The organism is Novosphingobium sp. (assembly GCF_041905565.1).
Classification (GTDB): domain Bacteria; phylum Pseudomonadota; class Alphaproteobacteria; order Sphingomonadales; family Sphingomonadaceae; genus Novosphingobium.
Genome location: NZ_JAYRKX010000003.1, coordinates 112,927 through 168,483, shown reverse-complemented (window position 1 = coordinate 168,483; position 55,557 = coordinate 112,927). Strand labels below are relative to the sequence as shown.

The 55,557-nt window shown below is 66.6% G+C and carries 51 protein-coding genes, 1 tRNA gene and 1 pseudogene (2 of these 53 cut by a window edge); 32 read left to right on the top strand and 21 right to left on the bottom strand.

Annotation, left to right across the window (positions count from 1 at the left end; genetic code table 11):
• From truB to ACE3N9_RS04145, 6 genes are all read left to right on the top strand, one after another.
• Positions 1–600 carry the 3' portion of a tRNA pseudouridine(55) synthase TruB gene (truB, locus tag ACE3N9_RS04170; RefSeq protein ID WP_374281254.1) on the top strand. The gene continues 303 nt to the left of window position 1, outside the view, so only the last 600 of its 903 coding nucleotides appear in the window; its start codon lies off the left edge, out of view; it ends in the stop codon at positions 598–600.
• Positions 601–605: 5 nt separating this feature from the next.
• A complete protein-coding gene (gene rpsO, locus ACE3N9_RS04165) occupies positions 606–875 on the top strand; it encodes a 30S ribosomal protein S15 (RefSeq protein ID WP_374281139.1) in 270 nt (89 codons plus the stop codon).
• Positions 876–1,041: 166 nt separating this feature from the next.
• Entirely contained in the window at positions 1,042–3,336 is a 2,295-nt protein-coding gene (gene pnp, locus ACE3N9_RS04160; protein WP_374281137.1) for a polyribonucleotide nucleotidyltransferase, read from the top strand.
• Between the two features lie 130 nt (positions 3,337–3,466).
• Positions 3,467–5,596 carry a hypothetical protein gene (locus ACE3N9_RS04155; RefSeq protein ID WP_374281135.1) on the top strand — a complete coding sequence of 710 codons (2,130 nt, stop codon included), beginning with the start codon at positions 3,467–3,469 and terminating at the stop codon, positions 5,594–5,596.
• Positions 5,593–6,312, top strand: a complete 720-nt coding sequence (locus ACE3N9_RS04150; RefSeq protein ID WP_374281133.1) for a DUF3142 domain-containing protein — start codon at positions 5,593–5,595, stop codon at positions 6,310–6,312. Before ACE3N9_RS04155 ends, ACE3N9_RS04150 begins: the two co-directional genes overlap by 4 nt.
• Positions 6,313–6,358: 46 nt before the next feature.
• Entirely contained in the window at positions 6,359–7,213 is an 855-nt protein-coding gene (locus tag ACE3N9_RS04145) for an SDR family NAD(P)-dependent oxidoreductase (RefSeq protein WP_374281131.1), read from the top strand.
• Here the strand turns inward: ACE3N9_RS04145 and ACE3N9_RS04140 are convergent, their stop codons facing one another.
• Together ACE3N9_RS04140 and ACE3N9_RS04135 are read right to left on the bottom strand one after the other, a co-directional pair.
• Positions 7,214–8,371 (bottom strand): diguanylate cyclase, encoded by a 1,158-nt coding sequence (locus ACE3N9_RS04140; protein WP_374281129.1) that lies wholly within the window; start codon positions 8,369–8,371, stop codon positions 7,214–7,216. It lies immediately after the preceding gene.
• Positions 8,372–8,445: 74 nt separating this feature from the next.
• Positions 8,446–9,126 carry a GcrA family cell cycle regulator gene (locus tag ACE3N9_RS04135; RefSeq protein ID WP_374281127.1) on the bottom strand — a complete coding sequence of 227 codons (681 nt, stop codon included), beginning with the start codon at positions 9,124–9,126 and terminating at the stop codon, positions 8,446–8,448.
• A gap of 84 nt (positions 9,127–9,210) precedes the next feature.
• Between ACE3N9_RS04135 and ACE3N9_RS04130 the strand changes: the two genes are divergently transcribed.
• Both ACE3N9_RS04130 and ACE3N9_RS04125 read left to right on the top strand, forming a co-directional pair.
• Positions 9,211–10,101 carry an ABC transporter permease gene (locus ACE3N9_RS04130; protein WP_374281125.1) on the top strand — a complete coding sequence of 297 codons (891 nt, stop codon included), beginning with the start codon at positions 9,211–9,213 and terminating at the stop codon, positions 10,099–10,101.
• Positions 10,101–10,919 carry an acyl-CoA thioesterase gene (locus ACE3N9_RS04125; protein WP_374281123.1) on the top strand — a complete coding sequence of 273 codons (819 nt, stop codon included), beginning with the start codon at positions 10,101–10,103 and terminating at the stop codon, positions 10,917–10,919. The genes ACE3N9_RS04130 and ACE3N9_RS04125 overlap by 1 nt, the downstream gene beginning before the upstream one ends.
• Positions 10,920–10,937: 18 nt before the next feature.
• On the opposite strand, the gene hspQ is transcribed toward ACE3N9_RS04125, so the two are convergent.
• Complete coding sequence (gene hspQ, locus ACE3N9_RS04120; protein ID WP_374281121.1) at positions 10,938–11,318, bottom strand: heat shock protein HspQ; 381 nt, start codon at positions 11,316–11,318, stop codon at positions 10,938–10,940.
• 156 nt (positions 11,319–11,474) lie between these two features.
• On the opposite strand from hspQ, the gene ACE3N9_RS04115 reads away from it, so the two are divergent.
• Positions 11,475–11,564 (top strand) — tRNA-Ser (locus tag ACE3N9_RS04115).
• 53 nt (positions 11,565–11,617) lie between these two features.
• The gene (locus tag ACE3N9_RS04110; protein ID WP_374281258.1) at positions 11,618–11,935 is read left to right on the top strand and encodes a hypothetical protein; all 318 of its coding nucleotides are present in this window, start codon (positions 11,618–11,620) and stop codon (positions 11,933–11,935) included.
• Positions 11,936–11,973: 38 nt separating this feature from the next.
• Here the strand turns inward: ACE3N9_RS04110 and ACE3N9_RS04105 are convergent.
• The 3 genes and pseudogenes from ACE3N9_RS04105 to ACE3N9_RS04095 form a co-directional block, all read right to left on the bottom strand.
• Positions 11,974–12,582, bottom strand: a pseudogene (locus tag ACE3N9_RS04105) (class II aldolase/adducin family protein); the annotation flags it as partial.
• Between the two features lie 43 nt (positions 12,583–12,625).
• Entirely contained in the window at positions 12,626–13,432 is an 807-nt protein-coding gene (locus ACE3N9_RS04100) for a Coq4 family protein (protein ID WP_374281119.1), read from the bottom strand.
• Position 13,433: 1 nt separating this feature from the next.
• The gene (locus ACE3N9_RS04095) at positions 13,434–15,284 is read right to left on the bottom strand and encodes an acyclic terpene utilization AtuA family protein (protein WP_374281117.1); all 1,851 of its coding nucleotides are present in this window, start codon (positions 15,282–15,284) and stop codon (positions 13,434–13,436) included.
• Positions 15,285–15,366: 82 nt separating this feature from the next.
• Between ACE3N9_RS04095 and ACE3N9_RS04090 the strand changes: the two genes are divergently transcribed.
• From ACE3N9_RS04090 to ACE3N9_RS04065, 6 genes are all read left to right on the top strand, one after another.
• Positions 15,367–16,047 (top strand): Crp/Fnr family transcriptional regulator, encoded by a 681-nt coding sequence (locus ACE3N9_RS04090; protein WP_374281115.1) that lies wholly within the window; start codon positions 15,367–15,369, stop codon positions 16,045–16,047.
• Between the two features lie 267 nt (positions 16,048–16,314).
• A complete protein-coding gene (locus ACE3N9_RS04085) occupies positions 16,315–16,785 on the top strand; it encodes a hypothetical protein (protein WP_374281113.1) in 471 nt (156 codons plus the stop codon).
• Between the two features lie 4 nt (positions 16,786–16,789).
• Positions 16,790–17,611, top strand: coding sequence for a serine hydrolase domain-containing protein (locus ACE3N9_RS04080; RefSeq protein WP_374281112.1), 822 nt, complete (start codon positions 16,790–16,792; stop codon positions 17,609–17,611).
• A gap of 15 nt (positions 17,612–17,626) precedes the next feature.
• A complete protein-coding gene (locus ACE3N9_RS04075; RefSeq protein ID WP_374281110.1) occupies positions 17,627–17,941 on the top strand; it encodes a hypothetical protein in 315 nt (104 codons plus the stop codon).
• Between the two features lie 232 nt (positions 17,942–18,173).
• Complete coding sequence (locus tag ACE3N9_RS04070; protein WP_374281108.1) at positions 18,174–18,362, top strand: hypothetical protein; 189 nt, start codon at positions 18,174–18,176, stop codon at positions 18,360–18,362.
• A 172-nt stretch (positions 18,363–18,534) separates the two neighbouring features.
• Positions 18,535–21,087 carry a TonB-dependent receptor gene (locus ACE3N9_RS04065; RefSeq protein ID WP_374281106.1) on the top strand — a complete coding sequence of 851 codons (2,553 nt, stop codon included), beginning with the start codon at positions 18,535–18,537 and terminating at the stop codon, positions 21,085–21,087.
• Between the two features lie 76 nt (positions 21,088–21,163).
• On the opposite strand, the gene ACE3N9_RS04060 is transcribed toward ACE3N9_RS04065, so the two are convergent.
• Positions 21,164–22,168 carry an NADP-dependent oxidoreductase gene (locus ACE3N9_RS04060; protein WP_374281104.1) on the bottom strand — a complete coding sequence of 335 codons (1,005 nt, stop codon included), beginning with the start codon at positions 22,166–22,168 and terminating at the stop codon, positions 21,164–21,166.
• Between the two features lie 157 nt (positions 22,169–22,325).
• Between ACE3N9_RS04060 and ACE3N9_RS04055 the strand changes: the two genes are divergently transcribed.
• From ACE3N9_RS04055 to ACE3N9_RS04045, 3 genes are all read left to right on the top strand, one after another.
• Positions 22,326–23,564 (top strand): CaiB/BaiF CoA transferase family protein, encoded by a 1,239-nt coding sequence (locus ACE3N9_RS04055; RefSeq protein WP_374281103.1) that lies wholly within the window; start codon positions 22,326–22,328, stop codon positions 23,562–23,564.
• A gap of 117 nt (positions 23,565–23,681) precedes the next feature.
• The gene (locus ACE3N9_RS04050) at positions 23,682–26,057 is read left to right on the top strand and encodes a CaiB/BaiF CoA transferase family protein (RefSeq protein ID WP_374281101.1); all 2,376 of its coding nucleotides are present in this window, start codon (positions 23,682–23,684) and stop codon (positions 26,055–26,057) included.
• A gap of 19 nt (positions 26,058–26,076) precedes the next feature.
• Positions 26,077–26,424 (top strand): EthD domain-containing protein, encoded by a 348-nt coding sequence (locus ACE3N9_RS04045; RefSeq protein ID WP_374281099.1) that lies wholly within the window; start codon positions 26,077–26,079, stop codon positions 26,422–26,424.
• Between the two features lie 20 nt (positions 26,425–26,444).
• Here the strand turns inward: ACE3N9_RS04045 and ACE3N9_RS04040 are convergent, their stop codons facing one another.
• Entirely contained in the window at positions 26,445–27,788 is a 1,344-nt protein-coding gene (locus tag ACE3N9_RS04040) for an MFS transporter (protein WP_374281097.1), read from the bottom strand.
• A gap of 77 nt (positions 27,789–27,865) precedes the next feature.
• Positions 27,866–28,516, bottom strand: coding sequence for a TetR/AcrR family transcriptional regulator (locus ACE3N9_RS04035; protein ID WP_374281095.1), 651 nt, complete (start codon positions 28,514–28,516; stop codon positions 27,866–27,868).
• A gap of 199 nt (positions 28,517–28,715) precedes the next feature.
• On the opposite strand from ACE3N9_RS04035, the gene ACE3N9_RS04030 reads away from it, so the two are divergent.
• Both ACE3N9_RS04030 and ACE3N9_RS04025 read left to right on the top strand, forming a co-directional pair.
• On the top strand, positions 28,716–29,288 hold the full coding sequence (locus ACE3N9_RS04030; protein ID WP_374281094.1) for a nitroreductase: 573 nt from the start codon (positions 28,716–28,718) through the stop codon (positions 29,286–29,288).
• 1 nt (position 29,289) lies between these two features.
• Entirely contained in the window at positions 29,290–30,045 is a 756-nt protein-coding gene (locus tag ACE3N9_RS04025; protein ID WP_374281092.1) for a hypothetical protein, read from the top strand.
• 3 nt (positions 30,046–30,048) lie between these two features.
• Here ACE3N9_RS04025 and ACE3N9_RS04020 read toward each other — a convergent pair whose 3' ends face one another.
• The 5 genes from ACE3N9_RS04020 to ACE3N9_RS04000 form a co-directional block, all read right to left on the bottom strand.
• Positions 30,049–31,326 carry an MFS transporter gene (locus ACE3N9_RS04020; protein WP_374281090.1) on the bottom strand — a complete coding sequence of 426 codons (1,278 nt, stop codon included), beginning with the start codon at positions 31,324–31,326 and terminating at the stop codon, positions 30,049–30,051.
• Positions 31,327–31,381: 55 nt separating this feature from the next.
• A complete protein-coding gene (locus ACE3N9_RS04015; RefSeq protein WP_374281088.1) occupies positions 31,382–32,527 on the bottom strand; it encodes an amidohydrolase family protein in 1,146 nt (381 codons plus the stop codon).
• A gap of 16 nt (positions 32,528–32,543) precedes the next feature.
• Positions 32,544–33,764, bottom strand: a complete 1,221-nt coding sequence (locus ACE3N9_RS04010) for an amidohydrolase family protein (protein WP_374281086.1) — start codon at positions 33,762–33,764, stop codon at positions 32,544–32,546.
• Between the two features lie 241 nt (positions 33,765–34,005).
• Complete coding sequence (locus ACE3N9_RS04005) at positions 34,006–34,326, bottom strand: Rieske (2Fe-2S) protein (RefSeq protein WP_374281084.1); 321 nt, start codon at positions 34,324–34,326, stop codon at positions 34,006–34,008.
• Between the two features lie 29 nt (positions 34,327–34,355).
• A complete protein-coding gene (locus tag ACE3N9_RS04000; protein WP_374281082.1) occupies positions 34,356–35,090 on the bottom strand; it encodes a TetR/AcrR family transcriptional regulator in 735 nt (244 codons plus the stop codon).
• Between the two features lie 193 nt (positions 35,091–35,283).
• Between ACE3N9_RS04000 and ACE3N9_RS03995 the strand changes: the two genes are divergently transcribed.
• The 3 genes from ACE3N9_RS03995 (at position 35,284) to ACE3N9_RS03985 (ending at position 38,937) form a co-directional block, all read left to right on the top strand.
• A complete protein-coding gene (locus ACE3N9_RS03995) occupies positions 35,284–36,393 on the top strand; it encodes a CaiB/BaiF CoA transferase family protein (RefSeq protein WP_374281080.1) in 1,110 nt (369 codons plus the stop codon).
• 72 nt (positions 36,394–36,465) lie between these two features.
• Positions 36,466–37,374 (top strand): TIGR03619 family F420-dependent LLM class oxidoreductase, encoded by a 909-nt coding sequence (locus ACE3N9_RS03990; RefSeq protein WP_374281078.1) that lies wholly within the window; start codon positions 36,466–36,468, stop codon positions 37,372–37,374.
• A 195-nt stretch (positions 37,375–37,569) separates the two neighbouring features.
• Entirely contained in the window at positions 37,570–38,937 is a 1,368-nt protein-coding gene (locus tag ACE3N9_RS03985; RefSeq protein ID WP_374281076.1) for an MmgE/PrpD family protein, read from the top strand.
• Here the strand turns inward: ACE3N9_RS03985 and ACE3N9_RS03980 are convergent.
• The 5 genes from ACE3N9_RS03980 to ACE3N9_RS03960 all read right to left on the bottom strand — a co-directional run bounded on the left by ACE3N9_RS03980 (position 38,934) and on the right by ACE3N9_RS03960 (position 45,946).
• On the bottom strand, positions 38,934–39,704 hold the full coding sequence (locus ACE3N9_RS03980; RefSeq protein ID WP_374281075.1) for a hypothetical protein: 771 nt from the start codon (positions 39,702–39,704) through the stop codon (positions 38,934–38,936). The genes ACE3N9_RS03985 and ACE3N9_RS03980 overlap by 4 nt on opposite strands.
• On the bottom strand, positions 39,701–41,206 hold the full coding sequence (locus ACE3N9_RS03975) for a hypothetical protein (protein WP_374281073.1): 1,506 nt from the start codon (positions 41,204–41,206) through the stop codon (positions 39,701–39,703). The genes ACE3N9_RS03980 and ACE3N9_RS03975 overlap by 4 nt, the downstream gene beginning before the upstream one ends.
• A 2-nt stretch (positions 41,207–41,208) precedes the next feature.
• Entirely contained in the window at positions 41,209–43,398 is a 2,190-nt protein-coding gene (locus tag ACE3N9_RS03970) for a TonB-dependent receptor (protein ID WP_374281071.1), read from the bottom strand.
• A gap of 63 nt (positions 43,399–43,461) precedes the next feature.
• Positions 43,462–44,649, bottom strand: a complete 1,188-nt coding sequence (locus tag ACE3N9_RS03965) for a Bcr/CflA family efflux MFS transporter (protein ID WP_374281252.1) — start codon at positions 44,647–44,649, stop codon at positions 43,462–43,464.
• A gap of 1 nt (position 44,650) precedes the next feature.
• Complete coding sequence (locus ACE3N9_RS03960) at positions 44,651–45,946, bottom strand: MFS transporter (RefSeq protein ID WP_374281069.1); 1,296 nt, start codon at positions 45,944–45,946, stop codon at positions 44,651–44,653.
• Between the two features lie 74 nt (positions 45,947–46,020).
• Here ACE3N9_RS03960 and ACE3N9_RS03955 point away from each other — a divergent pair, with 74 nt between their 5' ends.
• The 8 genes from ACE3N9_RS03955 (at position 46,021) to ACE3N9_RS03920 (ending at position 53,622) form a co-directional block, all read left to right on the top strand.
• A complete protein-coding gene (locus ACE3N9_RS03955) occupies positions 46,021–47,202 on the top strand; it encodes a cytochrome P450 (RefSeq protein ID WP_374281067.1) in 1,182 nt (393 codons plus the stop codon).
• A gap of 18 nt (positions 47,203–47,220) precedes the next feature.
• Positions 47,221–48,219 (top strand): LacI family DNA-binding transcriptional regulator, encoded by a 999-nt coding sequence (locus tag ACE3N9_RS03950; protein ID WP_374281065.1) that lies wholly within the window; start codon positions 47,221–47,223, stop codon positions 48,217–48,219.
• A 69-nt stretch (positions 48,220–48,288) separates the two neighbouring features.
• Positions 48,289–49,530 (top strand): flavin-dependent oxidoreductase, encoded by a 1,242-nt coding sequence (locus ACE3N9_RS03945; protein WP_374281063.1) that lies wholly within the window; start codon positions 48,289–48,291, stop codon positions 49,528–49,530.
• On the top strand, positions 49,527–49,940 hold the full coding sequence (locus ACE3N9_RS03940; RefSeq protein ID WP_374281061.1) for a DUF3237 domain-containing protein: 414 nt from the start codon (positions 49,527–49,529) through the stop codon (positions 49,938–49,940). The genes ACE3N9_RS03945 and ACE3N9_RS03940 overlap by 4 nt, the downstream gene beginning before the upstream one ends.
• 46 nt (positions 49,941–49,986) lie before the next feature.
• Positions 49,987–50,637 (top strand): TetR family transcriptional regulator, encoded by a 651-nt coding sequence (locus ACE3N9_RS03935; RefSeq protein ID WP_374281059.1) that lies wholly within the window; start codon positions 49,987–49,989, stop codon positions 50,635–50,637.
• 96 nt (positions 50,638–50,733) lie between these two features.
• Positions 50,734–51,723: an alpha/beta hydrolase fold domain-containing protein gene (locus tag ACE3N9_RS03930; protein ID WP_374281057.1), complete on the top strand. Its 990-nt coding sequence runs from the start codon at positions 50,734–50,736 to the stop codon at positions 51,721–51,723.
• A gap of 13 nt (positions 51,724–51,736) precedes the next feature.
• The gene (locus ACE3N9_RS03925) at positions 51,737–53,314 is read left to right on the top strand and encodes a carboxylesterase/lipase family protein (RefSeq protein ID WP_374281055.1); all 1,578 of its coding nucleotides are present in this window, start codon (positions 51,737–51,739) and stop codon (positions 53,312–53,314) included.
• The gene (locus ACE3N9_RS03920; RefSeq protein ID WP_374281054.1) at positions 53,314–53,622 is read left to right on the top strand and encodes a hypothetical protein; all 309 of its coding nucleotides are present in this window, start codon (positions 53,314–53,316) and stop codon (positions 53,620–53,622) included. The genes ACE3N9_RS03925 and ACE3N9_RS03920 overlap by 1 nt, the downstream gene beginning before the upstream one ends.
• Positions 53,623–53,628: 6 nt before the next feature.
• On the opposite strand, the gene ACE3N9_RS03915 is transcribed toward ACE3N9_RS03920, so the two are convergent.
• Positions 53,629–54,531, bottom strand: a complete 903-nt coding sequence (locus ACE3N9_RS03915) for a ThuA domain-containing protein (protein WP_374281052.1) — start codon at positions 54,529–54,531, stop codon at positions 53,629–53,631.
• A gap of 4 nt (positions 54,532–54,535) precedes the next feature.
• Positions 54,536–55,557, bottom strand: partial view of a pyrroloquinoline quinone-dependent dehydrogenase gene (locus tag ACE3N9_RS03910; RefSeq protein WP_374281050.1) — the 3' portion only. It continues 928 nt past the right edge of the window; 1,022 of the gene's 1,950 nt are visible here — the last part of the coding sequence; its start codon lies beyond the right edge, outside the window — the gene reads right to left on this strand; it ends in the stop codon at positions 54,536–54,538.

The window sequence follows — 55,557 nt, the reverse complement described above, 5'->3', positions numbered from 1 at the left end:
GCCGAGCAGGTCGCGGCGGTGTTGCCGCGCTTCACCGGGCCGATCGCCCAGGTGCCCCCGGCCTATTCCGCGATCCAGATCGGCGGCCAGCGCGCCTATGACCTGGCCCGGCGCGGGGAAACTGTGGAACTGGCCAGCCGCAATGTGGTGATCCACCGCCTGGACCTGCAGGCGGCCGATGCCGGATCGGCCACGCTGCTGGCGCACGTATCCAAAGGGACTTACATTCGCAGCCTGGCGCGTGACATCGCCCGGGCACTAGGCAGTCTGGGCCATGTCACCATGTTGCGGCGGCTGAAGGCCGGCCCCTTCGCCATCGAACAGGCGATTTCGCTGGACAAATTGAACGAAGTGGGTAAGGGCGCGGCGCTTGAACACATACTCTTGCCGCTGGAGGCAGGGCTGGTCGACATCCCGGCTCTTGATCTTGGTCCGCAGCAGGCAAGGCTGGTCCGTCAGGGCCGGGTTCTGAGCGGACTGCCCCACGATGATGGGCTTTACTGGGCGAAGGCGGGCAACATGCCCGTCGCGCTGATGGAGGTTTCCTCCGGTGAAGCACGGGTATCGCGGGGGTTCAACCTTCCCGATGTTGCGGAGTGAATGATATGTCGGTTAGCCCCGAAAAGAAGCAGGAAATCATCCAGGACAACGCGCGCCAGGCCAATGACACGGGTTCGCCCGAAGTGCAGGTCGCGATCCTGACCAGCCGTATCGTGACGCTGACCGAACACTTCAAGCAGCACCACAAGGACAACCACTCGCGCCGTGGCCTGCTGATGATGGTCAACAAGCGCCGCAGCCTGCTTGACTACCTCAAGCGCAAGGATGTGGACCGCTACAACGCGTTGATCGCGAAGCTGGGCTTGCGCAAGTAAGGACAAGCTGGAGCGGCCCTTCGGGGCCGCTTCTTGCATCTGGGCCTGCCTCGCAATCCGGCGGGGCGCCCATCCCCGGGGCCAAGAGCGCCCCACACCGGACCGGGACGGAATCCCCGGCAGCAAAACCCGCACGCAATAGGGCCTGCGGGCTGAAGGAAACACAATGTTCGACGTCAAAACCGTATCCATGGAGTGGGGCGGAAAGACCCTCACGCTGGAAACCGGCCGCGTTGCCCGTCAGGCTGACGGTGCGGTCCTCGCCACCTATGGCGAAACTGTCGTGCTCTGCGCCGTCACGGCCGCCAAGAGCGTCAAGGAAGGTCAGGACTTCTTCCCGCTGACCGTCCACTATCAGGAAAAGTTCTTCGCCGCCGGGCGCATCCCGGGTGGCTTCTTCAAGCGTGAACGCGGCGCCACGGAAAAGGAAACGCTGGTTTCCCGCCTGATCGACCGTCCGGTCCGTCCGCTGTTCCCCGAAGGTTTCTACAACGAAATCAACGTCATCGCTCAGGTGCTGAGCTTTGATGGCGAATGCGAACCCGACGTGCTGGCGATGATCGCCGCCTCGGCCGCGCTGACCATCTCGGGCGTGCCGTTCATGGGCCCGATCGGCGCCTGCCGCGTCGGCTACGAAGATGGCGCCTACACGCTCAACCCCAAGCAGGACGCTGCCGCTGCCGGCGCGCTCGACCTGGTTGTCGCCGCCACCGGCAATGCCGTGATGATGGTTGAAAGCCAAGCCCGCGAACTGTCGGAAGACGTGATGCTGGGCGCGGTGATGTTCGCGCATGACGAGTGCAAGAAGGTCGCGGGCCTGATCATCGACCTCGCGGAAAAGGCTGCCAAGGAACCCTGGGCTGTTGCTGTCTCCGACAATTCGGCGATCAAGGACCAGCTCAAGAAGCTGATCGGCGACGACATTGCCGCCGCCTACAAGCTGACCGACAAGTCGGCCCGTTCGAACGCGCTCAATGCGGCGCGTGACAAGGCCAAGGCTGCCTTTGCCGACCAGGACGCGCAGACCCAGATGGTCGCGATCAAGTCGGTCAAGAAGGTCGAAGCCGACATCGTGCGCGGCGCGATCCTCAAGGATGGCACCCGCATCGACGGCCGGACCACCACCCAGGTCCGCCCGATCGAATCGATGGTTGGTTTCCTGCCTCGCACCCACGGTTCGGCGCTGTTCACCCGCGGTGAAACGCAGGCGATCTGCACCACCACGCTGGGCACCAAGGACGCCGAGCAGATGATCGACGGCCTGGAAGGGCTGAGCTATTCGAGCTTCATGCTGCACTACAACTTCCCGCCCTATTCGGTCGGTGAAGTGGGCCGTTTCGGTGCGCCTTCGCGCCGTGACACCGGCCACGGCAAGCTGGCCTGGCGCGCTCTGCAGGCCGTGCTGCCTGCCAAGGAAGACTTCCCCTACACGATCCGCGTTGTCTCGGACATCACCGAGTCGAACGGTTCGTCGTCGATGGCCACCGTCTGCGGCGGCGCTTTGTCGATGATGGACGCCGGCGTGCCGCTGACCCGTCCGGTCTCGGGCATCGCCATGGGCCTGATCCTCGAAGGTGACGAATTCACCGTGCTGTCCGACATCCTGGGTGACGAAGATCACCTGGGCGACATGGACTTCAAGGTGGCCGGCACCAGCGAAGGCATCACCACGATGCAGATGGACATCAAGGTGGCCGGGATCACGAAGGAAATCTTCGCCGCCGCCCTGAACCAGGCCAAGGAAGGTCGCGCCCACATCCTGGGTGAAATGACCAAGGCGCTGGGTTCGGCCCGCACCGAACTGTCGGCCCATGCCCCGCGCATCGAAACGCTGCAGATCGACAAGTCGAAGATCCGTGACGTGATCGGCACCGGCGGCAAGGTGATCCGCGAAATCGTGGCCACCACCGGCGCCAAGGTCGACATCGACGACGAAGGCCTGATCAAGATCAGCTCGTCCGACCTGTCGCAGATCGAAGCCGCGAAGAACTGGATCCTGGGCATCGTCGAGGAACCGGAAGTCGGCAAGATCTATGACGGCAAGGTCGTCACGATTGTTGATTTCGGCGCTTTCGTGAACTTCATGGGCGGCAAGGACGGTCTCGTCCACGTCAGCGAAATGAAGAACGAGCGCGTCGAAAAGCCGACCGACGTGGTGTCCGAAGGCCAGGCCGTGAAGGTCAAGGTCCTCGAAATCGATCCGCGCGGCAAGGTTCGCCTGTCGATGCGCGTCGTCGATCAGGAAACCGGTGCGGAACTGGAAGATACCCGCCCGCCGCGCGAACCGCGCGAACCGCGCGGTGATCGTGGCGATCGCGGCGACCGTCGTGGTCCCCGCGGCGATCGCGGCCCGCGCCGCGATGACCGTGGCCCCCGCCGTGACGATCGCGGCCCGCGCCGCGACCGCGACGAAGGCGGCAACCCGGACCACATGCCGGCGTTCCTGAAGGGCGACGATTGATCGCTCTCACCATCCGGTGAAAAAATGACGAGGGGGCTGCTGCGGCGGCCCCCTTTTCACTTGTCAGACAGGGGTTTCGTCTGGAATCTTCACTCCACGTCGCGCGCAATCGACAGGTGGAGAATCAAACATGAAGCGGAAGCTGTGGCTAGCAGCTGCAGGCGTGGGCCTGGCGGCGGTGCCGACGGCCTTGTGGGCCTGCGCGGACGTGACTTGCCAGCCTTCGTGGAAGCTCGGCGGCACATCGCTTGACTGTGCCAGCCGGGGGTTCCTGTCACCTGGCAACGATTCCCGCGTCAACCTGCTGTTCCTGCTGCGCAGCAAGGCCGGGCTGGCGTTCAAGGCCGACAAGTACCCCGTGCGCGAATACTATTCCGAAGGCTACGGGCAGACCTTCCTTGATTGGCAGCTGCTTCAGATCGGGCTGTTCCCGGGCAAGGTGAACGAGGATCCCTATGCCGAGCGGGGCGACTACTTTGGTTCGCGCTGCATCAGCCTGACCGGGGCGACTTCGGCCTTCGCGGCTGCGCTTCAGGCCAATCCCGGCGTGCCTGCTGCCGAGCGCGACAAGCTGTCTGCGGCGCGCGCGCGGGTCAAGGCGGCCTGTGACGGCGGCGATGAGGCCGCACCGGCCTGGCCCGAAGGGGTGGGGAGCCCGGCCGGCAAGGCGTTCCTGGGCTACCTTCAGGGCGCCGAAGCCTTCTATGCCGAGCGCTGGGACGATGCCCGCCGGCAATTCGCGGCCCTGTCCGGTGCAAGCGATCCGTGGCTCAGGGAAACGGCCGCCTACATGGCGGGCCGGGTCGAGCTGAACGCGGCCCAGGCCAAGGCCTTTGACGACGAGGGCTGGGGTAGCGGGACCAAGAATATCGACCAGCCGGCGATCGCGGCGGCGCAGACCGCGCTCGCCGCCTATCTCAAGGCCTGGCCGCAGGGCCGCTATGCCGATTCCGCGCGCGGGCTCCAGCGCCGGGCACTGTGGCTGTCGGGTGATGCCAAGGCACTGGCGGGCGAATATGCCCGGCTGCTGGGCGCGGTCCCGGCGGGCAGCGAACAGGCAAGTGAGCTGATCCAGGAGATCGACAACAAGCTGCTGTTCGCGCCCGAACGCACCCCTGCCGCCAGCGGCCCGCTGCTGCTCGCCGCGCTCGACCTCGTCCAGATGCGCGATGACCGCTACCAGGACGATGATGGTCAGTGGCAGGGCACCGGCCCGGCGCTGACCAAGGCCGATCTTGATGCCCAGGCCCCGGCCTTTGCGGCGGAACCGGAACTCTATGGGCTGCTCCAGGGGATGCATGCCTTCTACGTCCAGAACGATCCCCGCGCCGTGCTGACGCTGATCCCCGACGATGCCCGGCGCGCCAGCTATTCGCCGGTGGCCTTCAGCCGCCAGGTGCTGCGCGGGCAGGCGCTGGCCGCGCTGAAGGACCGCAACGAGGCCGGGTTCTGGCGCGAATTGCTGGCCGGGGCGAGTGACCTTTGGCAGCGCCCGACCGCCGAACTGGGGCTGGCGCTCAGTCTGGAACGCAGCGGCCAGGTGGGACAGGTCTTCATCAAGGATTCGCCGATCACCGACAGCGCGATCCGCCGCCGCCTGCTGGGCCATTCAGCTGGCAAGGACGTGCTGAAGCTGGCCGCGCAGGACAGCGCCCGCCCGCAGGTGGAACGCGATACCGCCCTGTTCACTCTGCTCTACAAGCAGCTGACGCGGGGCGACTATGCAGGTTTCGCCGCCAATGCCGCGCTGGTTCCTGCCAAGGCGGGAACCGAGGCGAACTTCTGGTACTTCTACGACCACGAGAGCGTGCCGGTCGGCCTGTTCGCCAGGGGCAAGGTCGCGAGTGGCGGCTATCCGTGCCCGGCGCTGGTGGTTACCGCGCAGAACCTGGCGAAAAACCCGCAGGACGTGGGCGGGCGGCTGTGCCTGGGCGAATTCCTGCGGCTCAATGGCTTCGACGATTTCACCGCGCTCGACGATCATCCCGCCAAGGACGAACTGGGCGGAGCCCGCCAGGATTTCGCGGGCCAGCCGATTGAGCGGGGCGCGATCTATGCCTCGGTCATCGCCAATGCCAAGGCCCCGGCCAACGACCGGGCCTATGCCCTGTACCGCATGGTCAACTGTTATGCCCCCTCGGGCAGCAACAGCTGCGGCGGGCAGGACGTCGAGATCGACCAGCGCAAGGCCTGGTTCAACCAGCTGAAGCGCGAATATCCCGCCAGCCCCTGGGCCAAGAAGCTGCGCTTCTACTGGTGAGGCGGCGAACGCTGCTGGCCCTGGCGCTGGCTGCGGCGCTGCCGGTTGGGTGCCGTCAAGGCGCTGCGCCCGGCGGGGCTGCGCCGACGCGGGTGCGGGCTGAGGACTACGACAGCTTCTTCCTGTGGGCCGGGGTGCGCCCGCAGCCCGCTGTCGCTCGCGCCAAGGAGCTGTACATCCTGGGCGGCGAAGTGCGCCGTGAAAGTCCCGGCGTGCTCGAACCGATGCGCGCCGGGGTGCCGCGCCTGCCGGGCAAGCGCGTCTGGCTGGTGGTCCGCGCCGCCCGGCTCGATTGGGGCGAGGGCGTGTGGCGCGCGGTCGAGCGCGACTTGCGGCGCTGGGGTGCCTACGGCTTGCAGCTTGATTTCGATGCCGCCACGCCGGGTCTGGCGGACTATGCGGCGTTCCTGCGCGAGCTGCGCCGCCGCCTGCCGCCGCGCTACCGCCTGTCGGTGACCGGGCTGATGGACTGGAGCGCCAATGCCGATCCCGCCGCGCTGGCGCAGCTGAACGGCGTGGTCGATGAAGTGGTGGTGCAAAGTTACCAGGGGACAGAAACGATCCCCGGCTATGAACGCTATCTTGCCCGGCTGGCGCGGGTGCCGGTACCGCACAAGGTGGCTTTGGTGCAAGGCGGCGAATGGCGCGAACCGCCCGCGCTGCGGGCCGATCCGCTGTTTCGGGGCTACGTGGTGTTCCTTGTCAATCCGCGCTGAATTTTGTTAGTAACGCATACAAAGTGAATCGCGCGAGGAGAGGGCCATGTACATCACCGATTTTGCCGGGCGCACCGCCTTCGTCACTGGGGGCGCATCTGGCATTGGGCTCGGCATTGCCAAGGTGCTGGCCGAACGCGGCGCTCGGGTGGTGATTGCCGACCTGCGCAGCGACCATATCGACAACGCGCTGGCCCAGTTCGCGGGGGGCACTCGCAGCAATGCGGTGACCGCGCTGCAGCTCGATGTCACGAGCCGGGAGGCTTATGCCGAGGCTGCCGCGCGGATGCAGGCTGACTTCGGCGGGATCGACATCCTGGTCAACAACGCCGGGGTCGGGCTGGAAGGCCCGGTGCTGCAGGCTACCTATGCCGATTACGACTTCGGCTTTGGTGTCAACATCGGCGGGGTGATCAACGGCTTTGTAAGCTTCATGCCGCAGATGATCGCGCATGGGCGCGGCGGGCACATCGTGTCCACCGCCAGTCTGGCCGCCGAAGTGGTGATGCCCGGGCACCTCGCGATCTATGCCGCCAGCAAGGCTGCGGTGTGCCATTACTGCGAAGCGGTGAAGGATGAGCTGGGCAGCCACGGCCTGGGCGTGTCGATCCTGCTGCCGGGGCCGATCAAGTCCAACATCCACCAGGCGCAGCAGAACCGCCCGGAACACCTGCGCGCCGGTAGCGGCTTTGGCGAAAGCGAAGCGCAGCTGGCGCAGCGCCCGGTTGGCGACAGCTGGATGGAGCCCGAGGAAGTGGGCCACATGGTGGCCGACGGGATCCTCGCCAACCGGACCTACATCGTCACCCACGGCATCTTCAAGGATTGGCAGCGCGCCCGCGCCCAGGCGGTGCTCGACGCCACCCCCGATGTGACCGACGCGGCAGTGCGGGGGATCTGATCAGGCGGCGTCGGGTTCAACCCACTTGCCGTCTTCCATCGTTGCGAGTTCGATCCGGTTGCGGCCAGACTGCTTGGCCCGGTACAGCGCCGTGTCGGCCGCCTTCAGCGCGCTGCGCCGGTCGGGGAAGGCAAAGGCATCGGCCACCCCGCAGGAAAAGGTGATCTGCCCGAACGGCTGGTCCGTCGCGCGGTTGACCAGGCGCCGGGCAGCCAGCGTCTCGCGCAGCTGGTCCAGCTTGGCATAGGCTTCGGCCACCGGAGTATCGCGGAACAGCAGCACGAATTCCTCGCCGCCGTGTCGGGCAACGTGGCAGCGGGCGTTGGAAATCCTGGCCAGGCTGTCGGCCACCAGCTTCAGCACGCGGTCGCCCGCGTCATGGCCGTGGCCGTCGTTGATCTGCTTGAAATGGTCGATGTCGCAAAAGGCGATGCACAGCGGCTCGGCCGCAGCGAACGCCTCGCGGTATTCCTGCTCGAACCGGGTTTCGAAGGCGCGGCGGTTTGGCAGGCCGGTCAGGTGGTCTTCCTCGGCGCTGCGCCGGGCTTCTTCCAGCCGCCGCTTCAGCGCGCGGGTCTGCGCTTCGCTGCGCAACATCTGCTTTTCGATGTCGCGGGTGCGCTTCAGCATCACCTTGGCGATCGAGGCCAGTTCCGAAATCACCGCCCCGGCGGCGGTGACCTGTTCCAGTTCGCCGACGTGTTCCTCAAGCGCGCTGTGATACTCGCTGGTGGCGGTGCGGGCATCCTGGCTGGTCTTGCCGAATTCGTCGATGCTGGCCTCAAGCCGCTGCATCAGTTCGGCCAGGGTCTTGAGCTCGTCCTCGCTGCCAGAGCGCAGGAACACCTCGTCCAGCCACTCCAGCGTCACGGGCTTGCGCGCCTGGACCTGGCGATCGATCAGCCGGACCAGGTGCGGATCGGCACTGGTCAGATAGGAATGCGCGATCGACAGGGTCTGCGCCGTCACTTCGAGGTGGTGCGCGGCGAGGAACGCGTTGATCTCGTCAAGCTGGCGCTCGCGCAGCGACTGGCGCCGTTCGCGCAGCGGTGCGGGCGGGGCCGGTGCGGTTGCTTCGGCTTCGTGCGGGCGCGGGCCAAGGCCCAGCCAGCCGAGCAGGCCGCCCGGGCGGCCCAGTGAGGGATCGTGCGCAGTCATGCCATGGTTAACGGCGGCTTGCCCGGGATTTTAAGCCCCCGGGCGGCGCCCATGGCGATGCGTTGGACCGGGCCTTAGCGGACGCGCGGACCGCCGAACGGCAGCGGTGGCGGCGGGCGGCGATGGCCACGCGGCAACTGCGCCTGGAACGCCCGGCCGCAATGTTCGACGCAATAGGGGAAACCCGGGTTCACCTTTTCCCCGCAGAAGTGGAAGTCCGGCTCACCCGGATGGCCCATCGGCCAGCGACAGATGCGGTCGTTCAGGTCCAGCAGGCTGGTCTTGTCGGCCACTTCCGGGCTGGGCTTGGCCGGCACCAGGCGACGCGGCGGCGCGGGCGGGATCGGGGCCTGCTGATCGCCTGGACCCTGGCGCAGGAACCCGCCGGGGCCAACCGAGACGATTCGCGGCTGCGGCGTGGCGGGCGTTTCAGCCGCAGTAGCGGCCGGGGCGGGGCTGGCGACAGGTGCCGGGGCAGCCGGGCGCGGGGCCGGGGTCGGCGCGGCGGCAACCGGGCGCGGGACTGGAGCCGGGCGCGGCGCGGCCTCTGCCTTCGGCGGCTTGGCCGGGGCGGGGGAGGCGTCTTTTTCGTTGGCCTTGACCGGGCTGGGGCGTGCCTTCAAGCCCAGGCGGTGGGCCTTGCCGATCACGGCGTTGCGGCTGACTCCGCCCAGTTCCTCGGCGATCTGGCTGGCGGTGGCGCCGCCTTCCCACATCTTGGTCAGCTTTTCGATCCGTTCGTCGGTCCAGCTCATAGCCCGTCCAGTTCCTTCGCGCGCGGCCTGTTTGGCAGGCCCAGACGCTTGCCACATGCGCGGCAAGCCGATAGTCGCCACAGCATGGCCAATCAACCTGTTCCTGCACCGACAGCCGCCTCTGCCACGTCGCTCGGCACGAACGTGGGGCAAAGCAACTTTCCGGCCCAAGGAGTGCCCATCATCCACCGGATCAACCGGCTGGGGCTGTGGACCCTCTATATGAAGGAAGTGCGCCGTTTTTTCAAGGTGCAGACCCAGACCATCTGGGCCCCGGCGATGACCACGCTGCTTTACCTGATGATCTTCACCGTCGCCATGGGGCGCGAAGGCTATACGGTGCTGGGCGTGCCCTTCGCCAGCTTCATCGCGCCGGGGCTGATCGTGATGGGGATGATCAACAACGCTTTCGCCAACACCAGCTTCAATTTCCTGTCGGGCAAGATCCAGGGCACCATTGTTGACTACCTGATGCCGCCGATTTCCAACGGCGAACTGATGCTGGGCCTGGTCGGTGCGGCGGTGACCCGCGCGGTGCTGGTGGGGCTGGCGATCAGCGCGGCGATGCTGCTGTGGCCAGGCGTACACTTGTCGGCGGCGCATCCCTGGGCGATCGTTTGGTTCGGGCTGATGGGTTCGATCCTGCTGGCGATCATCGGCCTGATCACGTCGCTGTGGGCGGAAAAGTTCGATCACGCGGCCATGGTCACCAATTTCGTGATCACCCCGCTGACCATGCTGTCGGGCACGTTCTACGTGATCCACAACCTGCATCCCGCGTTCCAGGCGGTCAGCCGGGTCAATCCGTTCTTCTATGTTATCTCGGGCTTCCGGTTCGGCTTCCTGGGGGCGAGCGACATTGGCGATACCAACGCCGCCGTGCTCAACGGGGCGATCTATGTCGGCCTGCTCAACCTGGCGATGGGCGCGGTGCTGTACCTGCTGCTGCGCAGCGGCTGGAAGTTGAAAAGCTGATGACCAAGCCGTTCTTCCCGCTTGAGACGACCGACGATCCACTGCGCTTTCGCCTGGCGGTCACGCGCGATCTGTGTGTCGGACCGATGGACCATACTTTCCTGTTCGGCGGGGCCGGGCTGGGCGTCGCGGTCGAGGCGGCCAAGCGGGTCACCGGGCGCGAGCTGATCTGGGCGACCGCGCAGTACCTGTCCTATGCCCGCCCCGGATCGCAGCTGGAAGTGGACGTGCGCGTGCCGGTGCGCGGACACAACGTCACCCAGGCCGTGATCAACCTGCACTGCGGCGAGGAAGTGATCATTTCCGCCACCGCCGCGCTGGGCGAACGGCCCGGCCACCCCACCGCTCAGTGGTTCGAATTGCCCGACATGCCCGGGCCGGACGACTGCCAGGAATGGGGGCCGTGGGACGGCGAAGGCGGCGGCACGCTGATGAAGCGGCTGGAAAAGCGCGTTGCGCCAGACAGCGTGGTGCTGCGCCCGCGCGATGGCACGGTCGATCCGTCGGGCCGGATGCAGATGTGGATCCGCACGCGCGAGGACGCGCCGATCGACGCGGCCCTGCTGGCGCTGATGGGCGATTTCGTGCCAACCGGGGCCGGGGTCTCGCTCGGCCTCGATGGCGGCGGCAACAGTCTCGACAACACGCTGCGGCTGCACGCGGTGGTGCCGACCCGCTGGGCCTTGTGCGACATCCAGATGAGCGCGGCCGGGCGCGGCTTCGCCCACGGCCACCTGCGGCTGTTCGCCGAGGATGGAACCTTGATGGCGACCGCCTCGCAATCGCTGGTGCTGCGTTACCGCAATCGGCCGAAGTGACCGGTCAGCGCTGACCGCTCAGTGGGTCAGCGAACGGCGCAGGCGATAGCGCCCACCGTCGAAATCCTCGAACAGTTCGGCGACCGAGGGATGGTCGATCGGCCCGGCCTCGCCGTCGGACAGCAGGTTCTGCTGGCTGACATAGGCGATGTAACTCGAATCGCCGTTTTCGGCGAGCAGGTGGTAGAATGGTTGTTCGCGGTGCGGGCGGACTTCCTTGGGGATCGATTCGTACCATTCCTCGCTGTTGGCGAAGACCGGGTCGATATCGAACACGACGCCGCGGAAATCGAACACCTTGTGCCGCACGACATCGCCGATTCCGAACCGCGCACGGGTGCGCAGCGGGGCATCGACCTTGCGGCCAGCCTGGGGTGAAAAGAAGGAAGCTCGATCCATGATCGGCAATATAGGCGTTGTGCAGGCGCGAAACAACGCTGCCATCCCGGCCGTCCCCGTTTTTCCGAGCCTAGGGGGCTTGGCAAGCGGCCCAGCATCGGCTAACCGCGCGCTTCCCGACCTGTCCGGCTTGCCGCTGGACACCGGCGATCTCGCGGAGAGGTGGCAGAGAGGTCGAATGCGCCGCACTCGAAATGCGGTGTACGGGCAACCGTACCGTGGGTTCGAATCCCACCCTCTCCGCCACTTGCCATTGAAGCGAACGGGTCCAGGAGCAGAGCCCACCTTATTGTCCTGGAATGACCAAGGATCAAGGCGAACGCTCGGTCATCGCGGGCAACCTGCTGGATCACCCGGATCTCGGCCGCCAGTGTGCCAGTGAACCGTTCGAGCAACTGATCGCCGACAATGGCGTCATCTTCGCGATGAACCGGCCTGCCAATGTCCGGGATTATGCCGTCATGGCATGGTTGTTCCGGCTCGGATTTTCCGGTCAATCGATCACGCCGGGATCGAGGCGAATCTCCCGCCTGGCCATCGCTTCCCAGAGGAATGGCATGCCCAGTGCATCAGACATCCGGACCACGCGCAGGCTGGCGGGATCGGTGATCGGCTGACCCGTGCCCAGCAACTCGACCTGCCAGGCCAGCCGGCAGCGGTGCTCGAGCGTCACTGCCCTGAGATGCGCCTGGCGTACATCCCGGGCGACGATGAAGACGCCGTGGTTCTTGAGCAAGGCCCACTTGCCGGCGCCAAGCGCATCGGCCGCCGCCTGGGCCTCGATCGCGCCGTCAACGGTGCCGGCGTATTCGTCATAAAGCCGCGGATCCTCGTCGACATGGCCCGAGGTCTAGTCGTAGACTGGCGGGATACGGCCTACCGCGGCCCAGACTGATCCCCAGCGCGAATGGTTGTGGATCACCACGCGCAGATCGTCGCGGCGCTGGTGAACGGCCAGGTGCAGGCCAATCGCCGGGGTGACATTCCAATCGCCTTCGATGACTTGCCCGGCGGCATCCACGCGGATGATGTCCGAGGCGGTCAACTCGTCCCACGCCAGTTCCCACGGATTGACCAGGAAGGTGCCGTCCGGCTCGGCGATGGTGATGTGCCCGGCGATATGGTCGTCGTAACCCTCGCGGTGCAACGTGCGGCATAGCAGCGCCAGTTCCTGCCGCGACGTCAGCACGGGGAGCAGCGGGCGGCGGCCGGGACGCGGGGTCAGTTCGGCCAGCGTGGGAATGCGGCGTTCGGTATCGTGCATCGCGAATGGTCCTGCAGTTGGAATGAAGCGGGGTATGCTGCGATCAGCGCCACTGTGCCGAAGCAGTGGCCGTATCGGCCTCACGCACCCGGCGGATGCCGAGTTTTTCGCGCGCGGCGTCGAGCGGAAGGTCGAACACGTCTTCATAGCGCATCATGTAGATCGGCTCGGAATGCCGCCCCACGGTGGCGCCGCGCTCAAGCGCGTCGAGCGTAACCAGCCATGTTTGCGGATAGTGCAGCACCGCCCGGGTGATGATCCGGCTGGATCCGAGAATCGAGAAAGCCGACAGTTCTCCGGCCAGTTCCGGGCTGAGATGCACGAACAGGTTGGCCAGACGCATGTAATAGGGGACCAGTTCGCCGATGAAATCGAACCCGCCGCCGCCAAGCAGGTGTTCGAAATCGTGGGTCTGCCCGGCGCGCAGCTGGAAATATTCGAAGTCGCTTTGCGGCTCGAACGGGGGAACGATGTCGATCTGCATGTTCTTGTCGACCAGCTGGGCATGGAACAGCCCACCGACCGTGTCCGGGGCATAATGCGCCAGGTCATCGACCTGGAAGGTCGAGACGAACCCTTCGCGGAACCACTGGTCGAACGCCGGGTTCTGCCGCCGCTCGGCCGCCAGCAGCGCGTTGATATGGTCGAGGTCCTGCACTTCGCGCAGGATCTGGACGAGCTGGATCGAATCCGACGGGGTCGGCACGTCAGGCCCGTTGCGGCGCAGCATGTGGGTCGCCACCCAGTCACGGACGCGCGGGTCATTGAGATAGCGCGAGGAACTGACCAGCGCACTGCTGTCTGTCGCGACGCTGGTGATGCCGCTCATCAGGTAGGAATAATCAGCCATGTCATTGCTCCTCGTCATGACGGTCGGATCTGCGCAGGCTGGTGCCCAGCGCGCGTGTGAGGGGGATCGGAAAGCGCAGCAGCATCTGCCCCATGCCCTTGGCGGCCGGATCGAGCCGGGTGCTCGCATTGATGCCGCCGGTCAGGGCATCGTGAACCACGAAGTTGAGCGCGTGAACGCCCGGCGCCTCGTAGCGATCCACGCTGGGCGGGCGTCCTGCCGGGCCGAGGTGAGCATACCAATCGGCCACTGCAGAGGGGGTCAGCGCTGCCCGCAGGCAAGGCAGGTATTCCGGTTGCCGTGCGATCACGGCGACATTGAACAGGTGCCCCTTGTCGCCGCTGCGCACCCAGGCGAGGCGGACCAGATCGGCGGTGACATCGCCCACTGTGACCGAATCGGTGGGTTCGGGCGGCAGGACAGGATCGCCCCGTTGCGTCCCGACGATGGCGGCAGGCGGTCCGGAACGCGCTGGTGGAACCTCGCTGCAATGGCCCGCGACTGTCACCCGCGGGGTCACCATCCGCTTGTCGACCAGGCACAGGTGGATGCCGGTCAGCGGGAGCACCTGGGTCGCCAGGTTGACCGAGGTGCCAACCGCCATGCCCGAGATTGCCGCCCACTGCTCCCGTGCGAAGATCTCCGCGCCGGCCTGTTCGGGGTGATCGACGACCAGCTTGCAAATCACCTCGCGCGTGTCGGCATGACGGCCATGCGCCCCGAAACTCGCCTCGCCGCCGATAATGACTGCTTCGGTCCGGGTGAAGTCGGGCAGGTTGCACGCCCGCAGCAGCTTGCGGGTCCGCGCAAACAGGGCTTCGGCCTGCCGGGCCGCCTTTTCGGCGGCGTCCTCGCCGATCACCGGCTGATAGGCGATGCCCCGCCAGCCCTGGTCAAAGGTGACGCAGGCTTTCAGGCTGTCGGTTGGTGGCCGGCCGCGCGCGCCGCTGACCCGAACCCGGTCCGGGCCGATCTGTTCCAGCTGCACGCGGCTGAAGTTGCAGCGCACGTCGGCGACGATGTAGTCGGCAGGGTCGCTGACTTCATAGAGCAGTTGTTCGGCGACCGTGCCGACTGAAACCAGCCCGCCGGTTCCGTCCGGCTTGGTGATGACCAGGCTGCCATCGGGGCGACATTCCCCGATCGGGTAACCGATGTTGGCCCAGTCAGGGACATCGCGCCAGTCGGTAAAGGTTCCGCCGGTGACCTGGGCGCCGCACTCGAGCAAGTGGCCGGCGAGGGTGCCGGCCGCCAGCAGATCGTGATCGTCAGGCCCCCAGCCGAATTCATGGATCAGCGGACCAAGCGCCAGCGCGCTATCCACGACCCGGCCGGTGACGACGATGTCGGCGCCCTGTGCCAGCGCGAGCGCCACCGGAAAGGCGCCGAAGTATGCGTTGGCGCTGATCACGCCATCGGGAAAGGGGGCGAGGGTGAACATGTCAGGGTGGCCAGCGGCCTTCAGGTTGGCGAGGTGCGGGCGCAGGTCGTCGCCATCGACATGGGCAACCCGCAGCGCAAGCCCGCGGCGCGCGATCAGGTCCTCAAGCGCTGCGGCCAGCCCCGCCGGATTGACCCCGCCCGCATTTGCAACGACCTTGACCCCACTTGCCGCGATCTCGCGCAGATGCGGCCCGACATGCACGTTCAGGAAATCCGCGCCATAGCCCAGCGCGGGATCGGCCGCCTGCATCCTGCCAAAAATGCCCATCGAGCCTTCGGCGAGGTAGTCGAAGATCAGATAGTCCAGTGATCCAACCGCCAGGAGTTGCGGGACCGACAGGGCAGTGTCGGAAAACGATGCGGTGGCCCCGCCGATCCGCACCACCTTGTCGACCGCTGCATTCGGCATTTGCGCCACTTCCGTGTTGTCGTTGACGGCAACCTAGGGTCAGCGATGGCCAACGACTGTCACTTGCGTTACAATTGATACCATGGCGAAGTATGACAAGGATGCAGCAGCCGACGTGCTGCGCCAGGCCGCCTGGCTGCGCGGCTATGCGCCCGAACTGGCAGATTGCCTGTTCGCCGAAGGTCGCCTCGTCCACCGCTCGGTCGGCGAATGGGCCCAGGCAGAGGGGGACGATCGCGGCGGGCTGTTCGTGGTGGTCACGGGGCTGCTCCATTCCTACTTTGCCGCCGATGCCGACCGCGAGGTGATGATCGGGCTGGTGGGGCCCGGTTCGATGCTGGGCCACGCCACCCGCTTCAGCGGCGGCCCGCGACTTGTCACTGCGGTCTGCGTCCAGCCGACCCTGCTGCTCGAACTGAGCGAAGCCGCGCTCGACCGCGTGGCGGAACAGCGCCCCGAACTTTGGCGCGCCTTGGCCGACTTCACCTATGCCAACATGCGCGGCGTCCTGCGGATGGCGGCTGATCTGATCAGCCTTGCTCCCCGCCAGCGACTCGCCGCGCGGCTGTTGGCAGCGGCAGAGGGACAAGGTTCGGCGGAAATCTGGCTCAGCCAGGAACTGCTGGGCGAAATGACCGGATTGACCCGCAAGACGGTCAATCACCACCTGGGCGCCCTGGAGCGCGCCGGCCTGGTCGAAACCGGCTATGGCCGGATCAGCCTTTGCGACATCGCCGGGCTGCGGCGCTTGGCGCAAGGCTGAGCGGGGCCAGGCTTGGACCGGGGGGGTAGGGCGGAGCGGCGCACAGTGCCCCCGTCAGGCTTCGTCTCCTGAACAGTCTGAGCGTCATTTCGTACGTGCAGGAGGAACAATTGACTCAATCTCGCGGCCGAATTAATTGTCATATCTGACAAGATTCAGTGCTGGGAGCTTGCTATGGCGCGGCCAAGGATCGGTCTTGAGAGGCGCGAGGAAATTCTGGCGGCCTTCGAAGCCTGCGTGGTGCGCAAGGGTTTTGCCAAGACCACGTTGATCGATGTCGCCGAAGCTGCGGGGCAACCGCGGCCCCTGGTGCGCTATTTCATCGGCAATCGCGCTGACATGGTGAATGCGCTGATCGATCGTCTGCTGGAACGTGGCGAGGCCAAGTTTCGGCTCATGTCCGAGGGCGGCTCGGCCGGGCAGGCGCTGGATATCGTGCTCGACCAGATCTTTGCCGACGACACCACCAACATCGTGATCATGGAGCTGTGGCACCTGTCGCTGCGCGACGCGGCGCTGCGCGAGCGGCTTGGCGCGATATACCGCCGTGTCATCTTTGAAGTGACCGCACTGCTGGGCGATGACGCCGATCCCGACGCAGCCTTTGCCGCCGTGTCACTCGCCTTTGGCGCCGCCTTCTTTCGCCATCTCGGCCTTGCCCCTCAGCAGCGCGGAAGCCTGCGCGATGCCGCGCACTGCCTGCTTACGCCCAATCGAATTCTCGTCGCAGGAGCCTGAAGCCATGACCGCCATGAAGATGACCGATCTTGCCCTGTTCAGCGGCCGGCGGCAGTTCGAAAATTTCGCCCGGTTCAAGGATATCCTGCCAGTCTCGCGCATGGCTGCCGCGAGCGAACCCTTTTCCATGCCCGATGGCGATCCCATTGCCTTGCCTGCAACCTACGACTTCGCCGGCGAAGTGCGATCCAGCGCAGCTTTTCTGGAGCAAACCGATACCGCTGCGGTTCTGGTGCTGAAGGACGGCGCCATCCGGCACGAGCTTTACCGGCTGAGCGGCGGGCGCGACGTGCAGTGGATTTCCTGGTCGGTTGCAAAAAGCTTCGTCTCGGCGCTGGTCGGGATTGCCCTTGCCGAGGGTCACATCCGAAGCATCGATCAACCGATCAGCGATTACATCATGGTTGAACCTGGATCAGCCTATGCAGATGTCAGCATCAGGCACGTGCTACAAATGTCTTCGGGCGCGCGCTGGAATGAGGATTACGCCGATCCCGCGTCCGATGTTCATCGGCTGGGGGCAACCATGGGTGGGGCAATGTCGCTCGATGCTTTCGTGGCAACGATGGTTCCCGCTGCCGCGCCTGGCACGGTCTGCCGCTATAACAGCGGCGATACCCAGGCGCTTGGTTCCCTGCTCGTCAAGGCAACCGGATGCTCACTGACCGACTACATGCGCGAGAAGCTGGTGGTGCCGCTCGGGTTTGAATCCGATGCCTACTGGCTTGTCGATGGCACCGGCATGGAAATGGCCTTTGCCGGGCTCAACGTCACCGCCCGCGATTTTGCCAAACTGGGCGAACTCTATCGGAATCATGGTCGTTGACAGGGGTGCCAGATCGTGCCTGAGCAGTGGGTTGAAGCATCGGTGCGCGCCGATGCGCCGCATCTCCAGCCGGGCCGCCCGATCCTTGCCGACCATCCGCTTGATCTAGGTTACGGCTACCAGTGGTGGCTGCCTGGCGGAGGTCGCGGCGAATTCAGCGCAATGGGGATCTACAACCAGCTGGTCTATGTCGACCCGGAACGCGGGGTGACGATCGTCAAGCTTTCAGCCAACCCCGCCTATGGCACAGCCATGGACGAAGCGACCAACCGCGAGATGGAGAACATTGCCTTCATCCGAGCCATCGCCGCGTCGTTCGACAGGCCTTGAGCGAGGCGCCAATAGGCCGAATAGCCGATCCGGGGCGGCTGCTTGCGTGACCCGCTGTGCCGGACCGTCTGCCATCCCGGCCCCACCCTTGGGTTGAGGCGATCAAACCGGCACCGATTGGAACGACCGACGCGGGCTCTTCCCCCCGACTCCGCCGCGTTGCATCCCGATTTCCCGAATTCGTTGGGAAAAAGGCGCAGGGCCTGGCCCTTGCCCCACGTGAAGGTTGCGGTTGATCGCGCTGATTTCCGTGCCGCGGCTGCGGCATCTGAAGCCGTTCCCCACCGTCCGCAATTTGGCGCGCGGTGATGATCTCGGCCCGCTTCCCGATGCGGCTGCCGTGCCGGCATTGCCGGGTCGGCTTCTCAAGCCAGGTACACACCCGATGGGGGTGGTGGCGCTGAACTTCATGGAATTTTAGTTCTATAAAACAAATGCTTACACGCGATTTATCCGGCTGTACTATTTCGTTGACAGTGCCAGTTTCAACGCAGATTATAACCTCGGGTGTCGAATTCGACCGGATAGGCCATGTGGTCTGGCCGGGCGGACAAAAGAACAAATCCGGTCATCCAATGGAGAGGGACAGCGATATGAAAGCCTACTTCGATGCACGACTCTTGAGCACCGTGGCCGTGATGGGCCTGGCGGCGGCAGTCGTCCCTGCAACCGCAATGGCGCAGAACGCGCAGGAGCGACCCGAGGCTCAGGCCGACGCGAGTGAGAACGAAGGGCTTGAAGCCATCGTTGTGACCGCGCAGCGCCGCACCGAAAACCTGCAGAACGTGCCGCTTTCGGTGGTCGCGGTTGGTGCGGAACAGCTCCGGTCGAGCGGCGTGCAGACGCTGGAAGCAGTCAACCGGCTTGCCCCGAACGTGGTGGTCGAACGTGTCGGCCTGTTCCCGGGCGCGGCTTCGCTGTCGATCCGCGGGGTCGGCTATGCGGGGATCGAAAGCTTCACCGATCCCGACGTGGCGGTTTACACCAACGGCATCTACCAGGCCCGCAACGCAACGGCGCTGGCCCAGACGATCGACGTGGCCGGAATCGAAATCCTGCGCGGTCCGCAGGGCACCCTGTTCGGTCGCAACGCCTTCGCGGGCGCCATCTCGGTCCAGACCGCGCGTCCGGAAATGAACGTTGCCAAGGGCAGCGCCGGGGTGACGATCGGCAACTTCGGCCTGGCCGACCTCGACTTCGTCGGCAACCTGCCGATCGTAACCGACAAGGTCGCGGCGCGCATTGCGGTGCGCCAGCACAACCTGTCCGGGCTGTGGACCAACAACGGCATTACCCCCAGCGGCGCGGTTGACCAGACGCTGAAGGGCAAGCGCGCCGGGCGCGAGCGCTCGCTGGTGGTGCGTCCTTCGATCCGGTTCCAGCCGACTGAGAATCTCGACATCCAGTTCATCGGCGAATTCCTGCGTGAACGCGACCAGGCCGCCCCGATCCTGTCGGCGCAGCTCAACGGCGCGACGATCCGGTCGATCGGCGGGGTGATGTCGAACCCCTTCGGCGACAAGCGCGCGGGCATTCCGGGTGATGGCAGCGATCCGTGGGTGACCGGCTTCAGCCTGTCGGAACGGCCGATGAACTTCGACCAGAGCTCCTATACCGCCGACATCAGCTACACCACCGGGATCGGCAAGATGCGCTTCCTCGGCAATTACCAGAAGACCAAGTCCGACGTATGGGCTGACACCGATGGTTCGGTGGCGAACATCTTCAGCTCGGACCGGTTCGAGGATTACAAGGGCACTTCGGCCGAACTGCAGTACACCTCGGACTTTTCCGACAAGCTCAACCTGATCGCGGGGGCACTGTATTTCCACGATCAGTACAAAACGACGCAGCTCAGCTTCACCAACACCACCAGCATCAATTCGCCGGCGGTGTTCAACGTGACCAGCTATCTCAGCCCCAACAGCGCGACCTGTTTCGGCAACCAGAGCACTGCGGTGACCACGGGCTGCACCTATCCGGCCTACAACGTCTCCTACATCAACAACGGGGGCAAGCGCACCGCCTATGCGGCCTACATGCAGGGCGAATACCACCTGAGCGATCCGCTCAGCGTGGTGCTGGGGATCCGCTATTCGTCCGAGCGCAAGTATGACTACTACGGCTCGAACTCGACCCTGGCGCAGACCGGTCTGCCGCTGTCGCTCGACCCGACGCTGCACACCCTGCCGATCAGCGATTTCCTGCCTAACGGCCGGCCGCTGATCTACCGGGCCGATCCCTACAAGAACAGCAACTGGGCGCCGCGCGTTGGCATCAATTTCAAGGCCAACGATGACGTGCTGCTTTATGCCTTCTGGCAGCGCGCGTTCAAGTCGGGCGGGTTCAACGCCAACGCGGCGGACCTGGCGGCATTCCGCACCCCCTATGGTCCGCAGACCGTCGACAACTTCGAAGGCGGGATGAAGGCCGAGTTCTTCGACCACAAGCTGCGCGTCAACCTCAGCGGGTTCTACGGCAAATACAATGGCTTGCAGCGTTCTCAGGTGACGGCGTCGAACACCGCGCCGTCCGGTGTGACCACGGTGACCAGTAATACGGCCGACCTCAAGAGCTATGGTCTCGAACTGGAAATCGCGGCCAAGCCGACCAAGGACCTGACGCTGTTCGTCAACGGCGCCTGGAACAAGGCCTACTACACCCGCTACTGCGCCGACCTGAACGGCGCCGAAGCAAGCTCGACGCCGACCCTGGCGCCGGCGCTGGCGGTGTGCGGGCCGATTACCACGGTCGTTTCCTCGACCGGGGCGACCACCTACCTGGTTCCGCAGGACTATTCGGCCAACCGGCCGCTGCGTGCCCCGCGCTGGGACATCACTGCCGGGTTTACCCAGAACGTGACGATCGGTACCGGCACGCTGTCGCTGACGGGGAGCATGAACTATCGCTCCAGCGTCGATACCGACCTGCTCAACCGGCTCTATTCGTTCCGTCCGGCGATGACCGTGTTCGACGCGACGATCAAGTGGGCGCCCGACAACGGCGACTATTCGATCTCGCTGTGGGGCCGCAACCTGACCAACCAGATCCAGGTGCTGGGCTATACCCCGGTCGGCAACACCTTTGCCTTCGCTTCGCCGACGCCGCCGCGTCAGTACGGCGTGGCGATGAACGTCAACTTCTGATCGATCACCTCCCGATCAGAAACTGAAACGCGCCGGGTTTCCCCGGCGCGTTTTTGTTTGTCCGTTGGGAGGAGAGTCAGTTTGACAGGCGGACCATCATCTTGCCGATGTTATCGCCGCGCATCACGCCCAGAAACGCATCTACCGCGTGCTCAATCCCGTCGAACACGGTCTCACGGCTCTTGAGCTGGCCCGAATTGTACCACTTGGTGATATCGGCCATGAAATTGGGGATCTTGTCCTGGTAGTGGAACAGCAGGAACCCCTCCATGCGGATGCACTTACCCATGATCGTGGTCAGGTTGCGCGGCCAGGTGCTGCCGCCCACGTCGTTGTACTGGCTGATCATCCCGCACACCGCGAAGCGGGCGAAAGTGTTGGCCACCGCGATCGCGGCGTGAAGATGTTCGCCGCCGACATTGTCGAAGTAATAGTCGATCCCTTCGGGCGCGGCTTCGGCCAGGGCCTTGGTCAGCTTGGGCACGGCCTTGTAGTCGATCACCTCGTCCAGGCCGAGTTCGTCCCTGAGGAAGGCGACCTTGGCCGCGCCGCCGGCCGAGCCGATCACCTTGTGTCCCTTGAGCTTGGCGATCTGGGCCGCGATCGATCCGACCGAGCCGGCCGCGGCGGAAACGAACACCACGTCGCCCGGGCGCAGGTCGCCGATCAGGGTCATGCCGATATAGGCGGTCTGGCCCGAAGTGCCGGCCAGGTTCATGAACACCTGCGGCGGCAGGCCGTGCAGGTCGACCGGCTCGACCGCGCTTGACGGCGCGGTGAACGCCTCGCGCCAGCCGAGCTGCGAATTGACGTGGGTGCCCACCGGGATCGCCGGATCGCCCGAGGCGGTGACCACGCCCAGCGCGCGCGCTTCCATCACTTCGCCCAGCTCATAGGGCGGGACATAGCTGCGCCCGGCATACATCCGCCCGCGCATCGCCGGATCGACCGACATCAGTAGGTTGCGCACTTGCACTTCGCCCGGGCCGGGCTGCGGCACATCGACCGTGACAGTCGCAAAACAGTCGTGGGTCGGCTCGCCTTCAGGGCGCTGGACCAGGTGAATTTCCCTTGATTGCACGTTTCGGCTCCTATCCGTCTTGATCCTTGAGGGACCCGGAAAAGACTATCCCTGAAAAATGGACACCAGTCTAGTATGTGCTGGCAATTGGCCCGCACGGTGATAGTCTGGCTACCGGGAGAGGCCGCGCTGGCCACGGTTAAGCAAAGGGAAGGCGATGTTCGACTTACTCAAGGGAGTTCGCGTGATCGAGTTCGGCATTCTGCTGAACGGGGATCACCTGGGGATGCTGCTGAGCGATCTTGGCGCGGAAGTGATCAAGGTCGAGGAACCCAGCAAGGGCGATTACATTCGCGACATGCTGGGGATCATCACCCCGCACCACAGCCCCGCGCACCTGCAGGTCAACAAGAACAAGAAAAGCGTGACGATCAACGTCAACACGCCCGAGGGCAAGCACGCCTTCTTCGAATTGCTCAAGACCGCCGACATCTTTGCCGATGGCCTGCGCGGCGGGGCCTGCGAGGCGATGGGGATCGGTTACGAGGAGCAGCGCAAGCACAAGCCGGACATCATCTACATGGCCAGCACCGGGTTCGGCCTGACCGGGCCCTATTCGAACCTGGCGGCGCACGGCTATTCGATGACCGCGATCGCGGGCGGCCTGCCGGCGAAGAAAGACGAAGACGGCTTCGTCGACCGCAGCGGCAATGAAAGTGACGTGCTGGGCGGGGTCAAGGGCGGGGCGGGCGGCCCGTTTGCGGTGATGGCCGCGCTGGCCGCGCTGATCCGCCGCGATCGCACCGGGCAAGGCGCGCTGATCGACGCGGCCGCCTGCGATGCCAACCTGGCCGCGTCCTGGCTGCCGGTGGTGACCAATCTCAATTACGACAAGCTGATCGACCTGACCGGCATGTCCCCGCGCGGCGAGCCGAACGAGGGCTGGCCGGCGGGTTCGGTGCTCTATGCGCTGTACGAGGCGAAGGACGGGCGCTTCATGATGTTCGGCGCGATCGAGCCGAAGTTCTGGTACAACTTCTGCGCCGCGATCGACCGGCCGGACCTGCGCGACACGATCCGCACCGACATTCCGGTCGATTACGGGATCGACCGGCAATGGCTGCGCCCGGTGCTGCGCGACATCTTCCTGGAACGCACGTCGCAGGAATGGATGGACATCGCGCTGAAGCACAACATCCCGATCTGCGTGGCCAACACGCTGGATCAGGTTCCCACCGATCCGCACATGGCAGCGCGGGCGATGCTGTTCGAACAGGAGCATCCGCGCGCCGGGCCGTTCACCTACCTGCGTTATCCGGCGATCATCGACGGCCAGCACAGCGGCGTCGAAATCGACGCGCCGATGCTGGGCGCGCATACGAACGAGGTCTTGTCCTCGATTGGCCTTGGCGAGGATGAAATCGCCGCGGCCCAGGTGCTCGGCAAGCGCCGCTAGCGCCTTCGACAACAAAAATGGACGGGCGGCTAAATTCTGTGGACGCCGCCCGCCATTGCTGATTTACTCATGCGCGGAATCACCGCCCCACGCAGGGCGCTGAATGGGAGAGACAGGATGGCTGGACCGCTCGAAAACCTCGTTGTCGTCGATGCTTCGCAAGTGATGCCCGGCTCGATCGCCAGCATGTTGCTCGCCGATCACGGCGCCGACGTGATCCGTATCGAACCGCCGCAAGGCACCTTCTTTGCCCATGACCTGCCCCGCAAGAGCTGGGAGCGCGGCAAGCGCAGCGTGACGCTGGACCTTGCTGTCCCGGCTGACCGCGACACCCTGCGCGGCCTGCTGGCCACGGCGGACGTGTTCATCCATTCGCTGAGCGGTGCTGACGCCGCCGCGCTCGGCTTGGATCGGGCCGCGCTGGAACTGGAATTCCCCGCGCTCGTCACCTGCGCGCTGAGCGCTTACGGTGATGACACGCCGCTGGCCGGGCGCCCCTATGGCGAAAGCCTGGCCGCCGCGGTGCTGGGCACCATGGCCGAAAAGGGCACGTCGCATCGCCCCGGCCCGGTCTATCTCGGCCATCCGGCGCTGCATTACGGGCAGGCCTTCCTGGCGGTGATCGACATCCTGGCCCTGCTGCGCAAACGCCACGAAAACGGCCTGGGCGAGGCGGTGGAAGTCTCGCTGATGGATGCGATGCTGGCGCAGTCGCCGATGAACAGCTGGTGGCACCCCGAAGGGCTCAGCTACATCAAGAAGGGCGATACCGCGGCCCGCGACCGGTTCGGTCGGACCCGGCTGGTCACCGGCCTGTTCGAGTGCGGCGACGGATTGTACCTGCAGATGCACACCGGCGGCCTGGGCGGGTTCAAGGCGGCGTTCGACGTGCTGGGCTTCGGCGACCGGATCAAGGCGGTGCAGGGCGCCGAAATGGCGATCCCGCTGGAGGATGAGGAACACCACATCGCCCGCGTCGAAATCTACGACGCCTTCCTGACCCAGCCGCGCGACTATTGGGTGCAAGCCTTCCAGAAGGTCGACGTGGCGGTGCTGCCGGTGCTGGAACCGGCCGAAGTGCTGCTGGATGACCAGGTCGAATTCGTCGGCCAGCGCATCGCCCTGCCGGATGACGATTTCGGCACGATCTATCAGGCAGGCCCCGCCGTGCGCTTTTCCGAAACCGGCCCGCAGGCCCCCACGCCCGCGCCGCGCATCGGCCAGCACAATGCCGAATTGCCGGCCATGCTGGCGCGGGGCAAGCCGCAATTCGTCGCCGGCACGCAGGGTAAGGTTCGCGCGCCCTTGGAAGGGCTGCGCGTGCTCGATTTCAGCAGCTTCTTCGCCTGCGGTTATGGCGGGCGGCTGCTCTCGGACCTTGGCGCGGACGTGATCAAGGTCGAAACGCCCGATGGCGACCAGATGCGCCCGCTGCCCAGCTGTTTCGATGCCGCCCAGCGGGGCAAGCGCGATGTGGTGCTGAACCTCAAGTCGCCCGAAGGGCTGGCCGCCGCGCACGATCTGATCGCCGGGGCCGATGTGGTGATGCACAACCTGCGGCCCGGCAAGGCGGACAAGCTGGGGCTGGGCTATGCCCAGCTGGCCGCGCTCAACCCGCAGCTGATCTATGCCTTCCTGCCGGGCTACGGCTCGCAAGGGCCGAAGTCCAAGCTCAAGAGCTTTGCCCCGCTGGTCAGCGGCTGGACCGGGCTGCTGTATGAAGGCGGCGGCGAGGGCAATCCCCCGACCGACGGCGTGTTCGGCAACGAGGATTACAACAACGGCTTCCTTGGCGCGGTGGCGGTGCTGATGGCGATCGAGGCGCGCTATCGCACCGGCAAGGGCCAGTACCTGGAATGCCCGCAGCTGCATTCCAGCCTGTTCACCACGGCGGAACACTTCCTCGATGCGGATCGCAAGGTGGTCTACGGGTTCCGGCTGGATCACGAACAGATGGGCTTCAACGCGCTCGACCGGATCTATCCGACCAGCGACGGGCACTTCGTGTGCATTTCCTGCCGCGATGACGCGCGCTTTGCCGCGCTGGCCGCCGCGCTGGGCCAGCCCGCGCTGGCCCAGGACCCGCGCTTTGCGGGTCCCGCGGCGCGCAGCCGCCACGATGCCGATCTGCGCGCGCTGCTGGAAACGTGGTTCGCCGGACAGACCGCCGAAGCGGCCAAGGCGGCGCTCGATGCGGCCGGGGCTCCGGCCGAAGTCGTGCGGGAGCAGGGCCAGAAGGCCTGGGTCGACGAGGTGCTGCTGGCCGACTGGGCCGAGCAGTCGGGCCGGGTGATCGAGCATTTCAACGCCCGCTTCGGCCACATCCGCGAGTTCGCCTACTTCACCGAACTTGGCCGGCGCTATGGCGGGCGCAAGCCTTCGGCGCCGCAGCTGGGCGAGCATTCCGAGGAAATCCTGCGCGAGATCGGCTATGACGAGGACAAGATCGCCGCGCTGGTCGCCATGACCCGCAAACCGCCGGTCGCGGCCTGAGCCGGGGGGAAGGGAACCCATGATCAAGGTTATCGGATTGCTCAAGCGGCGCGCCGACCTGACGCACCAGCAGTTCTCGGACTATTGGCACAACAACCACGTCGCGCTGGCGGACCGGATCGTGCCCAAGGACGCGCTCAGCCGGACCTATATCCAGAACCACGCCCTGGCGATGAAGGGCGGGGGCGAGGCGCCCTATGACGCGGTGGCCGAACTGTGCTTCGACGACCGCGCGCACATGCAGCGCTGGATCGACTGGTATGGCAGCGAGGCCGGCAAGGAACTGCGCGACGACGAGCTGAACTTCATGGACGTGTCCAAGCGCGTCGTCATCGTCACCGATGAACGGGTGATGCGGCGCGGCTGACCCGCGCCGCCGCCCCCGCTTCAGCCCGCCAGTGCGATCTGTTCCTGCCGCAGGCGGCGGTAATGCCGGCGCGCCAGTTGCAGGCAGGCGAACATGATCGGCCCGGCCAACGCGATCACCAGCGCCATCGAATAGCGCACCGCGCCCGGTCCTTCGAACACCCGGTCGGTAAACTGGGCGACCACCACCGGGCCGATCACCAGCCCGACGATGGTGATGGTCGTGATGTACAGCCCGCTGACCTGCGAGCGCAATTCGTTGGGCAGGAGCAGCTGCAAGGCGGTCGGCGCGCAGGCGAACGGCATCGACACCATGAAGTGCAGTGGGGCCAGCAGCGCGAGCGCCAGCCACGGCGATTCCATCAGCGGCGCTATGCCCCCGACAACCGCAACCCCGACGAAGCCCCAGGCCCCCACTAGCAGCGGGGCATCGACGATCCCGCGCCGCAGCAGCCGGTCGTTGAGGAAGCCCGCGAAGATCCCGCCGCCGATCCCGAAGGTCAGGTATTGCAGGCCCAGCGCCAGCCCCAGTTCGGCCGGGGTCCAGTGATAGACCCGGATGAACAGCGCCGGGGTCCAGATCGCCACGGCATAGCTGACCAGCGCCACCATCGAGAACCCGGCGAACATGAAACCCAGTGCCCCCCGGCGCGCCCACACTTCGCGCAACAGCAGCGTGGCGGGCAGCTTTTCATGGTCCGCCGCCGCGCGGCCGCGCCGCCGGGGTTCCTTGATCAGCAGGAAGAACGGGGTCAGCAGTAGGCCGGGCAGGCCGATCAGGATGAAGGTCAGCTGCCAGGGTTTCAGCCCCCAGAACGCGCCCGGATGGGCCGCGACATAATCGTTCAGGAACCCGATCAGCGCCCCGCCGAAGATATAGGCCAGCCCCGTGCCCAGCATCGAGCTCATCGTGAACAGCGCGATCGCGCGGCCCAGCCGGTGCTGCGGGAAATGGTCGGAAATCAGCGAGAATCCGGCCGGAAACAGGCTCGCTTCGCCAACCCCCACGCCGGCCCGGGTCAGGAACAGCGGCCAGTAGCTGTGGGTCAACCCGGTGCCCATCGAAAAGCTGCTGAACAGGCCCAGCCCGCCCGCAATCACCAGCCGCCGCTGGAACCGGTCCGCCAGCCAGCCGATCGGCACGCTCATCGTCACGTAGAACAGCCCGAAGGCAATGCCCTGCAACATCGCAAAGCCGGTGTCGCTGAGCTGCAGGTCGGCCTTGATCGGTTCGACCAGCAGGTTGATGATCATCCGGTCGAGCTGCGAGGCAAGCGCGGCGGCGCACAGCAGGGCCACCACCTTCCACCCGGTGCGTGGGGCAGGCCAGTCGCCATCGTCATTGTCCAGAGCCGCATTTGACACCCATTGTTCTCCCGGTTGGTGGCGGCGCGGAACGTGCGGGCGCGCAGGCTGTTACCTGCCGCGCCGCACCGCGCGGATCAGGCTTCCTCGACCGGGGCCATGGCGATGGCCGCCGCGGTCTTCGACAGGTGGCGCAGGGTCCGGTCGGACGGCCAGATGGTGTGCGGGCGGCTCTTGTCCGCCAGCGCGGTCAGTCGCGCGGCCAGGATCTGCGCGATATAGGTGCCGACGAATACCAGCCGCTGCGAAGCCAGCTCGCGCGGCATCGGAGGCATCAACTCGCGAAGCAGCGCCAGGCAGCGCTGGTATCCCGCGTTGTAGCGGTTGGCCACCGCGCTTTCGAACAGTTCCTGGTGGGTGAGGTGCAGGATCTGGGTGAGGCGCAGGTAGCAGTCCTCGTCGCCTTCGCCCATCACGTCGACCGAGGGATAGATGATCGCGTCGATCACTTCGCGCACGGTCGGCTTGCGCCCGCCCGCTTCCAGCTCGTCCAGCATGGCCACGCGCCGCTCGTCGATGATCTTGGCGCCGTCCTCGACAATCGCGCGGACCAGCGCTTCCTTGCTGCCGAAGTAATAGGCGACCGACCCGTGGTTCTTGTGCCCCGCCAGGTCGGCGATCTCGCGCACGGTGACGCCATCGACCCCGCGTTCCGAGAACAACCGCAATGCAGCCAGCTTGACCGCGTTTGCAGCGTCCTTCTTGTTGCTTGAACCCGACTCTCCCATCCGAAGTCTCGGCATCCTGTTCCCCGCAGCAATTGTGTTTCGGCGTTGCCCCTAATTCATAAGCGCGGCAGCGTCATGCCTTTTGGAAGACGCAAGCCTACGCCAAGTGCGGTTCAAATCCAAACGACTTAATCATTTGACTTATCAGACCGGTAGGCCATGCTCCGCGGCAAACGCAGGAACGGTGAAGGGGAGCTGCATGTTCAACGATATTTCCAGCCCGCTGGCGCTGCTCGAAACGCGGCGCTCGGGCCGCCCGCGCGACATGGTCGCGCCGGGGCCGGATGCGGCGCAGCTGGCGCGGATGCTGGCGATTGCGACCCGGATTCCCGATCATGGCAAGCTGGCCCCGTGGCGCTTCGTGGTGATCGACGATCGCGCCGCCTTCGCGCAGTTGCTGGCCGATGCCTATGCGCGGGAACGGCCCGATGCCGGCAAGCTGGAACTGCAGGCCAATGCCGATTTCGCCCACCAGGCCCCGATGCTGGTGGCGGCGATCAGCACGCCCAATCCGGGCAGCAAGATCCCCCGCTGGGAACAGGAACTGTCTGCCGGTGCGGCGGTCTACAACCTGGAACTCGCGGCGACGGCGATGGGCTTCGTGGCGGGCTGGCTGACAGGCTGGGCCTGCGCCTCGCCAGTGGTGCTGGAAGCGCTGGGCGGCAAGCCGGATGACCGGTTGGCCGGCTTCGTGTTCATCGGTACCCCCTCGCGCGAGCTTGAGGAACGGCCGCGTCCCGCGCTGGACGAAGTGGTCCGGCACTGGCCCTGACATGGCGCAAGCCGAACCAGGGGCGGACGAATGGACCAAGGGGCTGCACCGCGCCATGCTGGTGCGGGTCGGCCGCACTGAAACCAGGGCCATCCTGCACGACGATTTCCACCATTTCCGGCTGCGGCTGCGGCACGATGGCACGGCGGTAGTCGCCGCCATGTCCGAGATGCTGCGCGGCCCCTATTCGCTCTGCCCGCGCGCGGGGGAAGAGCTGGCGCAGCTCGCCGGGCGGCCGTTGGCTGGCGGCGCGGCGGGCCTGTCGCTGCGGCTGCAATGCACTCACCAGTTCGAGCTGGCCGCCCTGGCCATGGCCGCCAGCGCGCGCGGGCAGGATTGCCATTACGAGCTGGGCGTCGCGGTTGAGGATGCGGAGCGGTTCAGCGGCTGGATTGCGCGCGATGGGCAGCGCCTGCTCGACTGCCGGATCGATCACGAGCGCTTCACCGCGCCGGAGAGCTTCGACGGGCAGGCGCTGGGCGCGGGCTTTACCGGCTGGGCCGCAGCGCAGTTGGCGCCAGACCTGGCCGAAGCCGCGCTGCTGCTGCGCCGGGGCGTGATCCTGGCGCGGGCGCGGCGGCACTTGCCCCGGCTCGACGCGCTGGGCCATGCCCCGGCAAACGGCAATTGCTGGGTCCAGCAGCCCGCCACGGCCGAGCAGGCCAGGCGGCACTACGGCGTGGTGCGCGACTACTCGGCAAGCGGCGTCCCGCTTGGCCGCGACGATGAGGACTGGCTGGCCGAGGTTATCGGCTAAGCGTCAGAGCGCCGGCTCTTCCGCCGCCAGCGCTTCATCTTCGGCGGGGTGACCGTGATAGGGCGGCTTGCCCAGCGCCAGCACCAGCGCGGCTGGAAACAGGAAGGCCATGCCAAGGCCGGTCAGCAGCACGTCATAGGACCCGGTGGCATCGACCACCACGCTGCTCAGCGCCGGGCCGAACCCCACGCCCAGCCCGAACACGGCTGCCACCTGGCCGTTGATCGCGGCAAATTCGCGCATTCCCATGTAGCGGCTGACCAGCACGGCCAGCACGTCGAATTCCGCCCCGGTGCACAGCCCGATCACGCAGGCGCCAATCGCTAGGGTGGTGAGCGAGCCATCCACGTTGAGCATCACCGCGCAGGCCAGCGCCGGGGCGGCAAACATCACCCCCGCAACGAACCGTCCCGGCAGGACATCCATCAGCACCCCGGCGGTCAGCCGCCCGCAGATCGCGCTGACGCCGATCAGCCCGGCGGCGGCCGCCGCCTCGGTTGCGGAAATACCGTTCTCGATCCCGATCGAGACGAAGTGCAGCATCAGCGTTGGCATGCCGAAACCCAGCACCGCCGCGGCGAAGACCAGGATCCAGAACCTGCGGTCGCGCAGCGCCTCGGCAAAGGTGTGGCCGGGCAGGGTGAGGGTGGAATCGCCGCCTGCCTTCTTGCTCGCGGCAGTGCCGGGGGCGCCGCGCGGCATCAGCCACCAGATCAGCGGCCAGCCGATTGCCAGCGCTGTCAGCCCCATCAGCGGATAGGTGCGCGCCCAGCCGAATTCGGCCACGGCCAGCGCGGCGGCATAGGGCGCGATGGCGCTGGCCACGCCGGTTCCGCACAGCGCCACGGCCAGCGCCAGCCCGCGCGAGCGGTCAAACCGGCTGGCGACCGACAGGCACCAGATATTGTTGTTGGCAAAGGGATAGAGCAGCGCGAACAGCAGCCACAGCGCATACCAGGTCCACAGGCTGGGGCCAGCCAGCCCGAACATGGCCAATGCAAAGCAATAGCCGGCAAACCCCGGCAGGACGACCCGGCGCACGCCGACCCGGCTGGCGAACCGCCCGACCCGTGACGCGATCAGGAAATAGATCATCGCCGAGATGGTCGGCCCGGCGGTGATCGCGGTCTTGGACCAGCCATAATCCCGTGACATCGGCCCCAGGATCACGCCCAGCGTGTAGAAATGCAGGATCGTCAGACAGACGCCGATGGATGCGGCCAGCACCACCCGCCAGTTTTCCCGCCATTCCCGCACGGCGGCGGAGCTGTTGCTTGTCAAGTGCTCGGTCCTCCCCAGGGTGTCGCCGGTTGTCTGGCGTCAGATGCAGCGCCGGTTACAGCATGGCGTAGCTTTCGTAGCCGGCGATCTCCTCGGCCGAGAAGGGGCGGGCGTTGCCCAGGTGATAGAGACGCTCGGTATTCTCGCCTGCAATCCGCGCGGCGAAACCGCGGTCCATGCCCGAGGTGACCCGTTCGAACAGCTGGCGGCTGCCCGGCCAGACCGAGGCCGTTTCCATGAAGGCAAAGCTGCCCCAGATCAGGTGCGCTTCGCCCATGTAGCCGGCATTGAGCAGCACGGTCCGGTCGTCCTGCGAAACGTACCAGAAGTACTGGCGCAGGTAGTCCGCGGGGCTCATGTCCTCGTTCGCCAGGCTGATCTTCCGCAGCGCGGCCGTGCGCATGTAGGTATCGGCCAGCTGTTCGAAGGCCGGCGGCGCCCAGCCCGCGTTGGGGGCGAGCGAGATGAACCGGATGCCCGGATTGTTGTCCGGGATGTTGGCATAGATGATCGTGGTCAGATCGTTGTAGAATTCCGGCGTGACCCCGGCGACGATCCCCGGTTCCGGTTCGCGCGTGCCGTCCAGCGGGCGGTAGATGCTGATCGGCATGCCCAGTTCGGCGGCAGCCGCCCAGAAGTCGGTGCATTCCTCCATCGCCGGGGGGCAATCCGCGCCGCCCGGCCAGGCATCGAGCACCACGCCCTTGAGGCCAAGGCTGTGCGCGCGGCGCAGTTCGGCGGTGGCATCGTCCGCGCCGGTGGTCGGCACCTTGGCCACGCCGATGAAGCGGGCACTGTCAGCCTCGCAGAAATCGGCCAGCCAGTCGTTGTAGGCGCGGTAACAGGCCACGATGAACTCGCGGTTCTCGGTCGCGTTGATCAGGTCCCAGACCTGCCCGGTCGAATAGAGCACTTCGCCCGCGACCTGGTCTTCGTCCTGGATCCAGCGCCGCCCGGCGGGCGATGCCAGCCAATCGGCCCGGGCGATGGTCAGCGGATTGGCGTGGCCATGCGGATCGGTCAGCGCGTGGCTGTAGCCCGGGGGCGGGGCGAGCTTGCCCGCCGCGCTCCAGCGCACGCCATCGGCGGTTTCGATCAGCCGCGGGCACAGGTCCGCGAACTTCGGATCGAGCCGGCTCGACCACAGGTTGGACGGTTCGACGACGCCGCTGGCAGCCGAGATCATGCGGATGTTGGTCATGGTCTTGTTCCCTGGCTTATTCGGCGGCGGCCAGCAGCGGCGCATCGGCGGCGTGCACGGGCAATTCGTAGGGGATCTGGTAGAGATCGGCGACGGTGCGCCACATCAGGCGTTCCCATTCGGCTGCCGGCACGTCGCAGCGGTTCAGCTGGTCGTGGGCCAGTTCCACGTCGATCGGCCAGTTCGAAACCGAATGCGGGAAGTCGCACATCCACATCATCCGGTCGACGCCGATGGCATAGCGGTTCTTCAGCGCCACCAGGTCGGTGATGAACGTGGTGTAGATGTTCCGCTGGAAATATTCGGACGGCATCAGGTCCAGCTTGATGCCCCGGTCCCGGCCGAGCTGGCGGTAGGTCGCATCGAAGCGTTCGATGAAGAACGGCACCCAGCCCGATTGCACTTCGGCGCCGACGAACTTCAGTTTCGGGAAGCGGTCGAAAGTGCCGTTCAGGATCAGCTTCTGGCAGACCGTCTGGAACGAGCCGGCGGCATAGGCCTTCTTGAGGTCGGTGACGTTGCCCTTGGAGTGGACCGCGATCGCGTTGGCCGGAATGCGGATCGACAGGTGCAGCGACACCGGCTTGCCGATTTCCTCGGCAATCGCCCAGAAGCGGTCGTCCTCGGGCGAGGGATCGGTGCCCGAGCCGTTGGGATAGCTTTCCAGCGCGACGCCCTTCATGTCGAGGTCGATCAGGCAGCGCTTCAGCTCGGCGATGGCATCGTCGATCCCGGTGTTGGGGATGATCCCGATCGGGAACAGCCGGGTCGGGTCATAGGAACAGAATTCCGCCATCCAGTCGTTATAGGCGCGGAAGCAGTGATAGATCAGTTCCTTGTCCCGGGCCGACTTGATCGCCGCCCAGACGCCGGGGTTGTTGTAGAAGAATTCGCCGTCGAGGTTGTCCTCGATCTGCTCCTGCACGCGGGCCTTGGGATCGAACGAGCCGGGCAGGATGTCGGAAAAGCGCACGCCCTTCTGCAGGCCGTCGCGCAGTTCGCCGAAGCGGGCCTTGTAGCCGGCACGGTCATAGCGCTTGGTCGCGCGGTGGTGGACGGCGGCGGACCCGAACGGGGTCGGCGAATCCATGTCCTCCATTTGCCAGGCCTCGCCCCCGTTATCGAGTTCGATGATCCTGGGGGCGCGGTCCTTGAAGCGCTGGGGGACCCGGTCAACGAACATGCGGGCAGGTTCGTTGACGTGCGAATCCGCGGAAATCGCCTTGTAGACAGTCATCCTCGTTCTCCCAATCTATGAGCGAAGGAGAACACGAGTCTCAAAAATAGTCAACTGTCCAATTTTGGATTTTCGTGCGGGCTGAAAACCCGACTGCCCCCCCCACACCCCGTCATCCCGGGCTTGAACCGGGATCCAGCTTTTCTGCTGCAACGCGGCGGTTGGGCGCGCGGTCGGCACAGGAAACTGGCCCCCGGATCCAGTCCGGGGTGACGGTTGTTCTGGTAATGGATTACGCCCTTCAGGCGGGCGTCGGACTCACCTGGATCGCGTCCCCTTCGATCCGCACCGGATAAGTCGCGATCGATTCGAACGCGGGGGCGCCGAACGAGCGGCCGTCCTTCAGGCGAAAGCGCGCGCCGTGGAACGGGCAGGTGATCGTGCACTTGCGCACCGTGCCGCCCTGCAGCGCTTCGTTGTCGTGGGTGCAGCGGTTCTCGACCGCGAAATACTGCCCGTCCGAATGGCACAGCAGGATCGTCTTGTCCGCCACGGTGACCAGCTTCTTGCTGTTGTCGCCCAGCTCGCCCAGCTGGGCAACGGTGTGAAAATCATCGGCCATGAACAGTCTCCGGTAATTGGGTGGGCGGGTCAGCCGAGGGGCGGCCGGTCCGCTCCGGCAGGGGCAAGGGCTTCGGGCGCGGAGCGGTATGCCGGCAGGCCATCGCGCGCCAGTTCGCCCAGCTTGTCCTGGATTTCCGCGCGCACCGGATCGATTGCCGCCCCGGCGACAAAGGTCAGCGCGCCGAACACCTTGCGGCGGATCGAGGCTTCGGTATCGACCTGGCCGCGGCACCAGTCGAGCAGGGTCTGGTTGGCATGGGCGGCCAGATCGTCGATCAGCGTGGCCGGATCGATCCAGGGGTGCAGCGCGCCGCGCTGGGCCAGCGATTCGATCCAGCCGCGGTGCGGATAGGTCGCCACCTTGTGCAGCGCTTCCCAGATTTCCGGATCGGTATCGAGCGCGAAGTAGATTGCCATCATCGCGCCCAGGTAGTGCGGCATCGAGGCGCTGGCGCGCGAGGCGACGACGTGCCGCTCGATCATCCGCTCCATCGTCGCCGGCTGGCTGGCATAGCGGTAGCTGCTTTCGCGTTCCTCGAAATAGTCGTTGATCGCGGTGGCGATGATCCGTTCGCGGGTGCCGAAGATGTTGTAGATCGTCTGCTTGGCCACCCCGGCGCGCTGGCCCACTTCGCCGACGCTGAACTGGGCATAGCCTTTTTCCGCGATCAGCGCGCGGGTGATGTCGAGGATGCGCTTGCGCCGCGCGACAATTGCGGGACTGGAATAGCCCTTGCGTCGTTCCGAAGCATTTGTTGCCACGCACCTTCCCCCACACGGCCTGTCACCAACCTGCGCCAAGTAAGGGCGGTGCCAGGAAAACTGGCCGCCTAGATAGAGCCTCGGGCCGAATGGGCCAGCGGGAAATTTCACCACCCTCTTGCCAAACGGCGCGCGTCAGCCGATGAAAAATGCACAGTGGTGCAATTATGCGCCCGTTGGGAAGGAGCGAATCATGGCGGCTGGCCCCCTGGATGGCGTGCGGATTGTCGAATTTGCGGGGATCGGTCCCGGTCCCTTCGCGGGCATGTTGCTGGCCGATCTGGGCGCCGACGTGGTGCGAATCGACCGGCCCGGCGGATCGCAGCAGGCTCCCGGTGACGTAACCGCGCGCAGCCGCCGCTCGGTCGCGCTCGACCTCAAGGATCCCGCCTCGATCGAGATCTGCCTGCAGCTGATCGAGCGCGCCGATGGCCTGATCGAAGGGTTCCGCCCCGGGGTGATGGAGCGCCTCGGGCTGGGGCCGGACGCCGCGCTCGCCCGCAATCCGCGGCTGGTCTATGGCCGCATGACCGGCTGGGGGCAGGACGGCCCGCTGGCCCAGGCGGCCGGGCATGACATCAATTACATCGCCATCACCGGCGCGCTTCATGCGCTGGGCCAGCACGACCGGCCATCGCCGCCGCTCAACCTGGTTGGCGATTTCGGCGGCGGGTCGCTTTACCTCGCACTGGGGCTGCTGGCGGGGATCCTCCATGCCCGCACCAGCGGCCAGGGGCAGGTGGTCGATGCGGCGGTGTGCGACGGCGCGGCCAGCCTGATGACCATGTTCTACGGCTTCCTGTCGACCGGGTACTGGACCGACGCGCGCGAGCGCAACCTGATCGACGGCGGCGCGCATTTCTACAACGCCTATGCCTGCGCCGACGGCAAGTTCATCTCGGTCGGGCCGATCGAGCCTCACTTCTGCGCGATCCTGCTGGAAAAGGCCGGGCTCGATCCGGACATCCTGGCCGACCACCGCGACCGGACACGCTGGCCGGTGCACCGCGAAACGCTGGAACGCATGTTCCTGACCCGCAGCCGCGATGAATGGTGCGCGCTGCTGGAAGGGACCGACGCCTGCTTCGCCCCGGTCCTGTCGCTGGCGGAAGCGCCGGCGCACCCGCACAACCAGGCGCGCGGCAGCTTTGCCGAAGTGGACGGCATCGTCCAGCCGGTGCCCGCGCCGCGCTTTTCCGCCACGCCCGGCGCGATCCAGGGGCCGCCGCCGCAGGTCGGCGCGCACCGTGACACGGTGTTCGCCGAATGGGGCATCACGGCGCCAGACGGGGCCCAGGCATAAATCGCTTGCAGGTGATGAAGCATTTGATTTAGCCAAGCTGATAAGAACACGAGCCGTAGGGAAGGAATGCACATGATCTCGGGCGTCGAATTCGGGGTGAACCTCTATCGCTTTCCACACATGCCGGACGCGGGCTTTCCCGAAACGGTAGAATTCGTGAAGAAGGCCGAAGCGCTGGGCTTTGCGCAGGTGCGGCTGGTCGATCACGTGGTCGGCATCGTGGCTGAACGCCACGGCGGCATCGCGCAAACGCCTTATACGGACAAAAGCGTTATCCGCGAATGCTTTACGCTGATGTCCTACCTGTCGGCCGTAACCAGCAAGATCCGCTTCGTGCCGGCGGTCATGGGCATTCCGGCGCGGCAGACGGCGCTGGTCGCCAAGCAGGCCGCCGAAGTGGACATCATGTCCGGCGGGCGGCTCGTGATGGGGGTGTCGGTCGGCTATAACCCGCTTGAATTCGAAGCGCTGGGCGCGGACTTCAAGACGCGCGGCAAACGCTTCGAGGAACAGGTGGTGCTGCTGCGCCAGTTGTGGACCGAACGTGATGTCAGCTTCACCGGCGAATTCCATTCGATGCAGGATGTCAGCCTGTCGCCGCGTCCGGTGCAGCGCCCGATCCCGCTGTTCTTCGGCATGGGCCGCGCGATTGCGCCGATTCCGCCCGACGTGGTGCTGCGCCGCGTCGGCCGCATGGCCGATGGCTGGTTCCCGATCTTCGGGCCGACCCCGGAAGGCAAGGTCGCGCTGCAGACCATGCGCGATGCCGCGCGCGAAGCCGGGCGCGATCCCGACAGCATCATCATGGATCAGAGCGCCGCGATGGGCAGCAAGTCGGCCGACGAGTTGCGCGACACGATCCTGGCGCTGCGCGATTTCGGGGCAAAGCGCATCACCTTCGGGATCGAGGGCGATAATTTCGCGGCTCACATGGATGGGCTCGACCGGCTGCGCGGCATGCTGGACGCGATGAACGATTGAACAGCGGGCGCGTCGGTGCCGATCTGATCGGTGCCGGCGCGGCAATTGCTGACCCGGCGCGCCCCAGCGCGGGCCCGGTTACCGACCTTCCAGACGACCCCATGACCGGACCGGGCGCCGGTCCCGGCAACAATCCGCTTGTGCTGACGCGCCGCCAAGGTAAGCGCTTGCATGAAGTGGCGAAGGGGTGCCTGGATGAACCATGCGATCAGCGATCAGGTGACCGGTTGGCTGGCCGGCCTGCGATATGAACAGCTGCCTGCGCCGACCCGGGCGGCGGCTTGCCAGGTGCTGCTTGATGCCAGCGGGGTGATGCTGGGCGCCAGCGGCCTTTCGGCCGAGGTTGCGCCCTTTGTCAGTCTGGCGCTGGATCAGGGGGCAGGAAGCGCGGCCGTGCCTGGCACCGGGCGGACCACTTCGGCGGCGATGGCCGCATTCGCGGGCGGGGCCATGGCCCACGCGCTCGACTACGAGGACGCGTTCGACCTCGCTCCTGGCCATCCCAATGCCAGCCTGGTGCCCGCGCTGATCGCGCTGGCCCAGGCTGAAGGCCCGGTCGACGGCAAGCGGTTCCTGACCGCGCTGGTCGCGGGGTGCGAGCTGTCGTGCCGCATGGGCCTGGCGCTGCGCCGGCCGATGGAGACAGGCGGCTGGTATCCGCCGCCGATCCTGGCGGCCTTTGGCGCCGCTGCCGGGGCCGGGCTGCTGCTGGGGCTGGACGCAGGACAACTGCGCGATGCGCTGTCGCTGACCCTGTGCCAGGCGGTGATCCCCGGCGAGATCAAGTACAGTGCCGGCACCGTGATCCGTGCCGTGCGCGAGGCTTTCCCGGCCCAGGCCGCCGTCACCAGCGCGCTGCTCGCGCGGGCCGGGGTGGCCGGGTTCGAACAACCGCTGGAAGGCAAGGCGGGGTTCTTCGCGCTTTATGCCGGCGGCCAGTTCGCGCCCGAGGAGCTGACCGCGCCGCCGGGCGAGCGGTTCTGGATCGAACAGCTGACGTTCAAGCCCTGGCCGAGCTGCCGGGGCACTCATGCGGCAATCGAACTGGCGCTGGACCTGCGCGCCGCGCATGGGCTGGACGCGGGCCAGATCGCGGCAGTGACGATCGAGGTCGATGCGGTGCAGCAGATGCTGGTCGATCCGCTGGCGCGCAAGCAGGCGCCCGAAACGGTGATCGACGCCAAGTTTTCGATCCCCTGGTGCGCTGCCTTGGCGCTGGCCGATGGGCGGGTCGATCTGGACAGCTTTGCGCCCGAGCGGCTGGCCGATCCGGCGCTGCGGGAACTGGCCGGGCGGATCACGCCGCGCCTGGTTGCCGGCCAGGGCTGGCAGCGCGGCGGGGGCGGGGCGATGGACCTGCACCTGACGGGTGGGCGCGTGCTGCGCGCCGAAGTGGCCAATGCGCACGGCTGCCCCGCGCGGCCGCTGGGCGAGGGCGAACTGGTCGGCAAGTTCATCGACTGTGCCAGCCGGGCCAAGGTTCCGCCCGCCGATCCGGCCGCGCTGGCCGAGCGGATCCTGCGGCTGGAGCAGTGCGAGGATGTGGGCGCGCTGTTCGCCTAGAACAGCGCGCGGATTTCCGCGCGGCGCTGGCTTTGCCCGGGGATGGTGTCGGCGTCGGGATCGCTGGTGGGCTGTGCGCCTGCTTCCCACCGGGCTTCCACCGGCAGGCCCGGCAGCAGCCGGCGCAAAGTCTGCGCGATGCTTTCCGCGCGTTCGCGCGCCACTTCGGGGCGTTCGGCGATCTGGCGGCCCGAGACGGTTTCGGGCGTGCTGGCGGCAAAGCCGGTCACGACCAGTTTCTTCGGCTTGGCCGCTCTGATCCAGGTCACCGCATTGTCGATAATGAAATCGTCGTACTGGTAGACCAGGAAATCGCGGTCCCATTCGAAATAGGTGGTGAACACCCGTTCGGCATAAGGCCCCGGCGGCACGGCGCGCGCCACCGACAGCGGCTGGATGTTGCGCGGCGGTAGCTTGAACTTGCGGCCCGGATAGCCTTCGGCCGGCAGCATGTGCCGCACGCACTGTTCCGGCAGGATCGAGGTGCGGACCGGATCGAGCACGGTATCGCCGCACGGCGCGTTCGGCGCGGCGCTGACCCGGCCTTCGACCAGCACGGCAAAGTCCCAGTTGGGCTTGTAGGGCGACAGGCTCACGTCATAGCGCTTGCCGCTGGCCGGGTCGGTCGCCAGCCAGCAGCCCGATTTCTTGCCGCTGTCCGCATCGCGGTAGACCGGGCAGGCGATGAACCGCACCAGCTCGCCCGTCTGGGCGCTGGCGGAGCCGAGCGGCGCCAGCGCCGCGATCAGGGTGATCAGCTTTTTCACAGCACGCTCATCAGGTTGACCAGATCCTGCTTTTCCTGCTCGGTGTAACCGATGTTGTATCGGCGTTCGTAATAATCGACCACGCCGCGCAGGTCCTTGGCCAGGCCGTTGGAGAAATAGGGCGCGCGCGCCGCCAGGCCGCGCATGGATTGCAGCGTGATCTTGCCCACGTCCGCGCACTTGCCCGAAGTCAGCGCGAAGCCGGGATCATAGGTCAGGATCACCTTGCCGTAATGCGGGTGCGGCCGCCCGGTGCAGGTCACGCGGAACAGCGGCAGGTCTTGCCACGGATCGGCGAACGGCTGGGTGGTGGTGCCAAGATCGACCTGGCCCGGGGCCACGTCGTTCCCCATCTGCGCCATGTTGTGGCAGAACACGCAGCTGTTGCGCACCGGATTGCCAAAGCCCATGCGCGAATTGATCCCCGCCGTGTCGGTGATCAGGAACGTCTTGTCGCGGAACACCCGCGCCCCGCGCGCGACCGACTGGCGAAAGGCCAGTTGTTCGGGCGTCAGCTTCGCGGCGTCGCTGGCGCTGATCTTGTCCCAGGCGGTATATTCGGACCAGACCGGCGTGCCGATCGACCCCAGCGCACCGGGCTGGGAATCGCGCAGCTTGGCCGGGCCGCCTTCGGCCCCCATGCTGTCGAGCGCGCCGCCGTGCTGGCTGACCTGCTGCGCGGAATAGAGCCGCAGTTCGAAGTCCTTGATCTTGGCGATCTGCTGCGGGCTGAGCCGGCCCATCAGCTGCAGGTGGCTGGCGGCGGCATCCTCCATCTGGATGCGCAGGTTGCCGGCGCGGTTGTCGGCCATCAGGTTGCCCGACTGCGGCTGGCCGTCATCGGGATCGAGCGGCAGGGCGTAACCCTGCTTGGGATCGAACGGGAAGCCCACGGCGAGCAGGTACTTCATTTGCGCGATCGGGCGGACCCGGCGATAGACCGAGATATTGCCCGCCGCCGGGCCATAGTTCGGCCCCGAATTACAGCCATTGGGATCGCGCACCACCTCGATCGTGAAATCGGGGGTGACCGGATCGCCATTGAAGCTGCGGACCGGCCAGGGGCGCTGAATGCGCAGCAGCCCGCGTTCCAGCAGCAGCGAATGCGAGGCGCGTTCGCCCTGCGGCAGGGTGGGGCAGTTCGATCCGTCAATCGCGGCGAACAGCGGGTCCTTGCCTCCGGTCGCGTCCCAGCGTTCGCGCGCGGTTTCGGCCGAAAGACTCATCGCGTCAGCCGGCTGGTGGCAGGTCACGCAGGCGCGGCCGTTGGTCCCGATCGGCTCGAAGAAGGGGTGCCCCCTGGTGTTCAGCGGCCCGCCGACCAGCAGGGTGCGCAAGGTGCCCTGCGCGTTGGGGTAATCGAGCACGGCGGGCCAGGTGCGCCCTTCGCCCGGCGCCCACCAGCGCGGCGGCTCGCCGCTGCGGGCGGCGACCGTTCCAGCCAGTACCAGCCCGGCCAGCGCGGGCAAGGCGAGGCGCAAAGATGAACGGCCGCCGCTCACGCTCAATTGCCCAGCTGCATCCGCAGGCGCACACCATAGGTGCGCGGCGCGCCATAGATGATCCCGCCGTCCGCGCTCGAGCTGTTCTGGATATGCGAGGCGATGTAGACCTTGTTGCCGATGTTGTTGACGTAGCCTTCCAGCTTGTAGCGCTTGTCGATGTCCACCGTGACGCGGGCATCGAACAGGTCACGCCCCGGCACGCGGGTGTTCACGCTGGGGAAGGGGGTGGCCCACTGCTGCGACAGATGCGACCACTGCACGCGCGGGGTGATGTCCACCGAACCCACGGTCATGGTGTACTGGATCCCGGCGTTGTCGGTCCAGCGCGGCGAGAACGGCAGGCGGCGGCCTTCGGGCACGAAGCGCAGGTTGGTGGCGCAGCCCACGTCGGTGCCCGGCGCGTTTGTATCGGAAATGCAGGCCGAATTGCCGAACTTGGCGTCCAGATAGCTGACCCCGAAGTTGAAGGCGAGGCCGCCGAACTTGCCGGTCACTTCCAGTTCGCCGCCCTTCGACGAGCCCGCCAGCGCGTTCTGCGTGGTCGGCAGCCCGCCGACCAGGCTGGCCAGCTGGATGTCCTTGTACTTCGAATAGAACACGTCGCCATTGATGCGCAGGTGCTTGTCCAGCAGCTCGGTCTTGAACCCGGCTTCATAGACGAAGTTGCGTTCGGGCAGGAAGTTGGGGGTCAGCGGGGTCAGGTTGACGCCGCCCGCCTTGTAGCCCTTCGACGCGGTGACATAGAGCATGGTCGCATCGTTGAGGTGATAATTGGCCCCCAGCTTGCCGGTCAGCTGGTTGGTGCTGATCTGGCTGACATAGGGCAGGGTAAAGCCGGTGCCGGGGACCTTGAAGCGGGTATAGACCTGCTTGTCCCAGCTGTAACGGCCGCCGACCACCAGTTCGAGCTGTTCGGTGGCGAACCAGTTGGCCTGCCCGAACAGCGAGTACGAGGTGTTCTTGGCCGAAGTCACGATGTCGCTGTTCGACACCACGAAATCGGTGGTGTTGCGGTTGTCGCGGTACAGTTCGACCGGCACCGTTTCATCCATCAGGAAGCCGCCGACGACCCACTGCAGCGGGCCCTTGTCGATCGACAGCAGGTTGAATTCGCTGATGAAAGTGCGGAAATCGGTGCTCGCATTGCTGACCCGGCCCGGGAAGCGCGCGGTGTTGGCGCCGCTGGTGGCGGTGCCGGCCGGTACGGGCAGGGCGGTGGCGGTGCGATCACCATCGGTCTGGTCGTGGGTATAGCCATCCTGCCACGAAACCATGCCGCGCGCGGCGATCTTGTCGCTCAGTTCATAGCGCGCCTCGGTCGAGATGCGGTAGCCCTGCTGGTTCATGTAGCCGCGCCCGTCTTCCTCGATCACGAAGGGATCGCGGGTGACCAGGTCGTTGCGGTTCTTGACCGCGTTGTTGTCGGTCTTGACGTTGAAGTATTCGCCGCGGACGTTGACGTCGAGCTTGCCGTCCAGGCCCTGCAGCCGCAGGCTGGCACGGACCGAGTCCAACTTGAGGTTGCCCGGCTGGCTCTTCGCGCCCTGGGCGATGTTGGTGGTATAGCTGTCGCGTTCCTCGTGGACATAGGCGGCACGCAGCGCCACCGTTTCCCCGCCCACGTTCACTGCCAGCACGCCCCGGTGGTGCGAATAGGCGCCGACCGTGAGGTCGCCGCTGGCCGACAGGTTGTTGAATTCGGGCTGTGGCGTGCGGACGTAGATCGCCCCGCCGGTGGAGTTCTGCCCGGTCAGCGTGCCCTGCGGACCGCGCAGCACTTCGATGCTGCCGATGTCGTAGAAGCTCTGGCCGATGAACTGTTCGTGCGGGATCAGCACCCCGTCGATGTAATAGGCAACGCCCGGGTTCGAGGTCGGCGCGGACTGGGCAATGCCGACGCCGCGGATGTTCACGAAGGTCGAACGGTTGAGCACGTTGATCGCCACCGAAGGCGCAACCTGCTGGATGTCGTTAAGGTTGGCGACGCCGCGCTGGGCCAGCTGTTCGCCGGTCAGCACCGTGGCGGAAACCGGCACGTCCTGCAGGTTCTGTTCGCGCCGTTCGGCAGTGACGACGATTTCGCCAAGGCCCTCGGGCTTGTCCGCATCGGCGGTCTGCGCCAGCGCGGGCAGCGAGGTGCCCGCGAGCAACAGGGCCAGAACGGGGCGATACGTGCGGGTTACCTTCATGACTTCCTCCCAAATTTATTATGACGCATAGCAATCTTGCCGGATTTCTGCAAGCCCTTGCACCTACCTGCGCGCCGCCGTTCGCCCCAGCAGGGTCCCGCCTAGCGACAGTGCGCAGGCCAGCGCAATACCCAGTCCGAGCCGTACCAGGTCAACCGGGGCGAAGCGGCTGAGCGCGAAGGCGGCCAGCGCGCTACCCAGCATCTGCGTTGCCCCGGCCAGCGCGGCGCTGGTCCCTTCGCGGCCGGGCATCGCGCGCAGCACCCGGGTGATCCCGGCAGGACCGATCATGCCCGCGCCCAGCCCCAGCAGGGTCATCGGCCCGATGAAGGCGGCCAGCCCGTGCAGCCCGGCCAGCGCGCCGCCCAGCAGCAGCAGGCCGCCGGTCAGGCCCAGCGCGGTGCCGGTCAGCAAGGCATCGCCGCGCCGCTCGATCCGCGCGACCAGGAACGTCGCGGCGATGCTGGCCGCGGCAATCACCATCATTGCCGCCCCCACCTCGCGCGGGCGCAGGTGATAGTCGTGGGCCAGCAGGAACGGGGCATTGCCCAGGAACATGTACAGCGCCGAACTGCCCCCGGCGATGGCCAGTACCGGGCCGACGAAGCGGGCATTGCGCAACAGGTCGCCCAGTGCATCGGCCAGCCGCGCAGCGGGCGGCGCAGCACTGCGGCCGGGTGCTTCGGGCAGGCTGGTGGCAGCAAGCGCCATGCCGGCCAACCCGGCCAGCGCCAGGCCGCCGAACAGTGCCCGCCAGCCCGCCACTTCGCTCAGCGCGCCGCCAAGCACCGGGGCCAGCGCCGGCGAGATCAGCACCACCGCCATCAGCGTCGCCTGGCGTCCGGCGGTTTCCTCGGGCGGGAACAGGTCGCCCACCAGCACGCGGGCAACGACCACGCCGCTCGCGCCGCCCAGCGCCTGGATCACGCGCGCCGCCAGCAGCAGCGGCAGCGACGGCGCCAGCGCGGCGGCCAGGCTGCCCAGGCAATAGAGCGCCAGCCCTGCCAGCAGCACCGGTTTGCGCCCCAGCCGGTCGGCCAGCGGCCCGGTCAGCAATTGCCCGCCGCCCAGGCCAACCAGGAACAGGCTGATCACCAGCTGGGCATCGCCCGGTCCGGTGTGCAATTCGCGCGCCAGTTGCGGCAGGGCCGGGACCAGCAACTGCGTCGCGAGCGAGCCCAGCGCGGCGATCGCCGCCAGCAGCAGGATCGTGCCGCGCCCAGCCCGGCGTCTTGCGGCGGCATCCGGCATGTCAGGCACGCGCCAGGTGCCGCCGCGCCGCCAGGCACAGCGCGGCGCAGGTCAGTGCGATGCCGAACAACAGCAGCGTGGGCGGCAGGAACGATCCGCTGCTTTCGCGCAGCCAGCCCATCGCGGCGGGCACGGTCGCCCCGGCAAAGCTGCCCAGCATGTTGATCATTACGATCCCCATCGCCAGCCCGCGCGGGTCGAGCAGCCGGGTCGGGATGGCCCAGAACGCAGCCACCGTACAGCCGGTGCAGGCCCCGCCGATCACCAGCATTGCCAGCCCCGGCAGGCCCGGCCCCAGCAGGTAGGCCGCCAGCAATCCGCTGCCCCCGACCAGTGCGGGAATGGCGACATGCAGCACCCGTTCGCCGGTGCGGTCGGAATGGCGGGCGTTGAGCACCAGCGCGATTGCCGCGGCGGCATTGGGCAGGGCCACGACCAGCCCGGTCTGCGTCGCGGACAGGCCGGACAGTCCTTTCACCATGGTCGGCAGCCAGAACATCACGCCGTAATTGCTGGCCAGGATGCAGAACCAGATCGCCGCGCAGATCCAGCCGATCGGGCTGGCCAGCGCGCTCCACCGGCCGTCCTGCGCCTGGCCCCGTTCGGGCCGCACTGCGCCTTTCACGTTATCCCGCACCCAGTCGCGCTCGGCCGTGCTGAGCCAGCGGGCCTGGGCGGGGCTGTTGGGAAAGTGCAGCAGCGCAAACAGCGCCAGCGCCAGCGCGGGCAGCCCTTCGACCAGGAACATGAAGCGCCAGCCGGCGATCCCCAATGGATTGTCCACGTCGATCAGCCAGCCAGACAGCGGCGAGCCGATCACCTGTGCAATGTTGATCGACATGATCGGGATCGCCAGGATCGTCGCGCGCCAGCGGTCCGGCGCAAACTGGCTGAGGTAGATCATCAGGCCCGAGGACAGCCCGCCCTCCATCAGGCCGATGAACAGGCGCAGCGCATAGACCTGCCAATGCGCGCTCACCAGGCCCATGGCGCAGGCGGCCAGCCCCCAGGCCAGCGTGATCCCGGCCAGCCAATGGCGCATGCCCAAAGTCTCATAGGCCAGCACGCTGGGATACTTGGCCAGCACATAGCCGATGAACAGCACCCCGGCGGCAAAGCCGTACTGGGTGCCGCTCATCCCCAGGTCGGCGTTCATCTGCAAGGCCGCGAAGCTGACGTTGGTGCGATCGATTGCCCCGATCAGGATATACAGCGCGCAGGGCAGGACCAGCCGCCACAGCACCTTGCGGCCGACGCTGGCTTCGATGGCGCTGGCCTGTTCGTCCCGGTCCGGCATGATCGTGTCGCTCTCCCCAATGACTTTATGATAGCGCTTGCATGAAGCTGCGTCGATACCTATGCCAGCGCGCCATGGCACAGCATCACCAGGATTTCGACCCCACGCAAAGCGAAACCTTCGACAGCGCGTGGGACCAGTTCGCCGATCTGCGCGCGCGCTGCCCGGTGGCCCATACCGAGGAAATGGGCCGCTTCTGGGCGCTGACCCGCTATGACGACGTGAGGCGCGCGGCCAGCGAAAGCGCGACCTTCGTGACGTCGCAGCAGAACGTGGTGCCCAAGGTGGCCTTCACCGGGCGGCGGCCGCCGCTGCACCTCGATCCGCCCGAGCACACCCCCTATCGCCGCGCGCTCAACCCGCTGCTGTCGCTGACCCGGGCGGAAAGCTTCGCGCCGGTCGCGCGGCGCTATGCGCGCGAACTGCTGGCCCCCCTGGTGGCGCATGGGGGCGGGGACGTGTGCACCGAATATGCCAGTTTCCTGCCGGTGCAGGTGTTCGGCGAATGGATGAACGTGCCCGATCACTGGGTCGAGCCGCTGCACAAGGCGGGCCGCGCATTCATCCTGGCGGTCAACATGAACGATCCCGAAGCGATGAAGGCGACCAGCCTGAAGCTGTATGACATGGCGCGCGAATTGATCGAGCTGCGCAAGGTCGAACCGCGCGATCCGGCCAGCGACATTACCTCGGCGCTGCTCGATGCGATCGAGCGCGGCGATGCGCTGCAGGAGGAGCTGATCCTGGGCATGGTCCGCCAGGTGCTGGTGGTGGGAATCGTCGCGCCGACGGTGGTGATGGGCAGCATTGCCGTCCACCTGTCGCGCGACCGGGAATTGCAGAACCGGCTGCGCGCCGATCCCGCCCTGATCCCGGCGGCGGTGGAGGAGTTCCTGCGGCTCTACACCCCTTATCGCGGCTTTGCCCGCACGGCGGTGGAGGATGTCGAATTCGGCGGCTGCCCGATCCCCAAGGACGAGGCGATCGCGCTGGTCTATGCCTCGGCCAACCGCGACGATGCGGTGTTTCCCGATGGCAGCACGTTCATCCTCAATCGCCCCAACATCGGCGATCACCTGGCCTTCGGGCGGGGACCGCACAATTGCCCGGGGATCCACCTGGGGCGGATGGAAGTGCGGGTCATGCTGGAGGAACTGCTGGCCGCGACCACCGGGTTCGAGCTGGCGGGCGAGATCGTGCCGGCGCGCTGGCCCGAGATCGGGGCGATTTCGGTGCCGTTGCGCTTTACCGCCTGATCGCGCTAGCAAGGCCGGATGAACGCACCGGCCAAGACTCCCACGCTCGATGATGTTGCCGCGCAGGCCGGGGTTTCGGCCGCCACGGTCAGCCGCTTCGTCAACAATCCCGGCGTGGTCGCCCCGGCCACGGCCGAGCGCATCCGCGCCGCGATTGCCGCCACCGGCTATATCCCCAACCTGCTGGCCAGCGGCATGGCTTCGAACAAGAGCAAGCTGGTCGCGGTGCTGATCCCGCACCTGACCGATTCGATCTTCAACGACACGATCGAGGCGATGGTGGCGGAAATTTCCGCCGCCGGGATGATGGTGATGCTGGGGATCACCGGGGTATCGGCATCGCGCACCGGCGAATTGATCCGCGGCGCGCTGAGCCGCCGGGTCGATGCGATCATCAGTTCCGGCCCGCTCGATCCCGAAACGGTCGAACTGGTCCGGCGCAGCCCGGCGCTGTTCCTGCAGATCTGGGAGCTACCTTCCGAACCCATCGGCATGGCGGTGGGTTTCAGCCACGCGGCGGCGGGGCGCGATATTGCCCGGTTCCTGGTGTCGCGCGGCTATCGCCGGCCGCACCTGATCACGGCGGAAGGCGCGCGCGCGGCGGTCCGGCGCGATGCCTTCCTGGCCGAATGGCAGGCGTTGGACGGCGGCCCGGTCAGCCAGGCAACGGTCGATATTCCATCGCGCTTCGGCCACGCGCGCCGCGCCTTTGCCGACATGCGCCGGCTGGAGCAGTTGCCGGATGTGGTGGTTTGCGGATCGGACTACCTGGCGCAGGGGCTGATCGTCGAAGCCCAGGCGGCGGGGCTGCGCGTGCCGGATGACCTTGCGGTGATGGGTTTCGGCAATTCCAGCGTGGCCGGCGAAATGCGGCCGACCATTACCACGGTCGATGTCGACGGCACCCGCATCGCGCGCGAGGCGATTGCCGCGATCCGCCGCCATGGCGAAGGGCTGCCGCCGGTCGAACGCAGCATCGACGTTGGCTTCCGCCTGATCGCCCGCGAAAGCGCATGATCGCGCTTGCACGACTCTCGCCCGCGCCCTAGTCGCCGCGGGGAACCGGGATTGAAGGGTGGAACTGGGATGAAGATCGTTATCGCCGGCGGCGGCATCACCGGGTGTGCGGCGGCCATGTTGCTGCACCAGGCGGGGCATGACGTGACCGTGTTCGAAGCGGTGCCGCAGGTCAGCGAACTGGGCGTGGGGATCAACCTGCTGCCCCACGCGGTGTCGGTGCTGGACCGGCTGGGTATGGCCTCGGTGCTGGAAGACCTGGGCATCGCGACGCGCGAACTGGTCTATTACAACCGCCACGGCCAGCGCATCTGGGGCGAACCGCGCGGGCGCTTTGCCGGCTATCCGGTGCCGCAGGTGTCGATCCATCGCGGCGTGCTGCAGATGGCGCTGTTCAACGCCGCGCGCGAGCGGCTGGGCGCGGACCGGGTGATCACCGGCCACCGCCTGGTTGCAGTGGACGACCGCTCGCCCGTGACCACCACCTTCGAGCGCGCCGACGGCACCCGTGTGGACGTGACCAGCGACATCCTGGTCGGGGCCGACGGGATCCATTCCACCCTGCGCCGCCTGCGCTATCCCGATGAAGGGCTGCCGCGCTATGGCGGCCGCATCCTGTGGCGCGCGGTGACCCGGGCCAAGCCGTTCCTGACCGGGGCGACCATGATCATGGCCGGCCACCAGGACCGCAAGTTCGTGTGCTATCCGATCGACAAGCCCGGCGCGGACGGACTGCAGACGATCAACTGGATCGCCGAACTGACGGTCGACCAGATGCCCGAGCGCGAGGACTGGAACAAGGAATGCGACAAGGCGGTGTTCGCGCCGCAGTTCGCCGACTGGACGTTTGACTGGCTGGACGTGCCGGGGCTGATCGCGGGCGCGGACAAGGTGTTCGAATTCCCGCTGGTCGATCGCGATCCGCTTCCGGCCTGGACTTTCGGCGTGACCACCTTGCTGGGCGATGCGGCGCACCCGATGTATCCGATCGGCTCGAACGGGGCATCGCAGGGCATTCTTGACGCCGATGCGCTGGTCCGGGCGCTGGCCGAACATGCCGACCCGGCTGCCGCGCTCGAAGCCTATGCGGCCGAACGCCTGCCCGCCACGGCGAAGATCGTGCTGACCAACCGCCAGAACGGCCCGGAAGTGTGCATGCAGATGGCCGAGGAACGCGCGCCCGATGGCTTCGCCCGGCTGGAAGACGTCTTTGCCGAAGGCGAACTCGAAGGGATCGCGGCGCGTTACAAGGCGGTGGCCGGCTTCAGCAAGGAAGCCGTCGCTGCCAAGGTCGCGGCGCCCGGCGCATGACCCCGTTCGGTCAGCCCGCGCTGTTCACCCTTGAAGTGGACGTGCGCGCGCCGGCCGCGCTGGACAGTGCCTCGATGGGGCCGGTGCGGCTGGTATCGATCAGCGGCGGCCGGGTATCGGGCGCGCTGCAGGGCCGAATCATGGCCGGCGGGACTGATTGGCAGGAAGTGCGCGCCGACGGGACCATCGGAATCGAGGCGCGCTACCTGCTGGAACTGGCCGACGGGGCGCGGATCGAACTGCAATCGCGCGGCCAGCGCGGGGCCGCCACCGGGGCCTTCTGGTCCAGCATCTGGCTGCGCGCCGCCGCGCCGCAGTGGGCGCACCTGAACCAGGCGCAGTTCCTTGGCCTGGGGCGCAAGGTCGATCATTGCGTCGTGATCGACGTGTTCCAGCTGCCGGACGTCTGAACCTGCGGCAGCTTGACCTGCGCGCGGACCGGGTTACTTCACCTGCATGGTACAACAAACCGCCAGCCTGGGATCGCGCCGCAAGCAGGAAGCACTGGAAACGCGCGAGAACATCCTGGAAGTCGCCACGTGCGAGTTTGCCGACAAGGGGCTGGCCGGCGCCCGGATCGACGAGATCGCGGAAAAGACCAATTCGTCGAAGCGGATGATCTACTACTACTTCGGCGGCAAGGACGAACTGTACCGCGCCGTGCTGGAACGCGCCTATGCCCGCATCCGCGCGCAGGAACAGGCCGCCCATTTCGAGGAGCTGCAGCCCGAGGAAGCGCTGCGCGCGATCATCGGCCACAACTTCGACTATCACTTCGAGCACCCCGAATTCGTGCGGCTGGTGATGAACGAGAACGTCCATCACGGCGAACATATCGCCCGGATCGAAAGCATGAAGCAGCGCAACCAGTCGGTGATCGAGCAACTGCGCGAAATCCTGCACAAGGGCGTGGCGCAAGGGGTGTTCCGCGCCGGGATCGATCCGGTCGACCTGCACACCACCATTTCCGCGCTCAGCTTCTACAACGTGTCCAACCGCCACACCTTCCAGCACAATTTCGGCGTCGATTTCGCCGAACCGGGAGTGCGCGCCAAGCGCCGCGAACAGATCATCAATTGCGTGCTGAGCTGGGTGAAACAGGCCTGATCCTGACCAATGCGACCAGCTGATGCACGCAGGCGCTTGTCGCGCTGTCGGCATTCATGTACTAACTGGTACGCATAAGAAACGATGGAGAGCAGGATGCGGGCATTCGGACTTGCGGCAGCGGCGCTGGCGGCGTTGCCCGGCGCGGCGCAGGCGGCGGATCGGCAGTTTCCGGTCGATGACAAGCCGGTGCTGGACGATCGCTATCCGGCCCAGGTCGCCAAGTGGCCCGGCGGGGTCACCAGCCTGGCCGACGTGACCTATTCCACGATCCCCGGCTATCGCCCGATGGTGGTCGATATTTACCTGCCGCCGAAGAAAGGCGGGCCCAAGCCGCTGGTGCTGTTCATTCATGGCGGCGGCTGGGTCGGCGGGCATACGCGCCATTCCGGGCCGCTGGCCAATTTCCCGGCCGTGCTGGCCAAACTGGCGAGCGAGGGCTTCGTTGTTGCCAGCCTTGAATATCGCCTGGCCGACGAGGCGAAGTTTCCCGCCCAGTTGCAGGACGCCCGCGCCGCGCTGCGGTTCCTCAAGGGCAATGCCGCCAGATACGGGATCGATCCGGCGCGCACGGGGGTGTGGGGCGGATCGGCGGGCGGCCACCTGACCGCGCTGACCGCGCTGACCTGCGGGGTGGGCTATCTCGACCCGGCCGGGCTCAAGGCCGAGGCCGGCAGCGAATGCGTCCAGGCGGCCGTCACCTGGTACGGCGTGTTCGATTTTGCCGCGCTGGCCAAGGTGCGCCGCGATGGCACCGATCCGGCCGGCGCGCGGCTGCTGGGCTGCAAGGGCGAATGCCAGCCGGAAAGCTATGCGCTGGCCAGCCCGGTGACCTACATCGACGCCAAGGACCCGCCGATGCTGCTGATCCACGGCGATGATGACAAGACCGTGCCGGTGGAGCAATCGCACCTCGCCGAAGCCCGGCTCAAGGCGGCGGGCGTGCCGGTGCAGTCGATCTATATCCCCGGGGTCGATCACAGTTTCATCGGCAAGACCGCTGCCGAAACCCGCGCGGCGACGCTGAAGGCGACCAACGCCACTTTCGATTTCCTGCACAGCCGGCTTGACCGGCCGGCCCGTTAAGGAGGCTCCCGCCATGTTGCGCTTCATCCTGCCGCTGCTCGCGCTGGTCGCCAGCCCGGTCATGGCCGAACCGATCAAGGTCGAAGGCGGCCTGATCGAGGGCAAGGACCTGGACGGCGGCGTCCGGGGCTGGTTCGGCGTGCCCTTTGCCAAGCCCCCGCTGCGCGAACTGCGCTGGCAGCCGCCCCGGCCGGTGGAAGGGTGGAGCGGCGTCCTGCCCGCCGACCGATTTGCCCCGATGTGCCTGCAAGGGCTGCGCAGCCGGACGATGAACCACTATTTCGGCAACGAGGCGACCAGCGAGGACTGCCTTTACCTGAACGTCTGGGCGCCCCAGGGCGCGGCGGGCAGGAAGTTGCCGGTGGTGGTATGGATCTATGGCGGCGGCTTCAATGTCGGGTCGGCAAGCATGGCCAACTACCAGGGCGCCAACCTTGCGAAGGATGGGGTGGTCTATGTCTCGCTGGCCTACCGGGTGGGACCGATGGGGTTCCTGGCCCATCCCGAATTGACGCGGGAAGGCGGCGGCCATTCCGGCAACTATGGCTTGATGGACCAGGTTGCGGGGCTGGAATGGGTCCAGCGCAACATCGCCGCATTTGGCGGCGATCCCGGCAATGTCACGGTGATGGGCCAGTCGGCCGGTTCGATGTCGGTTTCGTTGCTGCAGATGAACCCGCGTGCCAAGGGCCTGTTCCACAAGCTGGTGGGGATGAGCGGCAGCGCGCATGGCGAAATGATGAGCCCGGTGCCGCTGGCGAAGGGCGAACAGCAGGGCGCGGCGCTGCAACAGGCGCTGGGCGCCAACGGGATCGAGGCAATGCGCGACCTGCCGGGCGACCGGGTGCTGGCCGTGGCCGCAACCGTGCCGCGCAGCGCGATCGTGATCGACGGGGCGAACATCACCGGCACCGCCGACGAAGTGTTCGCCGCGCGGCGGCAGAACGACGTGCCGGTGATGGTCGGCTTCACCCGTGACGAACGCTTTGCGAACCTTGGCCCGGCCAGCACCGTGGCCGAATACCAGGCCGCCGTGCGCAAGGCTTTTCCCCAGACCGGCGAACAGGTGCTGAAGGCCTACCCGGTCAAGGACGATGCCGGGGTGAACCGCGCCCTGGTGGACATCATGCGCGACATGTCGGTCGGCAGCCAGATGTTCAACTGGGCCGGGGCCAATGTGAAGTACGGCACCCAGCCGGCCTATGGCTATTTCTTCACCCGCCGCCAGCCCTATGCGCCGGGGATCACTTTTGTCGATCACGATCCGGCGACCGTCGGGGCCTATCACACCGGCGAAGTGCCCTATTTCCTGCGCAACCTCGACAGCCTGAACCTGTTCCGCCAGACCCGCGTGTGGACCCCGGCGGATTACCAGCTGCGTGACACCATGTCGGGGCTGATCCTGGCCTTTGCCCGCACCGGTGTGCCGCGCGCCGACTGGCCGAAGTTCGATGCCAAGGCCCCGCGCGCGCTGATGCTGGGCGAGGAAGTGAAAGCGATCGACTGGCCCAATGCCAAGGCGCTGCCGCTGCTGCGCGGGGGGCAGAGCGTTCCGCCCGCGGCCGCCCCCGGCACGCGCGCGCGCGACTGATGCGCTGGCTGGCTGCAGCAGGCGGCGCGGCGGCGCTGGCGATGGGCTGCGCGGCCCATTCGCAGCAAGCGCCGGTCGCTCCGCCGCCCGCCGCCGAAGCGGAGGCCGAGCAGGTCGCCGCGCGGCTGGCCGATGCCTGCGCGGCATGCCATCCCGCCACGACCTATACCACCAAGCGCTATGACGCGGTCCGGTGGGGCGAGGTGATCGACCAGATGATCGACAAGGGGGCCGAGGTCAGCGATGCCGATTACCAGGCTTTCGTCGCCTACCTCAGCGCGCGCTACGGACCTGACGCCAAGCCCTGAGCGGGATCAGCGCCGATCGGGCAAGGGGTGCGGGCGGGGTGCCTGCCCACCGGCAATCGCCCATTTGATCGCCTCGACCATCATGGTGCGGATGCGCGGATCGTCCCAGGCCGCGTCGGTGTGGCCAAGGCCGGTATAGAATACCCGGCCCTTGCCGTGGTCCTTGATCCAGGCGATCGGAAAGTCGGCGTCGCGGCGATGCACCAGCGGCGCGTCCAGATCGACGCTGGCCGGATCGATCCGGGCCAGCACGTCCACCTTGCCGCGCGAATAGGGCCGGCCGAGCATCTGGTAATGCTCGTCCTTTATCGTCATTCCGGATCGGAAGCGCTTCATCGCCGGAAAATCGGGCCGTTCGACCAGGATCCTGGCTTCCTTGATCATCCATGGATGATTGTCGAACACCCCGCCCAGCATCTCGCCATAGGCGGGCCATCCGGTCAGCGTGGCGGCGGCGGTGTGGACCCCGATGAAGCCCTTGCCGTCCTTGGCCACGAAGTCGAGCAGGTCCTGCTTCTGCTGGTCCGACAGCGTGGTATCGCCATTGGTGTAGAACAGCACCGCATCGAAATAGTCGAGGTTCTTGCCACGCGCCTGCTTGGGGCGGCCCTTGGCATAGTCGAACTTGCCCCAGGTTTCCTGCTTGGTCACCCAGTCCATGTCGGTGCGGATGAACGTGACATAGGCGCCGCTTTCGCGCCCGATCTGTTCGATCACCGCCGCCGCGTGACTGACCGCCATGTGCGCGGTCTGGTTCCCGCTCGACAGGTCGGCGATCACCAGCAGGCGCTTCCTGCCGGCATAGACGTCCTCGTAGCCGGGCGGCGGTTGGCGTTCCGGCCGGGGGGCGGGGGCGCTCTGTCCGGTCAGGACGGCGAGGGCGAGGGCGGACAGCAGCAGCTTGCGCATCGCTTCACTGCTCCCCTGGCGGCAGGGCAAAGACCGAGAGCGAATCCCCGGTCAGCGGGCTGTCGAGAAAGCTGCCGCCGCTTGACGCGATGGCGACATACTGCCGCCCGTCCGGCCCGGCCCAGGTGATCGGGGTGGCATGAGCGGCAGCGTCCAGCTTTACCTCCCAGAGCAGCTTGCCGGTGGCGGTGGCAAAGGCGCGGAAGCGTGCGTCGTCGGTTGCGCCGATGAAGGTCACCCCGCCGGCCGTGCTGATCGCCCCGCCGATGTTGGGGCGGCCGGTCTGCCGTTTGCCTTCGGGCAGGCTGTCGGTCACCCCCAGCGGGACGGCCCAGGCGATCCTGCCGCTGCGCATGTCGACCGCGCTGAGCCGGCCCCACGGCGGAGCCTGGCAGGGCAGGCGCGTGCCGGACTGGACAAAGCGGCCGAACACCGGGCCGCGTTCATAGGGGAACGGGCTGCCGGGCTTGGCGCGCACCAGCGACTGGACCTGGCCGAAGTCCATCGTGTTGACCAGCAGCAGCTGGCGCGCCGGGTCATAGGTCGCCCCGCCCCAGTTTGCCCCGCCCAGCGTGCCGGGAAAGGAAATGATCGGCCGGTCGAGCGGCACGGGGACGTAAAGCCCGCCCGGTTGCAGCCGGTCCTTGTCGATCCAGGCCTGGCAGGCGGCGGTGTGTTCCGGTGTCAGCCGGGCCAGGTCCGCCGGCTTGAACGCGGTGCGGCCCAGCGGCGGGGTGACCAGCGGGTAGGGCTGGGTCGGCGCGGCGGCTTCGCCCGGCACCTGGCTGCCGGGAAAGCGGCGCTGCGCGACTGGCAGGATCGGCTTGCCGGTCACCCGGTCCAGCACGAACAGCAGCGCATTCTTGGAGACCACCGCCACGGCGGGCACGGTCCTGCCTTTGACTTGCATGTCCAGCAGCAGCGGCGGGGCCTGCAGGTCATTGTCCCAGATGTCGTGGCGGATCACCTGGAAGTGCCACAGGTACTTGCCGGTGCGCGCATCGGCCGCGACCAGGCTGCCGGAAT

What these genes read in the sequence shown, in the direction of transcription:
- ACE3N9_RS03925 (WP_374281055.1), top strand. Translation starts at nt 51,737, where the DNA reads ATGTTGCGCTTCATCCTGCCGCTGCTCGCGCTGGTCGCCAGCCCGGTC.
- ACE3N9_RS04005 (WP_374281084.1), bottom strand. Translation starts at nt 34,326, where the DNA reads ATGGCCGATGATTTTCACACCGTTGCCCAGCTGGGCGAGCTGGGCGAC.
- ACE3N9_RS04055 (WP_374281103.1), top strand. Translation starts at nt 22,326, where the DNA reads ATGTTCGACTTACTCAAGGGAGTTCGCGTGATCGAGTTCGGCATTCTG.
- ACE3N9_RS03990 (WP_374281078.1), top strand. Translation starts at nt 36,466, where the DNA reads ATGATCTCGGGCGTCGAATTCGGGGTGAACCTCTATCGCTTTCCACAC.
- hspQ (WP_374281121.1), bottom strand. Translation starts at nt 11,318, where the DNA reads ATGGATCGAGCTTCCTTCTTTTCACCCCAGGCTGGCCGCAAGGTCGAT.
- ACE3N9_RS04015 (WP_374281088.1), bottom strand. Translation starts at nt 32,527, where the DNA reads ATGACCAACATCCGCATGATCTCGGCTGCCAGCGGCGTCGTCGAACCG.
- ACE3N9_RS04155 (WP_374281135.1), top strand. Translation starts at nt 3,467, where the DNA reads ATGAAGCGGAAGCTGTGGCTAGCAGCTGCAGGCGTGGGCCTGGCGGCG.
- ACE3N9_RS03995 (WP_374281080.1), top strand. Translation starts at nt 35,284, where the DNA reads ATGGCGGCTGGCCCCCTGGATGGCGTGCGGATTGTCGAATTTGCGGGG.
- ACE3N9_RS04025 (WP_374281092.1), top strand. Translation starts at nt 29,290, where the DNA reads ATGGCGCAAGCCGAACCAGGGGCGGACGAATGGACCAAGGGGCTGCAC.
- ACE3N9_RS03970 (WP_374281071.1), bottom strand. Translation starts at nt 43,398, where the DNA reads ATGAAGGTAACCCGCACGTATCGCCCCGTTCTGGCCCTGTTGCTCGCG.
- ACE3N9_RS04095 (WP_374281117.1), bottom strand. Translation starts at nt 15,284, where the DNA reads ATGCCGAATGCAGCGGTCGACAAGGTGGTGCGGATCGGCGGGGCCACC.
- ACE3N9_RS04065 (WP_374281106.1), top strand. Translation starts at nt 18,535, where the DNA reads ATGAAAGCCTACTTCGATGCACGACTCTTGAGCACCGTGGCCGTGATG.
- ACE3N9_RS04145 (WP_374281131.1), top strand. Translation starts at nt 6,359, where the DNA reads ATGTACATCACCGATTTTGCCGGGCGCACCGCCTTCGTCACTGGGGGC.
- ACE3N9_RS04045 (WP_374281099.1), top strand. Translation starts at nt 26,077, where the DNA reads ATGATCAAGGTTATCGGATTGCTCAAGCGGCGCGCCGACCTGACGCAC.
- ACE3N9_RS04035 (WP_374281095.1), bottom strand. Translation starts at nt 28,516, where the DNA reads ATGGGAGAGTCGGGTTCAAGCAACAAGAAGGACGCTGCAAACGCGGTC.
- ACE3N9_RS04130 (WP_374281125.1), top strand. Translation starts at nt 9,211, where the DNA reads ATGGCCAATCAACCTGTTCCTGCACCGACAGCCGCCTCTGCCACGTCG.
- ACE3N9_RS03955 (WP_374281067.1), top strand. Translation starts at nt 46,021, where the DNA reads ATGGCACAGCATCACCAGGATTTCGACCCCACGCAAAGCGAAACCTTC.
- ACE3N9_RS04100 (WP_374281119.1), bottom strand. Translation starts at nt 13,432, where the DNA reads ATGGCTGATTATTCCTACCTGATGAGCGGCATCACCAGCGTCGCGACA.
- ACE3N9_RS04030 (WP_374281094.1), top strand. Translation starts at nt 28,716, where the DNA reads ATGTTCAACGATATTTCCAGCCCGCTGGCGCTGCTCGAAACGCGGCGC.
- ACE3N9_RS03935 (WP_374281059.1), top strand. Translation starts at nt 49,987, where the DNA reads ATGGTACAACAAACCGCCAGCCTGGGATCGCGCCGCAAGCAGGAAGCA.
- ACE3N9_RS04090 (WP_374281115.1), top strand. Translation starts at nt 15,367, where the DNA reads ATGGCGAAGTATGACAAGGATGCAGCAGCCGACGTGCTGCGCCAGGCC.
- ACE3N9_RS03960 (WP_374281069.1), bottom strand. Translation starts at nt 45,946, where the DNA reads ATGCCGGACCGGGACGAACAGGCCAGCGCCATCGAAGCCAGCGTCGGC.
- ACE3N9_RS04050 (WP_374281101.1), top strand. Translation starts at nt 23,682, where the DNA reads ATGGCTGGACCGCTCGAAAACCTCGTTGTCGTCGATGCTTCGCAAGTG.
- ACE3N9_RS03950 (WP_374281065.1), top strand. Translation starts at nt 47,221, where the DNA reads ATGAACGCACCGGCCAAGACTCCCACGCTCGATGATGTTGCCGCGCAG.
- ACE3N9_RS03940 (WP_374281061.1), top strand. Translation starts at nt 49,527, where the DNA reads ATGACCCCGTTCGGTCAGCCCGCGCTGTTCACCCTTGAAGTGGACGTG.
- ACE3N9_RS03945 (WP_374281063.1), top strand. Translation starts at nt 48,289, where the DNA reads ATGAAGATCGTTATCGCCGGCGGCGGCATCACCGGGTGTGCGGCGGCC.
- ACE3N9_RS03915 (WP_374281052.1), bottom strand. Translation starts at nt 54,531, where the DNA reads ATGCGCAAGCTGCTGCTGTCCGCCCTCGCCCTCGCCGTCCTGACCGGA.
- ACE3N9_RS04080 (WP_374281112.1), top strand. Translation starts at nt 16,790, where the DNA reads ATGACCGCCATGAAGATGACCGATCTTGCCCTGTTCAGCGGCCGGCGG.
- ACE3N9_RS03965 (WP_374281252.1), bottom strand. Translation starts at nt 44,649, where the DNA reads ATGCCGGATGCCGCCGCAAGACGCCGGGCTGGGCGCGGCACGATCCTG.
- rpsO (WP_374281139.1), top strand. Translation starts at nt 606, where the DNA reads ATGTCGGTTAGCCCCGAAAAGAAGCAGGAAATCATCCAGGACAACGCG.
- ACE3N9_RS03930 (WP_374281057.1), top strand. Translation starts at nt 50,734, where the DNA reads ATGCGGGCATTCGGACTTGCGGCAGCGGCGCTGGCGGCGTTGCCCGGC.
- pnp (WP_374281137.1), top strand. Translation starts at nt 1,042, where the DNA reads ATGTTCGACGTCAAAACCGTATCCATGGAGTGGGGCGGAAAGACCCTC.
- ACE3N9_RS03920 (WP_374281054.1), top strand. Translation starts at nt 53,314, where the DNA reads ATGCGCTGGCTGGCTGCAGCAGGCGGCGCGGCGGCGCTGGCGATGGGC.
- ACE3N9_RS03985 (WP_374281076.1), top strand. Translation starts at nt 37,570, where the DNA reads ATGAACCATGCGATCAGCGATCAGGTGACCGGTTGGCTGGCCGGCCTG.
- ACE3N9_RS04125 (WP_374281123.1), top strand. Translation starts at nt 10,101, where the DNA reads ATGACCAAGCCGTTCTTCCCGCTTGAGACGACCGACGATCCACTGCGC.
- ACE3N9_RS04110 (WP_374281258.1), top strand. Translation starts at nt 11,618, where the DNA reads ATGACCAAGGATCAAGGCGAACGCTCGGTCATCGCGGGCAACCTGCTG.
- ACE3N9_RS04135 (WP_374281127.1), bottom strand. Translation starts at nt 9,126, where the DNA reads ATGAGCTGGACCGACGAACGGATCGAAAAGCTGACCAAGATGTGGGAA.
- ACE3N9_RS04140 (WP_374281129.1), bottom strand. Translation starts at nt 8,371, where the DNA reads ATGACTGCGCACGATCCCTCACTGGGCCGCCCGGGCGGCCTGCTCGGC.
- ACE3N9_RS04010 (WP_374281086.1), bottom strand. Translation starts at nt 33,764, where the DNA reads ATGACTGTCTACAAGGCGATTTCCGCGGATTCGCACGTCAACGAACCT.